Origin of the sequence: Hymenobacter lutimineralis, from assembly GCF_008271285.1 — a bacterium.
GTDB lineage: Bacteria > Bacteroidota > Bacteroidia > Cytophagales > Hymenobacteraceae > Hymenobacter > Hymenobacter lutimineralis.
In genome coordinates, this window is sequence record NZ_VTHL01000004.1 from 57,672 (window position 1) to 114,696 (window position 57,025).

50 protein-coding genes and 2 tRNA genes (1 of these 52 running past the window's edge) are annotated in these 57,025 nt (G+C 58.8%); 15 read left to right on the plus strand and 37 right to left on the minus strand.

Annotation, left to right across the window (positions count from 1 at the left end; all coding sequences use genetic code 11):
* The 9 genes from FY528_RS05770 to mltG form a co-directional block, all read right to left on the minus strand.
* Positions 1-605: the beginning of a M4 family metallopeptidase gene (locus FY528_RS05770; RefSeq protein WP_149070045.1), read on the minus strand. Its footprint begins 2,434 nt before the window's first position; 605 of the gene's 3,039 nt are visible here — the first part of the coding sequence; it begins with the start codon at positions 603-605; its stop codon lies off the left edge, out of view.
* Between the two features lie 256 nt (positions 606-861).
* Positions 862-2,493 (minus strand): PAS domain-containing protein, encoded by a 1,632-nt coding sequence (locus FY528_RS05775; RefSeq protein WP_149070046.1) that lies wholly within the window; start codon positions 2,491-2,493, stop codon positions 862-864.
* A 27-nt stretch (positions 2,494-2,520) separates the two neighbouring features.
* A complete protein-coding gene (locus FY528_RS05780; RefSeq protein ID WP_149070047.1) occupies positions 2,521-2,880 on the minus strand; it encodes a hypothetical protein in 360 nt (119 codons plus the stop codon).
* A 184-nt stretch (positions 2,881-3,064) separates the two neighbouring features.
* Positions 3,065-3,742 carry an SOS response-associated peptidase gene (locus FY528_RS05785; RefSeq protein WP_149070048.1) on the minus strand — a complete coding sequence of 226 codons (678 nt, stop codon included), beginning with the start codon at positions 3,740-3,742 and terminating at the stop codon, positions 3,065-3,067.
* A gap of 293 nt (positions 3,743-4,035) precedes the next feature.
* Positions 4,036-4,120: transfer RNA gene (locus tag FY528_RS05790), tRNA-Ser, on the minus strand.
* A gap of 56 nt (positions 4,121-4,176) precedes the next feature.
* Positions 4,177-4,263: transfer RNA gene (locus FY528_RS05795), tRNA-Ser, on the minus strand.
* An 82-nt stretch (positions 4,264-4,345) separates the two neighbouring features.
* Entirely contained in the window at positions 4,346-5,323 is a 978-nt protein-coding gene (locus FY528_RS05800) for a YihY/virulence factor BrkB family protein (protein ID WP_149070049.1), read from the minus strand.
* A gap of 36 nt (positions 5,324-5,359) precedes the next feature.
* On the minus strand, positions 5,360-5,857 hold the full coding sequence (locus FY528_RS05805) for an acyl-CoA thioesterase (protein WP_149070050.1): 498 nt from the start codon (positions 5,855-5,857) through the stop codon (positions 5,360-5,362).
* A 129-nt stretch (positions 5,858-5,986) separates the two neighbouring features.
* A complete protein-coding gene (gene mltG, locus FY528_RS05810; RefSeq protein WP_149070051.1) occupies positions 5,987-7,060 on the minus strand; it encodes an endolytic transglycosylase MltG in 1,074 nt (357 codons plus the stop codon).
* Positions 7,061-7,186: 126 nt separating this feature from the next.
* Between mltG and FY528_RS05815 the strand changes: the two genes are divergently transcribed.
* Both FY528_RS05815 and FY528_RS05820 read left to right on the plus strand, forming a co-directional pair.
* Entirely contained in the window at positions 7,187-9,382 is a 2,196-nt protein-coding gene (locus FY528_RS05815; protein WP_149070052.1) for a Calx-beta domain-containing protein, read from the plus strand.
* Positions 9,383-9,572: 190 nt separating this feature from the next.
* Positions 9,573-10,202 (plus strand): L-threonylcarbamoyladenylate synthase, encoded by a 630-nt coding sequence (locus tag FY528_RS05820; RefSeq protein WP_149070053.1) that lies wholly within the window; start codon positions 9,573-9,575, stop codon positions 10,200-10,202.
* Positions 10,203-10,280: 78 nt separating this feature from the next.
* Here FY528_RS05820 and FY528_RS05825 read toward each other — a convergent pair whose 3' ends face one another.
* Together FY528_RS05825 and FY528_RS05830 are read right to left on the minus strand one after the other, a co-directional pair.
* Positions 10,281-11,198 (minus strand): lysophospholipid acyltransferase family protein, encoded by a 918-nt coding sequence (locus tag FY528_RS05825; RefSeq protein ID WP_262383919.1) that lies wholly within the window; start codon positions 11,196-11,198, stop codon positions 10,281-10,283.
* Positions 11,195-12,067, minus strand: coding sequence for a hypothetical protein (locus FY528_RS05830; RefSeq protein ID WP_149070054.1), 873 nt, complete (start codon positions 12,065-12,067; stop codon positions 11,195-11,197). The genes FY528_RS05825 and FY528_RS05830 overlap by 4 nt, the downstream gene beginning before the upstream one ends.
* A 117-nt stretch (positions 12,068-12,184) precedes the next feature.
* Between FY528_RS05830 and FY528_RS05835 the strand changes: the two genes are divergently transcribed.
* From FY528_RS05835 to FY528_RS05860, 6 genes are all read left to right on the plus strand, one after another.
* On the plus strand, positions 12,185-12,805 hold the full coding sequence (locus FY528_RS05835; protein WP_149070055.1) for a WbqC family protein: 621 nt from the start codon (positions 12,185-12,187) through the stop codon (positions 12,803-12,805).
* A 139-nt stretch (positions 12,806-12,944) separates the two neighbouring features.
* Positions 12,945-15,542, plus strand: coding sequence for an ATP-dependent Clp protease ATP-binding subunit (locus FY528_RS05840; protein ID WP_149070056.1), 2,598 nt, complete (start codon positions 12,945-12,947; stop codon positions 15,540-15,542).
* Positions 15,543-15,692: 150 nt separating this feature from the next.
* Complete coding sequence (locus tag FY528_RS05845) at positions 15,693-17,258, plus strand: acyl-CoA carboxylase subunit beta (protein WP_149070057.1); 1,566 nt, start codon at positions 15,693-15,695, stop codon at positions 17,256-17,258.
* A 10-nt stretch (positions 17,259-17,268) separates the two neighbouring features.
* On the plus strand, positions 17,269-17,799 hold the full coding sequence (locus tag FY528_RS05850) for a GNAT family N-acetyltransferase (RefSeq protein WP_262383920.1): 531 nt from the start codon (positions 17,269-17,271) through the stop codon (positions 17,797-17,799).
* A 36-nt stretch (positions 17,800-17,835) separates the two neighbouring features.
* Positions 17,836-18,906 carry a M42 family metallopeptidase gene (locus tag FY528_RS05855; protein ID WP_149070058.1) on the plus strand — a complete coding sequence of 357 codons (1,071 nt, stop codon included), beginning with the start codon at positions 17,836-17,838 and terminating at the stop codon, positions 18,904-18,906.
* 63 nt (positions 18,907-18,969) lie between these two features.
* Complete coding sequence (locus tag FY528_RS05860; protein WP_262383921.1) at positions 18,970-19,773, plus strand: helical backbone metal receptor; 804 nt, start codon at positions 18,970-18,972, stop codon at positions 19,771-19,773.
* Between the two features lie 62 nt (positions 19,774-19,835).
* Here the strand turns inward: FY528_RS05860 and FY528_RS05865 are convergent, their stop codons facing one another.
* The 3 genes from FY528_RS05865 to FY528_RS05875 form a co-directional block, all read right to left on the minus strand.
* Positions 19,836-21,107 (minus strand): 3-phosphoshikimate 1-carboxyvinyltransferase, encoded by a 1,272-nt coding sequence (locus tag FY528_RS05865; RefSeq protein ID WP_262383922.1) that lies wholly within the window; start codon positions 21,105-21,107, stop codon positions 19,836-19,838.
* A gap of 64 nt (positions 21,108-21,171) precedes the next feature.
* Entirely contained in the window at positions 21,172-22,215 is a 1,044-nt protein-coding gene (aroB, locus tag FY528_RS05870; protein WP_149070059.1) for a 3-dehydroquinate synthase, read from the minus strand.
* A gap of 88 nt (positions 22,216-22,303) precedes the next feature.
* On the minus strand, positions 22,304-24,403 hold the full coding sequence (locus FY528_RS05875) for a tetratricopeptide repeat-containing sensor histidine kinase (protein WP_149070060.1): 2,100 nt from the start codon (positions 24,401-24,403) through the stop codon (positions 22,304-22,306).
* Between the two features lie 272 nt (positions 24,404-24,675).
* On the opposite strand from FY528_RS05875, the gene FY528_RS05880 reads away from it, so the two are divergent.
* A complete protein-coding gene (locus FY528_RS05880; protein WP_149070061.1) occupies positions 24,676-25,296 on the plus strand; it encodes a DUF3885 domain-containing protein in 621 nt (206 codons plus the stop codon).
* Between the two features lie 60 nt (positions 25,297-25,356).
* On the opposite strand, the gene FY528_RS05885 is transcribed toward FY528_RS05880, so the two are convergent.
* The 8 genes from FY528_RS05885 to FY528_RS05920 form a co-directional block, all read right to left on the minus strand.
* On the minus strand, positions 25,357-26,175 hold the full coding sequence (locus FY528_RS05885; protein WP_149070062.1) for an enoyl-ACP reductase FabI: 819 nt from the start codon (positions 26,173-26,175) through the stop codon (positions 25,357-25,359).
* A 133-nt stretch (positions 26,176-26,308) separates the two neighbouring features.
* Complete coding sequence (gene recN, locus FY528_RS05890; protein WP_149070063.1) at positions 26,309-27,982, minus strand: DNA repair protein RecN; 1,674 nt, start codon at positions 27,980-27,982, stop codon at positions 26,309-26,311.
* 235 nt (positions 27,983-28,217) lie between these two features.
* Positions 28,218-29,099 carry a type IX secretion system protein PorD gene (porD, locus tag FY528_RS05895; protein WP_262383929.1) on the minus strand — a complete coding sequence of 294 codons (882 nt, stop codon included), beginning with the start codon at positions 29,097-29,099 and terminating at the stop codon, positions 28,218-28,220.
* A gap of 25 nt (positions 29,100-29,124) precedes the next feature.
* Complete coding sequence (locus tag FY528_RS05900) at positions 29,125-29,775, minus strand: phosphopantothenoylcysteine decarboxylase domain-containing protein (protein ID WP_149070065.1); 651 nt, start codon at positions 29,773-29,775, stop codon at positions 29,125-29,127.
* Positions 29,776-29,903: 128 nt separating this feature from the next.
* On the minus strand, positions 29,904-30,458 hold the full coding sequence (locus FY528_RS05905) for a flavoprotein (RefSeq protein ID WP_149070066.1): 555 nt from the start codon (positions 30,456-30,458) through the stop codon (positions 29,904-29,906).
* A gap of 24 nt (positions 30,459-30,482) precedes the next feature.
* Entirely contained in the window at positions 30,483-30,815 is a 333-nt protein-coding gene (locus FY528_RS05910; protein WP_149070067.1) for a DNA-directed RNA polymerase subunit omega, read from the minus strand.
* Between the two features lie 93 nt (positions 30,816-30,908).
* The gene (locus FY528_RS05915) at positions 30,909-31,736 is read right to left on the minus strand and encodes an outer membrane protein assembly factor BamD (RefSeq protein WP_149070068.1); all 828 of its coding nucleotides are present in this window, start codon (positions 31,734-31,736) and stop codon (positions 30,909-30,911) included.
* 53 nt (positions 31,737-31,789) lie between these two features.
* A complete protein-coding gene (locus FY528_RS05920) occupies positions 31,790-33,547 on the minus strand; it encodes an OstA-like protein (RefSeq protein WP_149070069.1) in 1,758 nt (585 codons plus the stop codon).
* Between the two features lie 207 nt (positions 33,548-33,754).
* Between FY528_RS05920 and tilS the strand changes: the two genes are divergently transcribed.
* The 3 genes from tilS to FY528_RS05935 all read left to right on the plus strand — a co-directional run bounded on the left by tilS (position 33,755) and on the right by FY528_RS05935 (position 36,999).
* A complete protein-coding gene (gene tilS, locus FY528_RS05925; protein WP_149070070.1) occupies positions 33,755-35,083 on the plus strand; it encodes a tRNA lysidine(34) synthetase TilS in 1,329 nt (442 codons plus the stop codon).
* A gap of 153 nt (positions 35,084-35,236) precedes the next feature.
* On the plus strand, positions 35,237-36,178 hold the full coding sequence (mdh, locus tag FY528_RS05930) for a malate dehydrogenase (RefSeq protein ID WP_149070071.1): 942 nt from the start codon (positions 35,237-35,239) through the stop codon (positions 36,176-36,178).
* 113 nt (positions 36,179-36,291) lie between these two features.
* Positions 36,292-36,999: a DNA alkylation repair protein gene (locus tag FY528_RS05935; RefSeq protein ID WP_149070072.1), complete on the plus strand. Its 708-nt coding sequence runs from the start codon at positions 36,292-36,294 to the stop codon at positions 36,997-36,999.
* Between the two features lie 105 nt (positions 37,000-37,104).
* On the opposite strand, the gene FY528_RS05940 is transcribed toward FY528_RS05935, so the two are convergent.
* From FY528_RS05940 to mutL, 3 genes are all read right to left on the minus strand, one after another.
* Positions 37,105-37,992 (minus strand): rhomboid family intramembrane serine protease, encoded by an 888-nt coding sequence (locus FY528_RS05940; protein WP_149070073.1) that lies wholly within the window; start codon positions 37,990-37,992, stop codon positions 37,105-37,107.
* Between the two features lie 40 nt (positions 37,993-38,032).
* Positions 38,033-38,818 carry a rhomboid family intramembrane serine protease gene (locus FY528_RS05945; protein WP_149070074.1) on the minus strand — a complete coding sequence of 262 codons (786 nt, stop codon included), beginning with the start codon at positions 38,816-38,818 and terminating at the stop codon, positions 38,033-38,035.
* A gap of 76 nt (positions 38,819-38,894) precedes the next feature.
* Entirely contained in the window at positions 38,895-40,877 is a 1,983-nt protein-coding gene (gene mutL, locus FY528_RS05950; protein WP_149070075.1) for a DNA mismatch repair endonuclease MutL, read from the minus strand.
* Positions 40,878-41,166: 289 nt separating this feature from the next.
* On the opposite strand from mutL, the gene FY528_RS05955 reads away from it, so the two are divergent.
* Together FY528_RS05955 and bshA are read left to right on the plus strand one after the other, a co-directional pair.
* Entirely contained in the window at positions 41,167-44,121 is a 2,955-nt protein-coding gene (locus FY528_RS05955; protein WP_149070076.1) for a serine hydrolase domain-containing protein, read from the plus strand.
* 186 nt (positions 44,122-44,307) lie between these two features.
* Positions 44,308-45,447: an N-acetyl-alpha-D-glucosaminyl L-malate synthase BshA gene (gene bshA / locus FY528_RS05960; RefSeq protein ID WP_149070077.1), complete on the plus strand. Its 1,140-nt coding sequence runs from the start codon at positions 44,308-44,310 to the stop codon at positions 45,445-45,447.
* 82 nt (positions 45,448-45,529) lie between these two features.
* Here the strand turns inward: bshA and FY528_RS05965 are convergent, their stop codons facing one another.
* On the minus strand, positions 45,530-46,066 hold the full coding sequence (locus FY528_RS05965; protein WP_149070078.1) for a DUF7935 family protein: 537 nt from the start codon (positions 46,064-46,066) through the stop codon (positions 45,530-45,532).
* Between the two features lie 169 nt (positions 46,067-46,235).
* On the opposite strand from FY528_RS05965, the gene FY528_RS05970 reads away from it, so the two are divergent.
* Positions 46,236-46,583, plus strand: a complete 348-nt coding sequence (locus tag FY528_RS05970) for a HesB/IscA family protein (RefSeq protein ID WP_149070079.1) — start codon at positions 46,236-46,238, stop codon at positions 46,581-46,583.
* A 109-nt stretch (positions 46,584-46,692) separates the two neighbouring features.
* On the opposite strand, the gene FY528_RS05975 is transcribed toward FY528_RS05970, so the two are convergent.
* The 11 genes from FY528_RS05975 to hpt form a co-directional block, all read right to left on the minus strand.
* The gene (locus FY528_RS05975) at positions 46,693-47,595 is read right to left on the minus strand and encodes a ChaN family lipoprotein (protein WP_262383923.1); all 903 of its coding nucleotides are present in this window, start codon (positions 47,593-47,595) and stop codon (positions 46,693-46,695) included.
* Positions 47,570-48,055: a hypothetical protein gene (locus FY528_RS05980; RefSeq protein ID WP_149070080.1), complete on the minus strand. Its 486-nt coding sequence runs from the start codon at positions 48,053-48,055 to the stop codon at positions 47,570-47,572. Before FY528_RS05980 ends, FY528_RS05975 begins: the two co-directional genes overlap by 26 nt.
* A gap of 279 nt (positions 48,056-48,334) precedes the next feature.
* Positions 48,335-49,669: an ABC transporter permease gene (locus FY528_RS05985; protein ID WP_149070081.1), complete on the minus strand. Its 1,335-nt coding sequence runs from the start codon at positions 49,667-49,669 to the stop codon at positions 48,335-48,337.
* Positions 49,670-49,717: 48 nt separating this feature from the next.
* Complete coding sequence (locus FY528_RS05990; protein WP_149070082.1) at positions 49,718-50,668, minus strand: ABC transporter ATP-binding protein; 951 nt, start codon at positions 50,666-50,668, stop codon at positions 49,718-49,720.
* Between the two features lie 144 nt (positions 50,669-50,812).
* Positions 50,813-51,289, minus strand: a complete 477-nt coding sequence (locus tag FY528_RS05995) for a hypothetical protein (RefSeq protein WP_187632026.1) — start codon at positions 51,287-51,289, stop codon at positions 50,813-50,815.
* A 167-nt stretch (positions 51,290-51,456) separates the two neighbouring features.
* Positions 51,457-51,966, minus strand: a complete 510-nt coding sequence (locus FY528_RS06000; protein WP_149070084.1) for an RNA polymerase sigma factor — start codon at positions 51,964-51,966, stop codon at positions 51,457-51,459.
* Between the two features lie 412 nt (positions 51,967-52,378).
* On the minus strand, positions 52,379-53,518 hold the full coding sequence (gene dnaJ, locus FY528_RS06005; RefSeq protein WP_149070085.1) for a molecular chaperone DnaJ: 1,140 nt from the start codon (positions 53,516-53,518) through the stop codon (positions 52,379-52,381).
* 128 nt (positions 53,519-53,646) lie between these two features.
* Entirely contained in the window at positions 53,647-54,222 is a 576-nt protein-coding gene (locus FY528_RS06010; protein WP_149070086.1) for a nucleotide exchange factor GrpE, read from the minus strand.
* 235 nt (positions 54,223-54,457) lie between these two features.
* The gene (gene obgE, locus FY528_RS06015; protein WP_149070087.1) at positions 54,458-55,453 is read right to left on the minus strand and encodes a GTPase ObgE; all 996 of its coding nucleotides are present in this window, start codon (positions 55,451-55,453) and stop codon (positions 54,458-54,460) included.
* Positions 55,454-55,670: 217 nt separating this feature from the next.
* Positions 55,671-56,294 carry an adenylate kinase gene (locus FY528_RS06020; RefSeq protein ID WP_149070088.1) on the minus strand — a complete coding sequence of 208 codons (624 nt, stop codon included), beginning with the start codon at positions 56,292-56,294 and terminating at the stop codon, positions 55,671-55,673.
* Between the two features lie 110 nt (positions 56,295-56,404).
* Positions 56,405-56,944, minus strand: coding sequence for a hypoxanthine phosphoribosyltransferase (gene hpt / locus FY528_RS06025; protein ID WP_149070089.1), 540 nt, complete (start codon positions 56,942-56,944; stop codon positions 56,405-56,407).
* Positions 56,945-57,025: the final 81 nt, after the last annotated feature.

The following is a 57,025-nucleotide window of genomic DNA, read 5'->3' on the forward strand; positions in this document are numbered from 1 at the left end:
GCGCCAGCGGCACTGCTGGCCGAAAGACTGGGCGTGGTGCTCCTGAGTTGGCCAGGCGACGCAAAGTACCGCCCGCTGAGCAGCAGCGGTTGGCCCGTAGCATCAGTATGCACTACCACTTCACTGCCATATACCGGAATGCCCTGCCAGCGCTGCTGCAGGCGCACGTGCGTTTGGCCCAGCTCGTCGCGCATCTCTCCGCGCACCACAAATTCCTGTTGCGGGTTTTGCACCCTCATTTCATTGCCCAGCTCTTGTAGGAACTGTAAGCTGGCCGTGGTGGGGTTAGCAGAGGCCACGCCCTGACGCCTGGTGCCGGTGGCCTGAATGAACACCGGCAACCCCGTTTCCGGGGCCCGCGACACCTGAATAGCGCTGATGCGGCCGCCACGTCTTACCGGGCGCGGCAGCGTTTCCAGCCGGGCCGCCTGCCGTGGGCTAGTTGCGGCCAGTTGCGGCACGGCCGGCGTAATCACCACGGCCTGGGGCTTGTTCCGACTGGCAACCGTTGGGCGGGGGGCTTTAAAGGGAGTGCCCTGGCCTACCGCCGAACCGGCCAGACCGAGGGTGCTGAGCAGCGTCAGCAAGGGTACAGTGTATTTCATAGCGAGCAGAAGGAAGCAGAGTAGACTATTTACTTCTGCAAAGCTCCGTCTCTTCCCCGCATAGTACAATCACATATTAATGTGAGCCAACTACATAGCATGCTTAACCGCCGTTTTGCTACCGTGTGGACTGTAAGCTCACCAGGCTGTCATGCTTCGCTGCATTCGACATGAGGTACCTTCATCTACCTGTCCACACAGCCTCGTCCAGGTATAAAAAAGGCTCCTGCTCAGGAGCCTTTTTTATGCTGGTCGCCTATTCGCCAAGGCGGCGGCGTAGCTCCTGTACCTGGTGCTCCAGGTCCAAGGTGCGGAAGACAATCTTGGCTTCCAAGTCAGAGTAGGCCCGTTCCAGCTGCTCCTGCAGCTGCTTTTGTTCGGTTACATCGGTGTTGGTGCCCAGCCAGCGCACCAGCTTGCCCTGCTCGTTGTGCACAGGAACGGCCCGCGTCAGAAACCAGCGGTACGCCCCGTTGCGCCCCCGTAGCGGAAACGTTAGCTCCCAAGCCTTTCCCAGGTCCCAGGCCGCATCGACGGTTGCAGCCACGCGGGCCAGGTGGTCGGGGTGGTGTACTTTCTTCCAGCCCTGGCCCTGCATTTCCGCCAGGGTTGTGCCCGTGTAGTCGTACCACTGCTGGTTATACCAATAGATGTAGCCATCGGGCTTGGCCATCCAGGCCAGCTGGGCCATATTATCAGCCAGGGAGGCAAACTCCTCGTCCCGCTCGCGCAGGGCGCGCTGGATCTGGCGCTGCTCGGTCACGTCCTGCATAGCGCCAATCATGCGGATGGGGCGGCCATCTTCTCCGTGCGACACGTAGCCCCGGTCGTGCACGTAGGCGTAGGACCCATCAGCCCGGCGGTAACGATACTCATCCTGCCACATCGTGTGGCCATTGTCAATTACCCGATGAATGCCATCTACCACGCGGGAGGCATCGGCGGGGTGGATGTGCTCGTACCACCATTGGGAAGTTGCTTCTACCTCAGCCCGGGTGTAGCCGTAGAGCCGGAAAATGGCGTCGTTCCAACTTACTGAGTTGGTTTGCAGGTTCCAGTCCCAGATAGCATCGTTGGTAGCCAGCGAGGCCATGTGGTAGCGCTCCTCGCTGGAGCGTAGTTGAGCTTCGGCCAGCTTTTGATCGTGAATGTCGGTGCACGTGCCAAACCAGCGGGTAATTTCACCCTGCTCGTCCCGAATAGGCTTGGCCAAGCCCAAAAACCAGCGGTAGGCCCCATCAACGCCTTTGAAACGGTACTCTATTTCGTAGTCTTCGCCCGTTTGCAGGCTACGGCCCCACACCTGCTGCGCCCGGGCACGGTCATCGGGGTGGAGCAGGTTGTTCCACATTTCGGTGCCCTGGCTCTGGGCCAAGGTGTAGCCCGTATAATCGGTCCAGCGCTGGTTGAAGAAGGTGTGGTAGCCGGCAGGGTCTGTCAGCCACACCATCTGCGGGATGTACTCAATAACAGCCTGGTAATCCTGGGCCTGCTGGTAGCGCTGCGTCACGTCCATGACGGTACCCACAAAGCGGACCGCGCGGGTACGCGCTTCGTCGAAAACGGCTTGCCCGGTGGCCCGCACCCGGCGCAGCTTACCATCTTGCAAGCCAATGGTGCGGTACTCAATGTCGTATTCGCCCGTGCCGGTAGGTTGCAGGGCTTGCTGCACCACGGCATCGGTCTTGGCGCGGTCATCGGGGTGCAACCCGGCCAGAAACACGCTGTAGTCAATCAGCGCGTCGGCGGGCAGTCCAAACAGCTCCTTGCACCGGTCCGACCACCGCAAGGAGCCCGAAAGGGGGTTGAAATCCCAGGTGCCTATTCCTGCCGCTTCGATGGCCGCGTGCAGGTTGTCATAAGGAGAAGAATCCGGTAAGTCAGACATGGTACGAAAGCAGAAAGCAGGGCGGGCTTAGGGCTGAGTGAGCTGCACTTCCATGCCCGAGAGGAAGTATAGGTTGAGCTGGCTGTACAAACCATCAGCTGAGCGGCGCAGGCGCGTAATCAGGGCCCGGGTGGTTTCCTGCTGCAGCTGTATCTCCAGGTAGGGTCGTTTCAGCAGCTCGTCGCGCTCTACCGACCACGACCCGGCTTGCTCGTCGTGCGTGGCTTCCAGCTTTAGCTCTCCGGGCAGCAGGTGCAGGCGGGTAACCTGGGCCAACGTACTCGTGGGGTCCGTACGGTTCAGTACCCGATCTGCTACCCGCCAGGCGCCCGCAAGATATTCCTCCGGCAGCTGTTGCAGGTTGACATCAAATAGCAGCTCAGTCATAGACGGTGGAGGTAGCGAACTGTACGGTTGCGCTTACGAAAGTACAGCCTTTTTCTTAAGCTCAACAGTAACGTAAGCCATTTCTTAGCGAAGAAACCAACCGCCGCCGGATTAAAAAGATTCGATGCGGAGTGCTTAAAAGCCCAACCACCAAACCTGTGCGCCTGCAGGAACCAGGACTTGCCTAGCTCCAGGTAAACGGGGCGGCGCAGGCGCTGTCGTTGTTTCCCGGCGAGTTCACCTGGCTTCCCACGGTGTATTGCTTCATGTCCAGCGCATGGTAGGGCCGCAGCAGCTGGGTTTTGGCCGCCCCGCCGTCATCCAGCCACTGCAGCTCGGCTTCCCGGCCCGGCAGAATCACCGGCATCCGGTCATGGATTCCGGCCATCAGCTCGTTGGGCTCCGTGGTGATGATGGTGAATGTGGGGTGTACCTCGCCCGTCTCCCGGTTTACCCACTCATCCCAAAGTCCGGCCAGAGCAAAGGGCTGCTCCGTGCGCAGCAGAATGCGGTGAGGAATTTTGGGGCCTTTGCTACCCGCGGCTGGTCGCTCCCACTCGTAGAAACTATCAGCCAGCACCAGGCAACGCCGCCGCTGCAGCAGCTGGCGGAACGACGGCTTTTCCGTCAGGGTCTCGGCGCGGGCATTTATGGGCCGGTTGGCTTTCTGCGCATCTTTCACCCAGGCCGGCAACAAGCCCCACTGAAAGAGCTGCACTTTGCCGGGCTCGGCGTTGGTGATAATGGGCAGGCGCTGGGAAGGCGCCGCGTTGAACGTTGGGGCCGCATCGGCCGGCATAGTGGCTTCGAAGCGTGCCTCAACTACAGGAGCAGGAGCAGTGAATGTGTAGCGGCCGCACATAAGCAGGAAGGGTCAGGTGAAGAAAGGTGGTGGTTACTACTGGGTGCCTCTGGTAGTACGCAGCAGTTCCGGTGCTGTTTGGTCGAGCTACCTTCGGCTAGCCCCAACGAGGCATCTGACATGAGGCCTCCCCCTCCCCTTGCTAGACAGAGCAGCAACGCTAAAACGCCCTAAACGCCTGGGGCAGCTCTTGCTTTTTTTCTTTTCCTGCCTAGTGGATTGCCTTCGGAAAAGATCAAAAAGAAACCCCCTTGCCGTTGCCGGAAGGGGGCTGCTCGTAAAATACTCAGCTGCAGAGAAGGAGGGATTCGAACCCCCGGAGGTTTAACCCTCAACGGTTTTCAAGACCGCCGCAATCGACCACTCTGCCACTTCTCTGAGTAGCCCGCGCAAGTACACTAGAAAAAGACTTTTCCGCGGAAAAAAGCCCTTAGCAGAGAGGGGGGGATTCGAACCCCCGATACCCTTGCAGGTATAACGGATTTCGAATCCGTCGCATTCGACCACTCTGCCACCTCTCTAAGGCCCAAATGGAGTGGTTTGGGACGACAAAAGTAGCTGCCCCCAGCCCTTAGCGCAAGCGCGCCACGCATTTTTTTTCGCTCAGGCTGACGTGGGCGGGCCTACTGACTCAGTGCGAACTACATAGCGTTTCAGCCGCCCGGTTACGGCATCGATGCTCACATTCACTTCAAATCCCACAATCAAAGTCATGCACACGAAATCCAGCCAGACCATGAACCCCACCAGCGCCCCAATGGAGCCGTAGAAATGGTTGTAGGAGTCGAAAATCTTGATGTAGAGAATAAACAGAAAGGACACCAGAAAGATAAGCAGCGTAGCCACCACCGCCCCCGCCGACAGAAAGGGCCACCGGTCCTGCACGGCCGGCACGTAGTAGTAAATCAGGCAGGTAGTGAACAGAAACAACCCCACCACTGAGCCGTAGCGCAGCAAGGTCGTCAGCAGGGCCGTCAGGCGTTCGGGCACGATTTCGTAGAATACCAGGGTATCAATGATATACGTACCGAAGAAGATACCCGCAATGGCCACAATCAGCACCATGGCCAACACTACGGTGAGTAGGGTAGCAATGACGCGCTTGCGCAGGTAGGTGCGGCGCTTGAAGGTGTGGTACTTCTTGTCGAAGGCATCGAGCAGGGCCATGATGCCGTTGGAGCTGAGCACCAGCGCCGTGCCGAAACCAAAGGACAGCAACCCCCCGTGCGGAATGTTGACGATGTCCTCGATGGTATCGGCAATGACTACGTACATGCCCTGCGGAATGAGGTCGGAGAGAAACTGCAGGATGTCCAGGTTCAGGTTCGGAACCGGGATGTACGGAATCAGGGTAAAGAGAAAGATGATGGTGGGGAAGATGGCAATGGTAAAGTTGAAGGCCATGTAGGACGCGCGCTTGGTTACGCTGTCCAGCTTCAATTCCTGAATCATGTGGTCGACCACGTCGTACACCGAGGCCTGGCCGCGGTTGAAGCGCAGCCGCTTCAGCCACACCATCAGGCGGCGGTAGGGGCGGTTCCGGCGTACATCGGACACCCTATAGCGACGAGGTAAGCGCATCAACATCTGGTAGCGGCGAAGGAAATGGCGGAGCGGTTATTCCCCGCTTTTCTTGGGAAAAGCCGCCGGGGCAGGCGCCTCGGAGGGCTTGGCCGGGGGCGTAAGCGGGCTGGTAAGCTCGTCTTCCTGAAAGTAGGGCACCAGCTTGGCCTGAATATCGGCGGGCATGGGCACGGGGCGGCCGGTGGCAGCATTTACAAAGACCATTAGCGTGTGGCCCTCGGTGAGCAGTTCCTGCGCCTCGTTGTAGATTTCGTACTCGAACAGCACCCGGGAACCCTCCGCGGGCTGCTTCAGGAGCAGGCGCACCGTGAGCAAGTCATCGTACCGGGCGGGGCGGCGGAAGCGGGTGCGCAGCTCCCCTACCGGCATGCCTACGCCATCGGCTTCCATATCCTTGTAGCGGATGCCCAGCTGCCGGAAAGCTTCGGTGCGGGCCACTTCAAAGTACGCGGCGTAGTTGCCGTGGTACACGTAGCCCATCTGGTCTGTTTCGGCGTAGCGCACGCGGATCTGGGTGTCGTGACTGTACATGCTGTTAATGTGCTAATGTGGTTTGAATGTGCCTCGCTTCGCTAATGTGCTGATGTGGGAAATAGGCTTTCGTTGCACGGCATATTAGCACATCAGCACATTCAAACCACATTAGCACATTATCAAACATTACTTCATAATTCCATTGCGGCTCAAAGCAGCTTGGTAGCGGCGGGCGTTTACGAGGTGTTCCTGCTCATTACGGGCAAAGGCATGGTAACCGCTGAAATCCTCCTTGGCGCAGAAGTACAGGTACTGGTGGCTTTCGGGGTTCAGTACGGCGTCGATGCTGGCAATGCTGGGCAGGTTGATGGGGCCGGGCGGCAGGCCCGCGTACTTGTACGTGTTGTAGGGCGAGTCTTTCTGCAGGTGCACGTTCAGCACGCGCCGGATGCTAAAATCCTGGTTGGCGTACACCACGGTGGGGTCGGCCTGCAGCTTCATGCCGCGCTTGAGGCGGTTGAGGTACACCCCGGCTACGCGGGGCCGCTCGTCGGCGTGCTGCTGCTGCTCGGCTTCTACAATGCTGGCCAGGGTACTTACCTCAGCCCGGCTGAGACCCAGCTTCTTGCGCTTGGCGTCGCGGGCGGGCGTCCAGAACTTGTCGTACTCCTTTTTCATGCGCTGCATGAGGTTGTCGGGCGTCGAGTTCCAGTACAGCTCGTAGGTGTTCGGGATAAACATCGTGAGGATGCTCGTGGTGTCGAAGCCCAGGGCCTTGGTGTAGGTCGGCGAGCTAAGCAGGGAGTCAAACTGGCCGGGGCGCGAGTCGATGGCCGTGCTAAGCTTACGCGCCAAATCTTCCCGCAGGCGAATGTTCTGGAAAGTTAGCTTCAGCGGGGACTGGCGCCCGGTGCGCAGGTCGTTGATGAGCTGGCGGTTGGTGGCCCCATCTTTCAGCTCGTAGCGGCCCGGCTTCACTAGCTTGTCGTACTTCATCAGCCGCGCCACAAAGTGCAGGCTCAGCTTGTCAACGATGACGCCGGTGGCCTCAATGGAGTCGAGTACGGCCTTGGCTGTCTGGCCCCGGCGCACGAGCACGTAGGTAGGCTTCCCCTTGGTTTCCACGTTGGGCGTGAAGAACACCTGATAGAAATAGTACGAGAAAGTAATGAGTAGAATACCGAGCACGCCCACGGTATAAGCGAAGCGGTTTCGACGGCGCAGGGCCTGGGCTTTGTAGTCGATGCGGGGTTTGGCCATGAGTGGCAGCGCGGAAAAATGAAGTAATCCAAAGACAATGCTACTTCCAGTTGCGTAACCGGGCGAAGCGGGTAACTTTAAGGCCCGAAATTACAGCTTCTTCTTTCATCAACTTTTTCTTTGTTTATGTTGCACCCTTACTCCCTTGGCATGGTTGCGCGGCGTTTCGCCCTCGGCATGCTTGGTCTCACATTTGCCTTTTCCGCCCAGGCGCAACTGGCCACTTATTCCTTTGGCACTACCACCCCCTCTGTGGGGAATGAGGCTACTTATCCGGCAGACGCCCAGCCTGCCAATGCAACGTTTTCCCCCATATCGCGGGGCTCGGGCGTGACGCCTTCGCTCGGTGGCGGCGCTTTTGCTTCAACGGGCTGGACAACAGCAGCTACTCCCGACGTCAACGATTACTATACCTTTTCGGTGACTCCGGCCAGCGGCGCTACGCTTAACCTTACGAGCGTTACGTTGGACGAACGCCGCTCGGGCACCGGTATCACGGAGTGGGTAATGCGTTCCAGCCTCGACAACTTCGCCAGTGACTTGGTAAAAGTGACCGTGCCAGACGATTCTGACACGCGCGTGGGTAAGAAGATTGATCTGCCAGCCGCCTTCACCGGCCTCACCTCCGCCGTTGAGTTCCGCTTTTATGGCTACAAAGCCGAAGCCGAAGGTGGCTCTTGGCGCCTCGACAACATCAAAGTAGACGGCTCCGTCACTACCGGCACCACTACTGCCCCTACTATTTCCTTCGCCTCTTCGGGTGCTACCGTGGATGAGTCGGCGGGCGTGGTGCGCGTGCCAGTGAAGCTGAGCGCCGCCAGCACCCAGGAAATCAAGGTTGATGTGGTGGTGGCTACGCCCGCCGGCTCGGCCACGGCTACCGACGACTACACCTACACCAAGCAGACGGTGACCTTCCCGGCTAACTCCACCGCCGAGCAGACGGTAGACGTAACCATCGTGAACGATAACGCGGAGGAAGCCCTGGAGACGATTATGTTCTCCCTGGAAAACGCCCTGCCCGCTGCCGCCGCTACCGTAAGCCCCGACCACTACACGCTTTCCATTGCCGCCAACGACGCGGTGGTAGCCTTGCCCGTGCTCACGCTGGATAAGAGCAGCGTGGATGCGGAAGAAGGCCAAGACGTAAGCATCCAAGTGCAGCTCTCCGCGGTGCCTACCACCGCCGTTACGGTGAAAGTTATGGCCTCCACTACGGGTGGCTCTGCTTCCAGCAGCGACTACACCTTTGAGGACAAGACGCTGACCTTTGCCGCCGGCGACAACACCGCGCAGACGGTGACCCTCAAGATTGTGGACGACGCCGCGCAGGAAGCTTCCGAAACCCTGCAGATCATGCTCATGGACGCCACCGGCGCTACGCTGGGCACGCCGGCTACGCTGGAAGTTAAGATTCTGGCCAACGACGTTCCTGCTGCCCTTGACGTTACCCCCATTGCCACGCTTACGCAGAACGACGCTAATGGCGTGCCGCTAAAGGCCACGCAGCGGGTAAAAGCAACCGGTGTTGTGTATGGACCTAACCTGCGCACGGCCGGTGGCTACCAGTTTGCCCTCATCGACGCAACGGGCGGCATCGGCATCTTCTCCTCGGCCAACCTGGGTGACCTGGTGCTGGCTCAAGGCGACTCCGTTGACGTAACCGGTACCCTGGCTCAGTTTAACGGCCTGACCCAGATTACGGCTACAGAAATCACCCGATTCCGCCAAAACGCTGCTTTGGTAACGCCACGCGTAGTAACCGCCGTGGGCGAAGGCGAAGAATCGGAGTTGATTACCGTGAATGGCCTGACGCTGGTAGATCCTTTGAAATGGCCTACTGAAGCCACCACCGGCGCAGCCACGAACGTAGAGGCTAAAGATGCCGCCGGCACCATCTTCCAGCTGCGCATCACCAAAGTAAGCGGGTTGTACGCCATGTCGGCGCCTGCAGGCACGTTTGCTGTAACCGGCCTGGGTGGTCAGTTCGACAGCAACTCGCCCTTCGATACGGGTTACCAGATCTTCCCCCGCAGCATGGCCGATATCGTGCTGACTCCCACGGCTAACCGCGAGCCAGCCTTCGGCCGCACGGTGCAGCTCTACCCCAACCCCGCTGCCGGTCAGCTGAACCTGAAGTTGGGTGCTGCCGGCCGCGGTGCTACGGTAGAAGTGCTGAGCCTGCTGGGCCAGCGCATCAGCCGCACTACTGCTACCTCGGACGTTGCCCTGCTGAACGTAGCTTCGCTGCAGCGTGGTACTTACCTGGTGCGCATTACCACCAAAGATGGTTCGGTAACGCGCCGTTTTGTGAAGCAGTAACCGTAGCAGGTTAGTTTTGCGTAAGAAAAGCCCTGGCTTCGGCCGGGGCTTTTTTTTGCGGGGCTACCCGCATCCGGAAAAGCGCTGGGCTGGGTAGCAGTTTTGTTGCCCGCCTAGTACCTTGTCCCGGCCTATCTGAGTGGGGCAGGAAACGGTTCTGCGTGGTCCCCCTTTTCAACAACTTCTTTCTATGGCTGCTACCCTACTCCGTATTCACCCCGACAACCCGCCGCAGAATCGTATCCAGCAAGCCGTGGAGGTACTGCGTAGTGGTGGCGTCATCATCTACCCCACCGATACCATTTACGGGCTGGGGTGCGATATTCATAATGCTCGGGCCGTGGAGAAGCTTTGCCGGATTAAAGGCATAAAGCCGGATAAAGCCAACCTGTCGTTTATTTGCTCCGATCTGTCGCACATCACCGACTATGCCAACGGCATTACTACCCCGGTGTATAAAGTGCTGAAGAAAGCCTTGCCCGGGCCGTTCACGTTTATTTTTGAGGCTAGCACCAAAGCCCCCAAGTACGGCGGGGTAAAGCGCAAAACTGTGGGTATCCGCGTGCCCGACCACAACATCTGCCTGGCCCTGGTGCGGGAGCTTGGCAACCCCATCGTCAGCACCTCCGTGCACGACGACGACGAGATTCTGGAGTACAGCACCGATCCGGACCTGATTTTCGAGAAATACCGCCCCCTGGTAGACCTGGTCATCGACGGCGGATTCGGGCACAATGTGGCTAGTACCGTTATCGATTGTACCGACGAAGACTTCAACATCATCCGCCAGGGCGCCGGCGACATCGAGCAGTACCTATAGGTGCCAAGCCCCTAAAAGTGGAAAGGCCACCCCTGCGTTTGCAGGCGTGGCCTTTCCACTTTTAAAGCGGTTCGCTTATCAGTGTACCCTTTCGGTTGCCTCTCGCTTGTGCTTCCAGCGCCGATGAGACCAAAGGTAATCGGCCGGGGCGGCCTGAATGTCGCGTTCCAGGGCCCGGGCAAAGGCCTCCGTAATCTGGTGCTGGTTGGGGTCCAAGGCGGACTGGCCGTCAAACAGCTCTTCCAGCACGATACGATAATAGCCCCGTCGCACCCGCTGAATGCTGACGTATACGACGGGCAGCTGAAAGTGCGAGGCCAGCCGGTCGGCCCCAGTGTAGAAAGCCGTGTCTTGGTGCAACAGGTGCGTCCAATAGCGGTTGGTGGGGTTACTGGGGCTCTGGTCGGAAAGCATGCTGAGCACTTTCTGGCGGTTGCGGGTGGCAGCCATGTAGCGGATGGTTTCGCGCATGGTTACCAACTCAGCTCCGGTGCGGGTGCGCAGCTTGTACATGAATTCGTCGAAGAAGCCATTGTTCAGCGGCTGATAGACGCCCACGGCCGGCACATCCAGCTGCAGCTGCCCCGAGGTAAGAATCCATTCCCAGTTGCCCGCATGAGAGCCTAACGCCAGCACCGAGCGGCCCGCTTCTACATGGTCGATCAGCACGTGCTTGTTGGGGTACTCCACGCGCCGCTTCAGCTGCGCCGGAGTGGCCTGGCGCAACCACAAAATTTCTACCATCAGCTGCGCAAAGTGCCGGTAAAAGCGCCGGGCCAGCTGCCGGTGCTCGGCCGCCGATTTCTCCGGAAACGAGTTGCGCAAATTTTTAAGCACCACCCGCTGCCGGTAGCGCAGCACGTAGGCCATCAGGAAATATAGCACTTCGGCCAGCCCGTAGAGCACAAACAACGGCAGGGCAGCCAAACCTCGCAATCCCCAATCGAGCGGCCGGAAGTACCAGGGATAGGGAGAGGAGGCAGTAGAGGAACTCATAAGCGAATAGCGGCGGCCGCCGGAGCGTACGTATCGGGCTGCCGGAGCACCCGGGTGGTTTTGCTGGCCAGCAGCTTGTTTTTGGCGCCGCGAACTTCCACAATTAAATCGTATTCCCCAGCGGGCACCTTGGCAATATCCATGTCTACCAGAATGAGGTGGGGGGCATTGCCCAGCGCTTTGGCCATGCCGGCGCCTGTAGCGGCATCTTTGGTAGCGCCTACCAGCCGCAGCCGGTACTTAGTGGCCAGCGTTTGCTCGGCGGGGGCATTGTACAGCTCAGCGTAGGCAAACAGCCGGTCGGCCCCGCGGCCGTAGAGGCCGCCCGGCGTGCGGATCAGCAGGTATCCCCCCCGGGTAAAGTTCGACTCATCGGAGGAGCGGCTAGGCGCTTTGGCCAGCACTACCACGTCGCTGAGGCGCAGGCCGGCCTGGTCGAACTGCAACGCCACCGGAACCTCCAGAATACGGTTGCCGCCGGCCTTGAACTGGTCGCGCACCTGCCCGCGCACCGTGTACGTACCATCGGGCAGGATCACACGCTTCTGAAAGCTCATCGGGTTTTTGATAGCCTGCGCGGTATCCCGCAGCACGGGCGGCTTGAGCTTTATTGTTTCGCTATACACGATCTGACCATCGGCCTTCAGTACTTCCAGCGTAAGCACCGCCGAGGCCTGGAAGGCCTTTACTGCCCGGCGCTGGTACGTGAGGGAATTGCCGTCTACGGTGGCGTAGACCTCCAGCACGCCACCTTTGCGGCTGGTGTCAGTGTTCCGAAAAGCGGCTACGTCCAGCAGTAACCGGGGGGGCGCCGCCTGCGCAACGGCTGACAGCAGCAAACTCAGAATACCAAGCAGGTAGAATTTCATGTCAGGATGTCAGAAATAAAGAAAGGTGTTGGGAACGAAGTACTGCGGCTAACGCCCGTACTTTGGCGCGGGTTCCCCTTGCATGGGCCCGTATTCGTCGCCTGCTAAGCCAGCATCATGCCTGTTTTGTTTGAGCTCCAATATAATCCTCCTACCACGTTTTTTGCTGAACTTTTGGGAAAAGATGCGCTGTGGCTGGAGCAGCATGAGCATTATCATAAGCAAACCTACCGTAACCGCTGCCTGATCCTGACGGCCCAGGGTGTTCAGCCCCTTACCGTACCCGTTGTAGACGGCAACCGCAGCGAGAAAGTACTAATCAGGAACCTGGAAATCGACTACCGCCAGAACTGGGTGTACCGGCACTGGCGCACCCTGCAAACGGCCTACGGGGGCAGCCCCTATTTTGCGTACTACGCCGACTATCTGCACGATATTTACGTACAGAAATTTCCCCTACTTTTTGACCTGAATCTGACGCTGCTGCAGTTCTATCTGCGCTGCCTGCGGCTCCGGCTTCCGGTTGAATTCACCACTGACTACCACCCTACCTATGCTTCCACTGCCGTGCACGACCGGCGCGACTGGCTGACGCCTAAATCACCTACCAACCCAGAACCTGACAGGACGTCGGTGCGGCCTTACGCGCATACGTTTGGCGCATCATTTGTACCTGGGCTGAGCATCCTGGACCTGCTGTTTATGCAGGGACCAGCCGCCGGCAGCTTTCTCGCGTAGGGCTTTTGCCGTCTCTCTCCTCCTTCTTCAGAACCCTGGCCCGTATTCCTCTGTTATCAGATACCAGCGGCCCATCCCGTTTTTTCGTAAGCAGCTACGAAGACTTGCGGGTTTCCCTTTTTCTTCACTACTTATCTGCATGGAAGCTAAATTCTCAAATCGAGTCAAGGAGGTCATATCCTTGAGCCGGGAAGAAGCCATCCGGCTCGGGCATGATTATATTGGCACCGAACACCTATTGCTAGGCATGATTCGCGAGGGCGAAGGCACGGCCATTGGCTTGCTCAAGAAATTGGGCATTTCCGTGGATGAGCTCAAGTACGCGCTGGAACAAGCCACCCGCAACACGGCTACGCAGGGCACTAGCATAACCGGCTCTATTCCGCTCACGAAGCAGACGGAAAAGGTGCTCAAAATCACTTACCTGGAAGCTAAAATCTTCAAGAGCGAAATCATCGGCACGGAGCACTTGCTGCTTTCCATCCTGCGCGATGAGGACAATATCTCTTCCCAGATTCTGGCCAAGTTCAACGTTAACTACGAAGCAGTGCGCGATTCCCTCGATTACCGCGGCAATGCCGCTGGTCCCTCGGCCGGTCCTTCCGACACCGACGACGACGACAACGACAAACTCTTTGGCTCGGCTTCCAAGTCCGGCAGCAGTTCGGCGGCTAAAAAGCCCGGCGAAAAGTCCCGCACCCCGGTGCTCGACAACTTTGGCCGCGACCTGACCAAGCTGGCCGAAGACGATAAGCTCGACCCCATCGTGGGTCGCGAAAAGGAAATTGAGCGGGTAGCCCAGATCCTGAGCCGCCGCAAAAAAAACAACCCCATTCTCATTGGGGAGCCGGGCGTCGGTAAAACGGCCATTGCCGAGGGCCTTGCCCTGCGTATCATCCAGAAAAAAGTGTCGCGCGTGCTTTTCAACAAGCGCGTCGTTACGCTCGATCTGGCCTCGCTGGTAGCTGGCACCAAATACCGCGGCCAGTTTGAGGAGCGCATGAAGGCCGTGATGAACGAGCTGGAAAAGTCGCCCGACGTGATTCTGTTCATCGACGAGCTGCACACCATTGTAGGCGCTGGCGGTGCTTCCGGCTCGCTCGACGCTTCTAACATGTTCAAGCCAGCCTTGGCCCGCGGCGAAATTCAATGCATCGGGGCTACTACGCTGGACGAATACCGGCAGTATATCGAGAAAGACGGCGCCCTGGCCCGTCGTTTCCAGATGGTGATGGTGGACCCCACCACGCCCGAGGAAACCATCGAAATCCTGCACAACATCAAAGACAAGTACCAGGACCACCACCACGTGGTGTACACCGACAAGGCCATTGAGGCCTGCGTGAAGCTGTCGGACCGCTACATGTCGGACCGTTTCCTGCCTGATAAGGCCATCGACATTCTCGACGAGGCCGGTGCCCGCGTGCACATCAATAACATCGTGGTGCCCGAGGATATTCTCAAGCTCGAAGAGCAGATTGAGAACATCAAAGTGGAGAAAAACCGCGTGGTGAAGTCGCAGAAATACGAGGAAGCCGCCAAGCTACGCGACACGGAGAAGAAGCTGATTGATCAGCTCGACCAAGCCAAGAAGGACTGGGAAGAGGAGACCAAGAAGAAGCGCTACACCGTGAAGGAGGAAAACGTGGCTGAGGTTATTGCCATGATGACTGGCATTCCCGTGAGCCGCGTGGCCCAGAACGAAAGCTCCAAGCTCCTGAAAATGGGCGAAGAGCTCCAGGGCAAGGTAATCGGGCAGGACAAGGCCATCAAGCAGTTGGTGAAAGCCATTCAGCGCACCCGCGTGGGTCTGAAAGACCCCAAAAAGCCCATCGGCTCATTCGTGTTCCTAGGCCCGACGGGTGTAGGTAAAACCGAGCTGGCGAAGGTGCTGGCCACTTACCTCTTCGATAAGGAAGATTCGCTGGTGCGGATTGACATGTCGGAGTACATGGAGAAATTCAGCGTATCGCGCCTGGTGGGCGCACCTCCCGGCTACGTGGGCTACGAAGAAGGCGGTCAGCTGACGGAGAAAATCCGCCGCAAGCCGTACTCGGTGATTCTGCTCGACGAAATTGAGAAGGCACACCCCGATGTGTACAACCTGCTGCTGCAGGTGCTTGACGACGGTATCCTGACCGACGGCCTCGGCCGTAAAGTGGACTTCCGCAACACCATCATCATCATGACCTCCAACATTGGGGCGCGTGATCTAGCGGACTTCGGCGCAGGCATCGGCTTTGGCACCAAGGCGCGGCAGGAAAACATGGACGAGCTGACGAAGGGCACCATCACCAACGCCCTGCGCAAAACCTTCTCGCCTGAGTTCCTGAACCGTTTGGACGATGTTATCGTCTTCAACTCCCTGGAAAAGTCGGATATCCACCGGATTATCGACATCAGCCTGAGCAAGCTCCTCTCGCGGGTGCAGACGCTGGGCTACCGCGTAGAGCTGACCGAAGCCGCCAAGGACTTCGTGGCCGAAAAGGGCTTCGACCCCAAATACGGCGCACGTCCGCTCAATCGGGCCATCCAGAAGTACATCGAAGACCCGATTGCCGAGGAAATCCTGAAGGCTCAGGTGGTGCAAGGCGACGTCATCACGGCCGACTATGAAGCTGGGAAAGACGAGCTGAAGTTCTCGGTGAGCAAGAGCGACGAAGCACCCAATCTCGCCAGCGACGAGCGGCCCGCCGAAAAGCCCGAAACGGGTGACGACGCGGACGCGAAGAAGTAAGCGTACCAGATTTTAGTGCAAACGGCCGGTTTCCGCGAGGGAGCCGGCCGTTTTTGCTTTTTATACTCGCCCAAATTACGATGCAGCTTTTTTTGCTCAGTACGTTACCTTTGGCGTCCTTACCCATGTAGCTACCGACTTCCCCACCCCATGTCCGATCCGCACGCTGAAGCCCAACTAAGCAAAACCGAAATTCTTGCCCGCAAAAACCAGGAAGCCCTGCTAGGCGGCGGCCAAGCCCGCATTGATGCCCAGCACCAGAAAGGCAAACTTACCGCCCGGGAACGGGTGGATTTGCTGCTGGATGAGGGCTCCTTTGAGGAAATCGGCAAGTTTGTGATGCACCGCTCCAAGGACTTCGGACTCGACAAGGAGTACTACCTCGGTGACGGGGTGGTGACGGGCTACGGCACGGTAAATGGCCGCTTGGTGTACGTTTTCTCCCAGGATTTCACGGTGTTCGGCGGCTCGCTGAGCGAAACGCATGCCGAGAAAATCGTAAAAATCATGGACCTGGCCATGAAGAACGGTGCCCCGGTTATCGGCCTCAATGACTCCGGCGGAGCCCGGATTCAGGAAGGCGTGGTGAGTCTGGGTGGTTACGCCGACATCTTCTACAAGAATACCCTGGCCTCGGGCGTAGTGCCCCAGCTTTCGGCTATTATGGGGCCCTGCGCAGGCGGTGCGGTATACTCCCCCGCCATCACGGACTTCATCCTGATGGTGGAAAACACGAGCTATATGTTCGTGACGGGCCCCAACGTGGTGAAAACCGTAACCCACGAAAACGTAACGAGCGAAGAACTGGGTGGTGCCAGCACGCACTCGGCTAAGAGCGGCGTTACGCACTTCACGGCACCGAACGAGGTAGCCATCATTCAGCAGCTCAAGCAGCTCTTGAGCTACATGCCCCAAAACTGCGAGGAAACTGCCCCGGCCCTGCCCTACTCGGCGGCCGACGAAACCCGCGCGGTGCTCGACACCATTATTCCCGAAAACCCCAACCAGCCCTACGACATTCGGGAGGTGATTGAAGGCATTATTGATGCCGACACTTTTATGGAGGTGCACCAGAACTTTGCTGAGAACATTGTGGTGGGGTTTGCGCGCCTCGGCGGCCGGAGCATTGGTATTGTGGGCAACCAGCCCGCCGTGCTGGCCGGGGTACTCGACATCAACGCCAGCACGAAGGCGGCGCGGTTCGTACGCTTCTGCGACTCGTTCAACATTCCGCTGCTGGTGCTGGAAGACGTGCCCGGCTTCCTGCCCGGCACCGACCAGGAGTGGCGCGGCATCATCACCAACGGGGCCAAGCTGCTGTACGCCTTCTGCGAAGCCACCGTGCCGCGCATCACCGTTATCACCCGCAAAGCTTACGGTGGCGCTTATGATGTGATGAACTCGAAGCACATCGGGGCGGATATGAACTACGCCTGGCCCACGGCCGAAATTGCGGTGATGGGCGCCAAAGGCGCGGCCGAAATCATCTTCAAGCGCGAAATTGCCGCCGCCGAAAACCCCGAAGCCAAGCTCCAGGAAAAGGTAGACGAGTACCAGCAGAAGTTTGCCACGCCCTACCGCGCCGCCCACCGGGGCTTCGTGGACGAAGTAATTCTACCCTCACAGACCCGCCAGAAGCTGATTCGGGCCTTCAAGATGCTGGAAAACAAAGTGGATACCCTGCCCCGCAAGAAACACGGCAACATTCCGCTGTAGCCCCCAAGGTATGCTAATTACGTTTAGGCCTTCTCGTCTACAGGATGCTGCAGCCATCAAAAGCCTGTACCAGCAGGTATCGGGAGAAAGTGGGGGTCTGGCCCGGCAGCCGGAGGAAATAACGGATGAGTATGTGCTAAACTTTCTTACGCGCAGCCTGCAGCGCGGGGTGGCGCTGGTGGCCGAGCAAAACGGCCAGCTGGTGGCGGAAATTCACACCTACTCGCCTGGCCTGCAGATCTTCGCGCACGTATTTGGCGACCTCACCGTTGCCGTAGCGCCTGCTGCCCAGGGCCAGGGCGTGGGCCGAAAGTTATTTACCGCCCTGCTGACGGCAGTGCAGACCCAATTTCCGGGTGTCCAGCGCGTTGAGTTGTTAGTGCGGGAAAGCAACACCCGGGCTATTGCCCTATATGAGCAGTTGGGTTTCCACCAGGAAGGCCGGTTTCTCGGCCGGGTAGCTACTACCCAAGGCGTTGAGGCCGATATTCCAATGGCTTGGTATGCTCCCTCCACATCCACCGCGCCCTCAGAATCGTAGCTGATTCATTTTATAGTGCCTTTACCTTTTCTTCTTATGCGTCCAGAAAGCTTCGAGTTTCTCCAGAAATACCTCAACAACCCCTCGCCTACCGGCTTTGAGAAAGAAGGCCAGAAGATTTGGCTCGACTACCTCAAACCGTACATCGACGAGTATTTCGTGGATACCTACGGCACGGTAGTAGGCGTGGTAAATCCGGAGGCGGAGTACAAAGTGGTGATTGAGGCCCACGCCGACGAAATCAGCTACTTCGTCAACTTCATCACGGAGTCCGGTTTTCTGTATCTGCGGCGCAATGGCGGCTCCGACCCCTTGGTGGCGCCCAGCAAGCGGGTAAACATCCACACCAACAAGGGCATTGTGAAGGCGGTGTTTGGCTGGCCGGCCATTCACGTGCGCAAAGTGGAGCAGGACAAAGCCCCCACCATCGAAACCGTGTTCCTAGACTGCGGCGCTTCCAGTAAAGAGGAAGTAGAGCAGATGGGCATTCACGTGGGCTCGGTCGTCACGTTTGAGGACGAGTTTATGGTGCTCAACGACAAGTTCTACGTGGGCCGGGCCCTGGATAACCGCGTGGGTGGCTTCATGATTGCGGAAGTAGCCCGCATGCTCAAGGAAAACGGCAAAAAGCTGCCTTTCGGCCTTTACATCGTGAATGCGGTGCAGGAGGAAATTGGCCTGCGCGGGGCCGAGATGATAGCGCACCGCATCAAGCCCGATGTGGCCATCATCACCGACGTAACCCACGACACCCAGTCGCCGATGTACGAGAAGAAGACCTCGGGCGACATTTTCTGCGGCAAAGGCCCGGTCATCACCTACGGTCCCGCCGTGCAGAACAACCTGCGCGACCTCATCATTGAAACGGCCCAGAAAGCAGAAATTCCCTTCCAGCGCGCCGCCGCCACCCGGGCCACCGGCACCGACACCGATGCTTTTGCCTACTCCGGTGCGGGTGTGGCCTCGGCGCTTATTTCACTGCCGCTGAAGTACATGCACACCACCGTTGAAACCGTGCACAAAGACGATGTACAAAGCGTCACCCAGCTTATCTACGAAACGCTGCTGCGCATTGAAGACCAGCACGATTTCCGCTACTTCAAGTAAACGATTTAACTTGCTTAGAAAAGGCTGGCCCTACAGGTCAGCCTTTTCTGTTGCTTCGCCGCTATGCTACTGCCTCCTCTCCTGCCGCCACTCACCGTTACCGACCAGATGAACCGGCGCGTAGCCGTACCTTTTCCTCCGCAACGGATTGTGTCGTTGGTGCCTTCCCAAACCGAGCTGCTGTTTGATCTGGGCTTAGGTGACCGGGTCGTGGGTGTGACGAAGTTTTGCCTGCACCCCACTGAGGCCCGCACGCAGGCCAAGGTTATTGGCGGCACGAAGAACTTTCACTTTGAAGCCATTGCGGCCCTTAATCCCGACCTGATACTGGGCAACAAAGAGGAAAACTACCAGGAAGGTATTGAGCAGCTGGCGGCCAGGCACCCTGTCTGGATGAGCGACATCAGCAACCTGCCGGAGGCCCTGGACATGATTCGGCGCGTAGGCCTGCTGACGAGCCGCCCGGAAGCTGCCGCGAATCTGGCAGTGTCTATTAATGCGTCCTTCGAAGCTCTGACACCCCCGGCAACTACCGAAACGGCGGCTTACTTTATCTGGCGGGCTCCCTACATGGTGGCCGCCGGTGGGACGTTCATCAACGACCTGCTGCAACGGGCAGGGTACGAAAACGTGTTTGGCCACGCTACCCGCTACCCGGAGGTTTCAGCCGAAGCCTTGCGGGAAGCGGCCCCGCAACACGTTCTGTTGTCTTCGGAGCCCTACCCCTTCAGCGAAAAGCACCTGTCTGAGTTTAAGGCTATCTGCCCCACGGCCAACGTACGTGTCGTCGACGGGGAGTTGTTTAGCTGGTACGGAAGCCGTTTGCAGCACTCAGCGGCCTACTTCCGCCAGCTTCGAGCCCAATAAACCCGCAAGGCCGTCCAGCAACAGCTACCGGCCGGCCTTGCGGGTTTGCAAGTCAGTCGGCGTTAAAATACCGGAGCCGGGGCGGGGTCCGTCGTGAAGCCGGTTTTTTCTAGCTCGCGCCAGAACTGGGGGTAGGATTTGCGCACTACCTGGGGGGCCTGAATGGTCAGCGGACCGTGCAAGGCCAAGGGCGCAAAGGCCATGGCCATGCGGTGGTCGTGGTAGGTGGCTACCTCCTGCCCGCTGACGTGGAAATTATCCGACACTACCCGAAACACGCCCTCGCCTTCGTCCGTCAGGCCGCCGCCAAACTTAGCCAGCTCAGCCTGCAGGGCTGCAATACGGTCTGTTTCTTTGATACGCAAACTTTCCAGGCCGGTCATTTCCGCCGGTATTCCCAGCGCCGCGGCCACTACGGCCACTGTCTGCGCCAAGTCGGGGCAATCGGTGAAGTCTTGCCTGAGGGCGGCGGCCGGCGCTACCTGCGTAAGCCGCACCGTCTCGTTCGAGAGGAACTCCGTGTGCACGCCTAACTGCTCCATGATGCCCACAATGGCCTGGTCGCCCTGCCAGGAATGGCGGCGCAGCGTGGGCAGCGTGAGGTGAGAGCCAGCCGGGGCCAGGGCCACCATGGCATACCAGTAGCTGGCCGCCGACCAGTCGCCTTCTACGGTGTAGTCAGTGGGTTGGTAGGGCTCGGGGCGCACTTCCAGCACCTCGCCCAGGTCGCGGCACTGGGCCCCAAAATGCTGCATCAGGGCCAGCGTCATGCGGATGTAGGGGCGCGAGCCTACTTTTCCCGTCAGCCAGATGCGTAGCCCCTGGGGAAGCGTGGGGCCCACCATCAGCAGCGCCGAAATGTACTGGCTGCTGATGTCCCCGCGCACGGTCAGCTCGGCAAACTCCCCATCCGTAGCGGGCTGTGGGGTAAGCCCCAGGAACCGGAGCGGGGGGTAGCCCTCCTGCCCCGTATACTCAATGCGGGCCCCAAGCTGCCGTAAGCCGTCAACCAGCACCCCAATGGGGCGCTCATGCATACGGGCGGTGCCCCGGATTTCGGTTTGACGGCCCGTCATGGCCAGGTAAGCCGTAAGAAAACGCATGACCGTACCGGCATCTTCGGCGTCAAACTCCGAAGCAGCCGAATCCTGCAGCAGGCGCTGCATGAGCTGGGTGTCGTTGGCATCCGACAGATTGGCCAGGTGGCCGCCTTCAGCTAGAGCCTGAATGATGAGGGCGCGGTTGCTCTCACTTTTGGAAGCCGGCACCTGGGCCGTGCCGCGCAGAGGGCCTCCCGGCCAAGTCAGAGATACAGAAGCAAGAGGAGTAGTCATACACGAGAAAAGCGCGCCGCTTTACTGCACGCGCAAATGAACAGCAGGGAAATGGTGCCGGCAGCTACAGCCGGTGGTAGTGGCGTAACGACTCCGCAATTTCGGCTAAGGTAATGGGCTGATCATACACCCCATTGCCCAGCCCCTGCAGCAGTGTGCAGTTGATAATGGTACCGGCGTTCTTTTTGTCCTGACGCGCAAAATCGGCTATGGCGTCGGTTTCCAGGGTCACGAACTGCACTTTTTCATAAAGCGAGAACAGCAGCAGCTCAATCTGCTCCAGGGCCGCGGCGTCCAGCATTCCTTTCTGGTGGCTTAGCCAAGCCTCGCACACCATCCCGGCCGCTACGGCCTCCCCGTGCAGAATTTCGCGGCCAGGCTGGGTGAGCAGGTAGCTTTCCAGGGCGTGGCCCACGGTATGGCCGAAATTGAGCAGCTTGCGCAAACCACTTTCCAGCGGGTCGGCCGCCACGATGCGCTGTTTTAGCGCTACTGATTCGCGGATGATATTTTCCCAGTCGACGGAGGTGATGCTCTGGTATCGGTGATGCGCAAAGGCAGCCGCATCGGCAATAAGCCAGTGCTTGATTACCTCGGCATACCCAGCCTTAACTTGGCGAGGATCCAGCGTTTCGAGAAAGCGGGGGTCGATACACACGGCCGCTGGCTCCTGAAACACCCCCAGCTGATTTTTGTAGCTCAGGAAATCAACCCCGGTCTTGCCACCTACGCTGGCATCTACCTGCGCCAGCAGCGTGGTGGGCACCTGCACAAACCGAATTCCGCGCTTGTACAGCGCCGCGCAAAAGCCCCCCAAGTCCGTAACCACTCCCCCGCCCAGGTTTACCAGCACGGCGTGCCGGTCAGTGCGGGCCTCCGTGAGCTGGGCCCATACGGTTTCGCACGTGGCCAGGGTCTTGTACTCCTCCCCCGCTGGAATTTCAATCACCTGGTGCCCTGCCGGCAGGTAAGGCGCTATCAGGCTATAGCACCAGCGCTGGGTATTGGCATCCACCAGCACAAATACCTGGCTGACGGCCGGCCGGGCAAGCAACGCCTGAAGCGCGGGCAAAGCCTCGGCGCCGATAAAGATTGACTGTTCGTTCATGCCAGGACCATAGGTTACGGGGTGCACGCGGCAAATGTACGCGGAACCACGGCATTGCTCCTGACGCTTTTTCCGCGTTTTTACGGCCTCAAACGGTGGCGGCGGCCGATTCTACGGTAGGCAGCTGTGGGGCAGGCAGCCGAATAATAACCTCGGTGTAGGCACCCGGCTCACTTTCGATGGCCAGAGTACCGCCGTGCCCTTCTGCCACAATCTCCTGACTTAGCGCCAAGCCCAGCCCGGTAGCCTGCTCGGGAGATTTTGTGGAGAAAAACCGCTCGAAGACCCGACCTTGGGCATCCATGGGAATACCCGGTCCATTATCCCGCACCCGCAGCTCAACTTCCTCGCCAGTGCGGAGCGTAGCTACCGTAAGGATAGGCACGTAGTCGGCCGGCACATCGGGCTGGTGAGTGCGGGTGTGCAGGGCATGGAAGGCGTTCAGAAAAATATTGATCAGGGCCCGGCCAATATCGTGCTGCACAAGCAGTACTTCACCCACTGCCTCATCCAACTGCAGGTCCAGGGTTACCTGCATTTCCGGGTTTTTCGCCAGCGCATCGTGGTAGATGAGGTGCAGGTAGTTCTCGGCCAGCTCATTCAGGTTGATGAGCTGCCGCATGGCGGGCTGTTTGCCGGAGTACTCCCGCATGCCGCGCACGATGTTGCCTACCCGCTGTCCATGGCGTCGTAGCGTAGCCTGGTACTGCGCCAGACTCTGCACCATATCCTGCAGAGGCTCGGCCTGTTCTTTCTCCAAGGGCAACGCCTGCACGGCCCCGCGCAACTCGGCGCTTAGCTGCTCGCTGATGCCTGCCAGGTTGTCAATGGCTTGGGCCGGCTGCTGCAGCTCGTGGGCTACGCCGGCCATCAGCTCGCCCAAGGAGGCCATTCGGTCGCGCATCACCAGCTGGTTCTGAGTGGTTTTTAGGTCGCGGAGCATGTGGGAGAGTTCATCCCGCTTGGCTACCAGGGTTTCCTTCTGCTCTACTACCTGGGCATGCAGCTCCTGCAGCTGGGCATTGGTGCGGCGCTGCTGGCGGTTGTGCCGGGCCTGCAGCAGCGTAATCAGCAGCAGTCCGCCCAGCCCGGCCAGCATGGCGTAGATGTACAAACGTACCTGGTACTCGCTCTGTTCTTGCTCCAGCTTCTGCTGGCGCTGCACCTCGGCCAGGGCAATGGCGTCCAGCTGCTTTAGCCGCAGCGGGTTGTAGAGGCTATCCTGCGCCACCTGCTTGATGCGCAGGTACTGCAGGGCGCTGTCGGCCTGCCCCCGGCTGGCAAACGCATCGGCCAGCAGGCGGCTGGTATGCACAATGCCCACCACATAGGACAACTTCTGGCCCATGTGCAAGGCTTTGCGCCCGTAGAATACGCTGGAGTCCGTCTGTTGCTGGTCTTCGTATAGTTCGGCTAAGTACTGGTAGGCCCGGCAGGCACTGCGCAGGTCGTTTTCGGGCATGGCCGCCTGGGCACTGCGCCGGTAGTAGTTTAGCGCGTCCCGGTTCTGGTGCCGGGCCGCAGCCAGCAAGCCCAGCTCCCGCAGCACGTAGGGTTCGGGGTTGCCCCAGCTGCTCCAGCGCCCCGGGGTTTCGCGCAACACTTCCGCCTCTGCCTTTTCCAGGTAGTACGCCGCCGAATCCAGTTGCCCGGCCCCGGTATAGGTGGCCCCGATGTTGGCCAGCACGCTCACCAGCTGAGACGTATCGTGGGTACGAATCTGCCGGTAGATGGCTAAGGCACGGAAGTAATACTGGAAAGCCTGCCGATGGTCGTCAAGTGACTGGTGCAGCAGGCCGATCTGGTTGAAGGTACGGGCAATGCCATCCATGTCGTGGCTGGCTTCGTTGCGCTGCAGGGCCTGCAGGTTGAGGCGCAATGCCTGGGGCAGGTTACCCCGCTCGCTCTGCAACAGGGCTAAGCGGGTCAGGCAGCGCCCTTCGCCCTTGGCAAAATGAATTCGCCGTGCTAAGTCCAGGCCTTGTTGGGCGTAGTACAGCACCGAATCGTGGCGGGAATAGCGAAACGAAGCACTGAGGTCAGCCAGCAGCAACACCCGGCTGGTATCAGTTGTCGCCTGCGTGAGGGCATAACGCAAAACGGGGGTTTGCGGACTTTGAGCGACGGTGGTATAAGACAACAGGAATGCGAGCAGGAAGCCTGGCAGGGCAACGCAGGAGAACTTCATGCCTGAAAATTAGCCAATATCTGTTAGTCCTTAAGCAGTCGGCTGCTTTCTGTTGCTGGCAGCTGTCAGTAGGACTTCGGGCCGCAAAAGAGTCGGCTACCACGTTAGGCTTGGGCGCCGACTGCCAGGGCCCATGCCTCGGTCCGTAACCCGGCGTTGGCCGGCAACAGCGGCGCGCTGAATAGGTAGCTCCGCAGAGCTACTTTCCGCCCATTAGCGCAGAAAATATAGCAGAGCTCAGCAGAGACTATTTCACTACTTTTCCTGGTAGCATGTTCCTTCCTCTCCAGTTCTTCCTCCAGCAGTTCTACCCCAAACTACTTGTACGGGCACCTCTGTTCTATGCATGGCCGCTCAGCATCCGGTTTGACTTGCAGCACGCGGAGCTTTCAACTTCTCAAGAAGCTTACTTTGATGAAGTCGTGGCCAGAGCAAGCCAGCTGTTTGGAGCTGCCTTTGCGCCCCACGACCCCGTGTTGGTAGTCTACCAGCAAGTCCGCTACAAAAGATACCGAATACGGCCCGGAAACTATCTGCTCAAACAGTTCCAGCTGACCAAGGCTCTTATCCACTTTCAGAATATACCCAGCCCGTATCCGCGGATTCCGGCTCCGGGTAAATGGGTGCGAGCGAGCTTTGAAACCAGCACCGCGCAAATTCCGCTGATGGCACTTCTAAAGGCCATCAGTAATCAGGACTTCGGCCGAAGCCCGGCGCTTCACGGGCGGCTGTTTTTTCTCAACCAGCGTACCGGCCTTGTTTTCCACATGTACGACGACCGGGGGCTGGACATTTTGGGCCCTACCCCGTCTTCCTTGCGGCCACTCTACACCGAACATGCTGCCCTCCTTCTTGAGTATGACCGGGCCAGAATAGACGCACTCTTTACTTGATAGCCAACAAAAAAGCTCGGCCAAACGACCGGGCTTTCTTGGTTATAGCTACCTGCAAGCTTAGCCCTTGCTGTTGGTGAGGAGCTCTACCATTTCTTCTGAAATACCAGTAGTGCTAAAGCCGCCATCGTGCATGAGGTTTTGCATAGTCACGTAGCGCGTCAGGTCCGAGAACAGCGAAATGCAATAGTCGGCGCAGGCCTCAGCGGGGGCATTGCCCAGGGGCGACATCCGCTCAGCGTACTCGTAGAACGCATCGAAGCCGCTGATACCAGTGCCGGCCGACGTTTTGGTGGGCGACTGGGAAATGGTGTTTACGCGCACTTTCCTGAGCTTGCCGAGGCGCTGACCGTAGCTGCGGGCAATGCTTTCGAGCACGGCTTTGGCCTGCGACATATCGGTGTAGTCGAGGAAGGCGCGCTGGGCAGCAATGTAGCTCAGGGCCACCACCGAGCCCCACTCGTTGAAGGCGTCCTGCTTTTCGGCCACGGCTAGCATGCGGTGCAGCGAGAGGGCCGACACGTCCAGGGTTTTCTGAAACCACTCGTAGTTCAGCTCGCCGTAGTGCTTGCCCTTGCGGATGTTGGTGCTCATACCAATGCTGTGCAGCACGAAGTCGATTTTACCGCCAAAGTGCTCCTGGGTGCCGCGGAACAGCTTTTCCAGGTCTTCCATGGACGTGGCATCGGCCGGAATAATCGGCGCCTCGCACTCTTCCGACAGTCGGTTAATTTCGCCCATGCGCATAGCCAGCGGGGCGTTGGTGAGCACGAAGCGCGCCCCTTCGGCGTAGGCTTTCTGCGCTACTTTCCAGGCAATGGAACGTTCATCAAGGGCACCGGAAATGATACCGACTTTGCCAGCGAGTAGATTAGGCATTGGTTGTGGGTTATTCGTTGTTGGTTTTTAGTCGGGTCCGTCGTTTCAGTTGATGGAAATCAACGCCCCAACCAATTTGGAAGTCCAAGTTTACAATATTACGACCAACCAGAAACGAATAACCCAAAACAACTTACCCTACCAACTCTTCCCCGCGCATGGCTAGCAACTCCCGCGCGCTCTGGAAGGCGTGCTGACTGGGGTTGGCCCCGGAAATCATCTGAGCAATTTCCCGGATACGCTCATCCAGGCTCAGCAGGCGGATGCGGCTCACGGTGCGGTCGGCGCGGTCTTCCTTGTACACGAAGTAGTGCGCGTCGCCGGCGGCAGCCATCTGGGGCAGGTGCGAAATGGCAATGAGCTGGTGCTTCTGCGCCATCTGCTGCATCATGCGCCCTACTTTCACCGCAATTTCCCCGCTGATGCCAGTATCAATTTCATCGAATACTATCGTGGGCAGCGCAGTTTTGTCGGCCAGCATGTACTTAATGCACAGCATCAGGCGGGAAAACTCCCCACCGGAAGCAGCCTTGCTCAGCGTCTGGGGTTGGGCGCCTTTGTTGGCCGTGAACAGGATGCTCACCACGTCGATACCGCTGACGGCGGGCTGGCCAGTGCTGTGCTGCACCACAATGCGCGAATGCGGCATGCCCAGCTCTACCAGCAGCAGGGCCAGTTCCCGCTCAAACTTGGGGAAAGACTTTTGCCGCGCCTCGGAAAGCTTGGCGGCCTGACGCGTCACGGTGGCCAGCGCCCCGTTGGCGTCTTTGCGCAGGCGGGAAATTTCCTTGTCCAAGTTCAGCACCGAGCTGACTTTACGGCGCAACTCGTCGCGTACCAGCAGCAGGCCGTCCACGTCGCGCACCTGGTGCTTGCGCTGCAGGTTGTAGAGCACGTTCAGGCGGCCCTGCAGCTCATCGATGCGGACCGGGTCGCCCTCGGTGCGCCGCTCAGTGTCTTCTACTTCGCCGGCAATGTCGCGCAGCTCAATCAGGCAGGAGTCGAGCCGCTCTTTCAGCTCGCGCAGGCCGTTGGTAAACCCCGCTACCTGACCCAGCAGGTGGCTGGCTTCCTTTAGGCTGCCGGTGGCGCAGTACTCGCCATCCGATAAAGCCTGCAGGGCGTGGGTGAGCTTGAACTTGATTTCTTCGGCGTGCTCCAACTGCTTTATTTCCTGCTCCAGCGCCTCCTGGTCTTCCCCATCGAGCCGGGCTTCTTCCAGCTCATTGAGCAAGAAGCTGTGGTAATCCAGTTCCTTATTGGCTTGGGCCACCTGGCTTTCCAGGGCTTTCAGGTCGGCCTCCAGCTTGCGGTAGTGGCGGTAGCTGTTGCCGTACTGGGCGCGGGTGGGCACCAGGTTGGCGTAAAGGTCGAGCAGGTTAAGCTGGAAGACGGCATCCCCCAGCAGCAGCGTATCGTGCTGGGAGTGAATATCCATCAGGTTGGCCCCAATGGTGCGGAGCGTTTCCAGCGTAACGGGCGTGTCGTTGATAAAGGCCCGTGACTTGCCGGCCGGGCTGATTTCCCGGCGCAGGATGCACTGCGCGTCGTAGTCCAGGTCTTCGGACTCAAAGATATCCTGGAGCTGGTAGCCGGAAATATCAAACTGGCCCTCAATCACGCACTTGCGCGCCGTGTTGAAGAGTAGCTTGGTATCGGCCCGGTTGCCGAGCAGCAGGCCAATGGCCCCTAGCATGATGGACTTACCGGCCCCGGTTTCGCCGGTAATGATATTGAGCAAGGCTGATGGCCGAAGCTCAAGCTGCTCAATAAGAGCGTAGTTCTGAATTCGGAGGTCAACGAGCATAATCCGCGCACAAACGGGCTCCTGACCCGTGATTAGCACCCAACAAGTGGCCGGCAACTCGCCCGAGTGCGGCCCGCTAATCACAAAGCTACTAACTCAATTAGTGAGTTGCTAAATTTTTTATTCGTATATAGGTTAAAGCCTGTCATCCTGAGCAGAGCGAAGGACCTTAAATCGCAAGAGAAACCTACGTTATAAGGTCCTTCGCTCTGCTCAGGATGACAGAAAATTACCTTTACCTTTTCAGAATAGTCTGGTACTTGGCCGAGTTGGTGGGGTCTACCTCTGAGAGCATGGTGACCACACTTTCCTTCTGGCTTTGCTCAGGGCTGGTGCGGAATACGTTGGCTATTTCGTCGGCTTTGGCTTCGAAAAAGGCGCGGACGATGAGCGTGCCGGGCCGCCGCACGGCCGCCTGCTGAATACCTTGCAGCCCAGTCTGAATGCTGGCACGGGCATCGTTGGGCTTTTCAATGAATACATCCAGGCCCTGGCGGTAATAGGCATAGAGCGCCGAGCGGCAGTCTTTGAGCTGCGGATCCTGCAGGTTGTTGAGCAGCCAGTAACGGTTGCGCGACTCCCCGTCTTTCCAGCCCTTGTCGTTTTCCAGCGTCTGACTGGCGGCGTTGTTTACGATGCGCTGGGCGATGTCGTAGTACGGCGAGCCGCCCATGGGCGCAAACGTGTCGTGGTCCATGCCAATCATCAGGTAAGCGTAGAAGCTCAGCAAGGACGACAGGTTGGAGGTAAACGACGTTTCGGAGTAGTCGAGCGGGTTCTGGGGCGAGTAGCTGAATACCCAGCCCTTGTCGGAAAACGAGAAAACGTTGGTTTCGTAGCCCGTGCCGTACACCGGGCGGGTGCTCACCCACACGGCCGTAGCCTGGTAGGTACCGTCCTGCGGAATGGCGTTGATGCCGATGTAGAGCTTGCAGCGGATGCGCTCCTCGGGCCGGTAGGTTTCGTTGGTCCACCGGCGCGTATTCAAGAACTGGGTAATGTCCTTCTGCATCTGCGTGACCAGCTGCCGGTCGGCAATGTTCACGTTTTCGGTGTTGATGGTGACCTCACAGTTCAGCTCCTGCGCCGACGCGGACCAGGGCCGCACGGCCAGCATTAGGAGCAAACACGCAAAGAAATACTTAGGCATGGGTGGTAAGTCGGGACAAAACGGCCTGCACAATGTCGTGGGCCACGGCAGCTTTGGGTTTCAGCTCGAAGATAGTCTTTTGCCCGTTGGCGGCCAGCAGCGTCACTTTGTTGGTGTCGTGGCCGAAGCCTGCGCCAGCGTCGCGGAGGGAGTTTAGCACTACGAGGTCAAAGTTCTTGCGGCGCAGCTTGCCGAGAGCATGTTCTTCTTCTTGCTCCGTTTCCAACGCAAAACCCACGGAAAATTGTTCGGGCCGCTTGGTTTTTCCCAGCGTGGCGGCAATGTCCACGTTCTTCACCAGCTCCAGCGTGAGCGTGTAGCCGGACTTTTTGATTTTTTCCCGGGCCACGGTAGCCGGGCGGTAGTCGGCCACCGCGGCGGCAAATACCCACACGTCGGCCGCAGGCGCTTCGGTGGCCGCAGCGGCATACATTTCATCGGCCGTCTGCACGCGCACTGTGCGGATGTGTGGGTGCGCTGGGTCGGGCAGGTTGGTGGGGCCGCTGATGAGCGTCACGTCGGCGCCCGAAGCAGCAAAGGCTTCCGCCAATGCATAGCCCATCTTGCCCGTGCTGCGGTTGCCGATGAAGCGTACTGGGTCCAACGGTTCGTAGGTAGGGCCGGCAGTGAGAAGAACGCGCATGAATTGATTGGAGGCGTGGTATTGTCGTGTCATGCTGAGCGCAGTCGAAGCATCTCTGCCGCTTCATCTAAATAGCCTGACAACAAAGCAATAGAGATGCTTCGGCTGCGCTCAGCATGACAGGCCATCTATTTACCAAAAAATTCCTCCAACTCCGCCACAATCTGCTCCGGCTCCTGCATGCGGCCGGGGCCTTCAAGGCCGCTGGCCAGCTCCCCGGCGGGTGAGTCAAAAATGTAGTTGCCGTAGGAACGCAGCAGGCGCAGGTTTTCCTTAGTGGCCGGGTGCTGGAACATGTCTAGGTCCATGGCCGGGGCTAGCAGCACGGGGCAGCGGGCCGAGAGGTACACGGCTGCTAGTAGCGAAGGGCAGTGGCCGTGGGCCAGCTGGGCCAGCGTGTTGGCCGAGGCGGGCGCAATCAGCAGGGCATCGGCCCAGAGGCCCAGGGCTACGTGGTTGTGCCACTCCCCGGTGGCCTCATTTTTCAGGAAGCCCGTGAGTACCGGTTTTTTAGAGAGCGTGCTCAGGGTAAGGGGCGTAATAAAGGCCGCAGCCGAGGTAGTCAGGATTACCTGTACCTCAGCTCCGGCCTTCACGAGCAGCCGCACGAGGGCGGCACTCTTATACGCGGCGATGCTCCCGCACACGCCCAGCAAAATCTTCCGACCGTGCAGCGACGACATCATGCGGCAGCTTAGCGGCAGAAATTACTCGGCGCCCGACTCGTCGGCGGCCGGGGTGCGGAAGTGCACTTTGCCTTCCAGGAACTCTTCTACGGCCAAGTTGGTGGGCTTGGGCAGCCGCTCGTAGTGCTTGCTGATTTCGATCTGCTCACGGTTTTCGAATACCTCTTCCAGGTTGTCGACGGTGGTAGCAAACTCGGCTAGCTTGCCGTTCAGCTCTTCTTTCAGCTTCACCGAAATCTGGTTGGCGCGCTTGGAGATGATGGCAATGCTTTCGTACACGTTACCGGTTTCGGTAGTGAAATCCGACATGTTGCGCGTCACGATGGAAGCAGGTACGTTGTTCGGGCTTTTCATATGATCAGGGGTTGACTTGTTGAATGGCTGAATGGTTGCTTGGCTGGATGGATTGAAACTGCTAACAATTTAACCATACAACCACTCAAACCATTACTTAGTGGCGGCCGTATCAGCCGGTTTCAGTTTGGCTACCTCGGCGCGGGCCACGTTGTACATGGCTTCCGCGGCCTTGAGGTCCTTGCTTTGCGGGTAGGCGTCGATGAAGTTCTGGTAGAAGGCAATGGCCTCCAGATACCGCTCCCGCTGCTTTTCTTCCACGCTTTCCTTGGCGTACTCGTACTGGGCCGTGAGCTTCATGAAGGCAGCCTGCTCGCTGTAGGCTGACGAAGGGTACTGCTGTTGGAAGGTATTGAAGGCCACCACGGCGGCCTGGTTGTAGCGCAGCTGGTAGTAGAGCCGGGCGCTTTCGAAGGCTTTGTTCTCCAGTTTGGTTTGCAGCTCCTTCGACATGTTCTCCGCCTCCGGGCGAAACTGGCTTTCGGGGTACTGGTTCAGGAATTCCTGGATGGCTTCGATGGCCGTGTAGGTGTTGCTCTGGTCCAGCTCAAACTCGGGAGAGTCGCGAAACAACGACTTGGCATGCATGAACCGGGCTTCCTCAACCTGCGGCGAGGAGCCATAGGTTTCGGCAAACTGCTGGAAGTAGTAGGCGCTCAGCGTATAGTTGCGGCCCTGGAAGTTGGTATTGGCAAAGTAAAACTCGGCCTTTTCAGCTTCCGGTCGGCCTTTCAGCAAGGGAATCAGCTCTTCCAGCAGCGTGCTGGCCCGGGCATAGTCGCCCTTTTCGTAGTACTGGATGGCGGCGGTGTACTTCTTGTTCACGTCGTCGCTCTTCAGTAGCTTCTGATAGCCAGTGCAGGAGCCCAGCAGCAGGGTGCTGAGTAACAGAACAAATACTAGAGGGCGTTGGAACGGCATAAGGGGCGCAAAGGTAACGGATTACAGGGGCCGAATCAAATCGGCGGGAGGTGCTAGCGCCGGGCCGGGGCCACGGCGGGCTTTACCAGGCGCGGCGGAGCTACGGTACCGGGCTTCCTGGCTGGAGCGGGCGCGGCGGGCTTAGCGGGCAGCGCTGCCGGTTTGGCCTTGGGCTTGGCTTTGGTAGCGCGGGATTTGGTGGAAGCTTTCGGTTTGACTTTCGACTTTGGTTTGGCTTTGGCCACGGGGGCGAAATGCTTCCCCAACGTGCCCCGCCGGGTGGGGCGTTCCGTACTGCGCCAGGCAAAGCCTTTCAGCTTCTTATCTTCGTCCTTGAGCTCATGGGGCGGAATAAAGCTGGCATCGGGGTTGGTCAAAAAGCTGATGGTCTGCAGTTTACTATCCGGAGAAAACCGGAGCGTCATGGTGGCACTCACGGCTTTGTTCATACCCGTAAGCGTGGTGTCGCCTTCAAGAGCATAGTAGAGGCTTTCGGCGTTGCCAAGCACGTCTACTTTTTTCAGCTTACCCGCTTGAAAGTACCCCACCATGTTGCGCCCCTTCACTTGGTTGAAGTTGAGCAGCGTGTCCTGGCCTACGATAAAGGAGTTGGCATACAGGCGCAGCTGGTCGATTTTCTGCCGGCGCAGGCGCAGTTCCATGCTGTCGGCCGTGAGCTGGTTTTTCTCGCTCCAGAGTACCGGCCGGGTGTTCAGGTAAATAACCGAGTCGGCGCGGTTGTAGGTGAGCGAGTCGCAGCGGCCCTGCAGGTCGGGGCGGAAAATGCGCACCTTGGGATAGGCATAGATGATGCCGCCGGGCTTGTTGGGCACTTTGCTTTCCACACTCACCAGCGTATCGGCGGCCAGGTATAGGGTGTCGCGGTCGGCGATGTTGCGCATCACGGCGCTGCCGTAGAGCTTAGCCCTTCCCTGCCCACGCCAGTAGCGCCCCACGTCACCCCGAATGGTAATGTTGTCTTTTTTCGACACCATCGACACGCGGCCGGTAGCCAGGCCGTACTCGCGGGCCTCGTCGTAGAACAGCTTGTCGCCGCCCAGCAGGTACTCCGGAGTTTCAATCTTGGCGTTGCGCTCGAAGTTCGATACCCTGGTGCGGGAGTTGTAGTTGCCGTTTTCGGCGTAGAGCGTGCCGCGGGCCCCTTTAATGCGCGTGGGCCCGAAGAAGTACACCACCTTCGACACCGTATTATACTGCAGCGTGTCGCCTGTGATGAGGTAGTCCTTGGTTTGCACCCGCACGTCGCGCCGGAAGCTGAACACTTTCGTATCGGTGTTGTAGTAGCCCAGGCGGCTGTCGAGGGTATTTTCGGGGTCGGTGAGGTGGCCGCCGCCGCTGTACACGGCCAGCTTGCGGTTCAGGTCGTAGTCGAGCACCGGCGTGGTGAGTGTCATGCGCGGGTCGCGCATCACCACGTTGCCCGTCATGCGGGCCGTGCGGGCGTCGCCGTCGTAGGTGGCCCGGTCGCCGGTGATGGTAAGCGTATCGTTCTGCACGATGCGCACGTTGCTGAACGCCTCAATGGCGTTGCGGTCGGTGTACTGGTAGGCCGAGTCGCAGTACATAAACGTGTCGCCCTGCTTGAAGCTCACGTTGCCAATCAGCTTGCGGATTTCGACGCCGTTGAAGGTGCCGCCAATCAGCTCCTGAGTACCCGGCAGCAGCTCCACCCGCTGCCCCTTGGGTGGTGTGGGCTGGGCAGCGGGCTTTGTGGCAGGGCGCTGCTGGGCCCAGCCCAGGGCCGGCAGCAGCAACAAAAGCAGAAGAAAAAGTGGCTTGAGAAACGACATTTAAGCGCAAAGGTACGGAAGGCCCGGCGGTAAGTATGGCAGCGGTTAGCTACCGGCTTTTCTTTCGTATCGGATTTGTCAGACGACTTCGCCCCTCTCTAATTTCTATCAGCGGCATAACGGCTTTCTTTGTGAATTATTAGGCAGGCGCCCTCGAAGCTCTGCCTTCAACAACCAAGCCATTAGCTGCCACCCACCCGCCACCCCATGCTCGACCGGATTCAACAGTTCATAGATCAAAATGCCCTTTTCTCCCCTACCGACCAGCTGCTGGTAGCCGTCAGCGGGGGCCTCGACTCGGTAGTGCTGGCCGACGTGCTGCACCGGCTGGGCGTGAAGTTTGGGGTAGCACACTGCCACTTCGGCCTGCGCGCCGAGGAAGCTGACGCCGACGAGCAGTTTGTGCGCAAGCTGACCAAGCAGTACGAGGCGCCCTACTTTGTGGAGTTTTTCCAGACCAAGAAGTTTGCTGAGCAGGAAGGCATTTCCACCCAGATGGCCGCCCGCTCCCTGCGCTACGAGTGGTTTGAGCGGGTGCGGCAGCAGCAGGGCTACGCGGCCATTGCCACCGCCCACCACCAGCGCGACACGGCCGAGACCATGCTGCTCAACCTCACGCACGGCACCGGCCTGGCGGGCCTGCACGGCATCCGGCCCAAAAGCAGCCACTTGGTGCGTCCCCTGCTGGCCGTGAGCAAGCCCGACCTCTACGACTACGTGGTGGAAAACCGCCTGCTCTGGCGCGAAGATGCCAGCAACGATTCGCCGGTATACCAGCGCAACCGCCTGCGCCTGGAGGTGCTGCCCGTGCTGCGCGACATCAACCCCAACCTCGACCAGACCATGAGCGTGACGGCCGAGCGGGTGGGTGCGGCCGAGGAAATCGTGCGCCGCTACGTGGAGGAAACCGCTGCCCAGGCCCAGCGCCAGGAGCCGGACGCCACCTACCTCGACATCCGGCTGCTGCAGAAAACTGCCGCCACCGCCGTGGTACTGCACGAGCTGCTGCGGCCCTTCGGCTTCTCGTATCTGGTTACCAAAGACATTGTGCAAAGCTTCAACGCCGAGCCGGGCCGCCGCTTCGATTCGCCCACGCATCAGCTGGTGAAGGACCGCGACCAGCTGGTCATCACGCCGCGTAAGCTCCAGAAGTTCGGCACGCACCAGCTGCAGGCCGGGCAGGAAGCTCTGAAAATAGATGGGCTGCATCTGCGCACCGAGCTGCACGAAATAGCTCAGGGCTACGAGGTACCAAAAGGCAAAGCCGTAGCTGCCCTGGATGCCGATGTGCTCAAGTTTCCGCTCACGGTACGTGCCTGGCAGGAAGGTGACTGGTTTATGCCCATCGGCATGAAAGGCAAAAAGAAGCTCTCTGACTTCCTTATTGACCAGAAAGTGCCCCTTAACCTGAAAGACAACGTGCAGGTGCTCTGCTCCGCCGACGGCAAAATTGCCTGGGTTATCGGTTTCCGGCCCGACGACCGATTTAAGGTGACCGAAGAAACCGAGCGGGTGCTGGTGGTAAAGCGGATGTAGGTGTCAGATGTCGGAGGGGAGAAGTTAGATATGAGACTTTGTGCCACGCGTAAGGTCGCCAGCATAAAACTCTCCCTTCTCATGGCTCACCTTCTCACTTCTATGGCTTAGCTTTACGCCCATCCCACACGTTCACCCCAATTCCATCCACTGATGAAAGTTACCGTAGTTGGAGCCGGCAACGTAGGCGCAACCTGCGCCGATGTACTGGCCACCCGCGAAATTGCCAACGAAATCATCCTCGTTGACATCAAGGAAGGCATTGCCGAAGGCAAAGCGCTTGACATCTGGCAGAAAGCCCCCATCATTGGCTACGACTCCCGCACCGTGGGCGTCACCAACGACTACGCCCGCACCGCCGACTCCGACGTGGTAGTTATTACCTCGGGTCTGCCCCGCAAGCCCGGCATGAGCCGCGACGACCTGATTTCGGTGAATGCCGGCATCGTGAAGTCGGTAACGGAGCAGGTGGTGAAGTACTCGCCCAACGCCATCATCATCGTGGTGTCGAACCCGCTGGACGTGATGACCTACCAGGCGCACCTCACTTCAGGCCTACCCCGCGAGAAGGTGTTTGGCATGGCCGGCATCTTGGACACGGCCCGCTACCGCGCCTTCCTGGCTGAAGCGCTGAACGTGAGCCCCAAAGACATTCAGGCGGTACTCATGGGTGGCCACGGCGACACCATGGTGCCCCTGCCCCGCTACACCACCGTGGGCGGCATCCCCGTAACCGAGCTGATCGGCAAGGCCGAGCTCGACGCCATTGTGCAGCGCACGGCCGTAGGTGGCGGTGAGCTGGTGAAGCTGATGGGCACCTCGGCCTGGTACGCTCCCGGCGCCGCTGCGGCCCAGATGGTAGAAGCCATTGTGCGCGACCAGCGCCGCGTGTTCCCCGTGTGCATCGAGCTGAAAGGCGAGTACGGCATCGACGGCGTGTACCTGGGCGCTCCGGTTATCCTGGGCAAAAGCGGCATTGAGAAAGTAATTGAGCTGCAGCTCAACGACGACGAAAAGGCCCTGCTGGAAACTTCCCGCGGCCACGTAAAAGAAGTAATGGACGCCCTCGACAACATGGGCAAAGCCTCCGCGTAGCCACTACCCGGCTGCCATCCACAAAAAAAGCTTCCTCAACGGTGAAGCTTTTTTTGTGAAAACTCTGGTACAGGCGCTTAGGCTCTAACTTTCTCAATACGTCCCATAAAACCATGTCTCATCCTACTGGCGCCGACCTGCTAGCCCGCATTCACTCCCTGGCCGACCCAACACGGGCAATAGCGGTAGCACGCTTTTTTCAGACCGGCCCCGGGCAGTACGGCGAAGGCGACCAGTTCCTGGGACTTTCCATGCCCCAGCAGCGGCGGCTGGCGCGGGAGTTTAGGAGCCTGCCCTTGCCGGCTGTGGAGCAGCTGGTGCAGAATCCCTGGCACGACTGCCGCTCCATTGGCCTTATCATCTGGACGCTGCAGTTTGCCAAGGTTGGGCCCGCCGGGCGGCAGGCTATTTATGAGCGGTATCTGCTGAACCGGCGGTTTATCAATAACTGGGATTTGGTGGATGTGACCTGCCCAACCATTGTGGGTGGCTACCTGCTCACGCAGGACCGGGAGCCGCTGTATGACTTGGTGGCAGAGGCTCACCTCTGGAGCCAGCGCATGAGCATCGTCTCGACGCTGGCATTCATCCGCAAGGGCCAGTTTGCCGACACGTTTGCCTTAGCTGAGCAGCTACTCTCCCACCGCCACGACCTGATTCATAAAGCCACTGGCTGGATGCTGCGGGAAGTAGGCAAGCGCAACGAGGACGCTCTGGAAGAGTTTCTGGCTGACCACGCTCCCACTATGCCCCGCACGATGCTGCGCTACGCCATTGAAAAGCTACCCCCGGCGCGTCGTCAGCACTACTTATCCCAGTAAGAGTAACTCAGCTTTTTCAGCGGCCTGCTGGGCGTATTAACACCTTTACCAATTCAGGCACCCATCCGTTTTATCCGCCCGGCTTATCTGTTCAATACGCGGTTTTTACTGCTGGCTGGCTTTAAAGAGCTTCTGCTTTTCTTCCTTGGAGAGGCTCTCGTAGCCTGAGCGGGAAATCTTATCCAGAATCAGGTCGATTTCCTCCTGGCCGGGCTTGCGGGGGCCAGTAGCTTTTGTAGTCGACTCTACCGGGCGGCTGCGGTGCGTAACGCGCAGGTTGGGGCGCCCCGTTACCAGTCGGCCTACCCAGTCGCCAACGGCCTGCACGGGGCGGCCCAGGTCGCGCCCACGCTGGAGCTGTTTGATAAAAAAGTAGCCCAGTATAGCCCCACCGATGTGGGCTATTTCTCCCCCCGGATTGCCGCCATTGACGCCCGCAATGGAAACAATGACCAGTACGGCAGCAATGTACTTGATGCGCACGGGGCCCAGCAAGATGATGCTGAACGTAAAATCAGGCAACAGCGTAGCCGCAGCTAAAATAACGGCCGTAACGCTGGCTGAAGCCCCATAGAGGATGGCCGGCGTGCCCCGGAATACAGGCAGCAAGTTGAACGCCAAGAGGTACAGAGCAGCACCGGCCAGCGCCCCCAGCACATACAGGCTTACTAGGCGCCGGTCGCCGAGGTACTCGCGCACCAGCGCCCCAAACCAGTACAGGTTCAGCAGGTTGAACAGAATATGAAAGAAATCGAAGTGGATAAAGCTGTAGGTGAGCAGCGTCCACGGGCGGGTAAGCAAGGTCCCGGGCACCGAGGGCAATGCCAGCCATTCCAGCACTGGCATATGCCCCTGCCGGTTCTGAGTAGCCAGGAAGATTATCGTACGAAACAGCAGGAAGGCCACAAACACCAGCACGTTGATCAGCAGCAGCTGATTGAGGGCGTTGTCGCGGCGGCTGAAGGCGGTGCGGATGTCTTGGAATATACTCATGGGTGGTAGGGCAGTAAATACAAACGACACCAGGCAAGCACTAAACCCCGCGTCGTTCCCAGACTTTTAACACGATGAACCCAACGAGCATTCCGCCCAGGTGTGCAAAGTGGGCTACGTTGTCGCCCGGCGTGGGGTGGATGCCTTTCCAGAGCTCATAGGCCGTAAACAAGAAAACGTACAGCCAGATGCTGATGGGAATTGGCAACGGAAAAATAAACATCTTCTGGTTGGGAAACAGGTACGCCAGCGCGAAGAGAATACCGAACACGGCCCCCGAGGCTCCCAGCATGCCACTTTGCGGGCTATCCATGGCCTGGCGGTAAATGGCGTCCACTGTTTGCTTCGCGCCTTCCATCAACTGCGCATCGTCGGGGGTTTTCTGCATCTGCCGCGCTACCAAGGCGTATGACTCGCCGGCTTGCGGCACGTGTTCCCGAAAAAACTCGGCAAAGGCTACGCCCGAGGGCTGCTCGTGAAAGGCCAACCGGCTTTCGTTCATTTCCCGCAGCTCGTAGTAACGCACCCCCTGGTAGAGGATGCCGGCCCCCAGGCCGCAGATAAGCCAGAACGTAACGAGTTTCTTACCGCCCCAGACGTCTTCCAGCGAGGCGCCGAAAAACAGCAGGGTAATCATGTTGGAAAACAAGTGTCCAAGTCCGCCGTGCAGAAACATGTAGGTTACAAACTGCCAGGGGTAGAGCAGAGACGAACCAATGGGATGCAGGGAGCCATACACAGTGAGCTCGGGAAACATGCCCTGCAGGAAAAACAGGAGCACATTAATCAGAATGAGGTTCCGGACAACCGGGGTGATGCGAAACATAGGCAGCAGGGACGAACGAAATAGACGCGGGTTGTACGGAAAAGGTGGCCTCAGCGCCGCCCGCGAAGCGAAAGTATCAGGGGCGGCGAAACAAATCCTGGAGCTGCCCCAATTCCATCAACACCAGGGTGCGGCGGCCATCGGGGGCGTAGTTGGGCACTTGGCAGGCAAACAGCCGATCCACGAGGGCATTCATTTCCACTTCGGAGAGGCGCACCTGCCCGGCGCTGCCCGCCACCCGCCGCGCCAGCGCCCGGGCCACCTGCTCGCGGCGGTCCAGCTTCACCGGCCCGGCGTGGGTTCGAAACTGCTCGATCAGGCCTTCCAGCAGCTCCTTCTCGTGCCGGGCAGGTACATCAGCCGGAATGCCCTCCACGGCAATGGTATGTTTGCCAAACTCGGAGAAGCGGAAGCCTAACGCCTGCAAGGTTTCAGTCAGCTCCAGCAACACGGCAAAGTCCTGGGGCGTGAAGGTGACGGTGCGCGGAAAGAGCAGGGTCTGGGAAGCACCGTTTTCGCGCTCCAGCTCGGCAGCGTATTGCTCGTACAGAATCCGTTCCCGCGCCGCTACCTGGTCAATCAGCATCATCCCCGATTTTACCGGTACCAACAAGTACTGCTGGTGCACCTGCAGCACCTTGTGGCCGGGGCCACCGGTGTCACGCAGGGGCAGTTGGGGCGCGGGAGCCGCCGCCGGGGTCACGGGCAGCTCTGGGGGCACGGCCTGCGCCGCCGTAAACGCCACGGCCGAGGGTACCAGCACGCCCTTAGCCGTGGCTTCGTGCTCCACATCGGGCACGCTCACCTGACCCAGGGCTTTGTAAAACTCCTCCAGCTCGCGTTTGGCCTGCTCCGTGGGCCGGGGCGGAATCTGCCGCTCGTAGGCATCAGGGCGGGCATTTTTGTCGCGGGGAGAGGCTTTGCTGCCAGCCGCCCGGGCCGCGGCCGAAGCCAGGGCATCGCGGGGAGCATCGTCGGGGTCGAAGGAGCTCCGCTCGTTCCCCGAAAGGCGCAGGGGCTGAATAGGTGCGAAGTTCACGTCGCCGTCGAAGTCCAGGGAGGGCGCCATGTTGTGCAACCCCAGGCTTTGCTTCACGGCGGCCCGCACAATGGCATACACGGTTTTCTCGTCCTCAAACTTGATTTCCGTCTTCGTAGGATGCACGTTGATGTCAATGGTCTTGGGGTCGAGCTCGAGAAACAGCACGTAAAACGGGTGCGTGTCTTTGGGGAGCAGGCCATCATAGGCCGTAAGCACGGCGTGGTTAAGGTAGGCCGAGCGGATAAAGCGGTTGTTAACGAAAAAGAACTGGTCGCCCCGGCTTTTTTTGGCCGACTCCGGCTTACCAATGAACCCGCGCACGGCAATAAAAGGGGTGACTTCCTCCACCTGAGCCAGTTGCTCCTTATAAGAGTTGCCGAGCACGGCCACAATGCGCTGGCTAAGCTTGCCGGCCGGCAGGTTAAACACCTCCAGCTCATTCTGATACAGTGAGAACGTAATCTGCGGATTCGCCAGCGCCACATGCTGAAACTCGTCTAGGATATGGCGCATCTCCACCGCATTGCTTTTCAGAAAGTTACGCCGCGCCGGCACATTGAAGAACAGGTTCTTCACGCTGATGCTGGTGCCATCGGGGCAAGCCACGGGCTGCTGGCTGCTGATCTGGGAGCCTTCTACCAGCAGCAGGGAGCCGGTGTCCTGGTCGCGCTGCTTGGTGCGCAGCTCCACCTGGGCCACGGCGGCAATGGAAGCCAGGGCCTCGCCCCGGAACCCCAGCGTGCGGATGCGGAACAGGTCGTCGGTGGTGCGGATTTTGCTGGTGGCATGGCGCTCCAGGCTCATGCGCGCATCGGTGGGGCTCATGCCGGCGCCATTGTCGACCACCTGCACCAGTTGCTTGCCGGCGTCCTTCACAATAAGCTGCACCTGGGTGGCGTTGGCATCAACGGCATTTTCGAGCAGCTCTTTCACTACCGAGGCCGGCCGCTGCACCACCTCGCCAGCGGCAATCTGGTTGGCCAGGTATTCGGGTAAGAGCTGGATAACATCGGGCATGCGAAAAGAAAAAACTAGGCTTGAAAATGAACGGGTTACCGAAAAAAAATTCAACTGGCACGATATTCAACGCGTCCAGCCCCGGGAAATTATCCGTAAGTTTGCGGTCAGCCTGTACCCGTAGGGTATCGGTCGGAGGCCCGAATTGGGGCAGTGAGAAGCGCGTTTACCGGGAAGTTTGGCGTGGCGCCAAAGGGTAAACAGCCGCCCCGGCGGGAACTTTTCAGTGCTGGCAAAAGTAGGGGTATTTCCGCTCGCATTCAATTGTAGGCCACCATAACGGGAGTAGATGCTAAAGGATTTTCGAATTAGGCTCTTACTGGTTTTTCTCGCCTTTACGGGTCTAATCATTTCATCTTCTGCCCCTAAGGACAAGGACATTCGGCCGTCCAGCGCCGCCGAGCAGTCGTGGGTAGATAGCGTTTTCACCTCGCTCACCCCCGACCAGCGCCTCGGGCAGCTGTTTATGGTTGCGGCTTATTCCAACAAGGACCGCAAGCACGCCCAGTACCTGGAGTTCCTGATCAAGAACTACAACATTGGCGGGCTGATGTTTTTGCAGGGCGGCCCCCGCCGGCAGGCTCTGCTCACCAACCGTTACCAGAGCACCGCCCAGGTGCCGTTGCTCATTGCCATGGATGCGGAATGGGGCCTCGACATGCGCCTTGATTCCAGCATGCACTTCGCCAAGCAGATGACGCTGGGCGCCATGGACGACGACCAGTACGTGTACCAGATGGGCCGCGAAATTGCCCTCAAGCTCAAAACCCTGGGCGTGCACGTGAGCTTCTCGCCGGTGATGGACGTCAACTCTAATCCGTCGAACCCGGTTATTGGCAACCGCTCCTTCGGCGAAAGCAAGGAAGACGTAGCCAAGCTGGGCGTAGCCTACGTGCGGGGCCTGCAGGACCACGGCGTTATTGCCGTAGCCAAGCACTTCCCCGGCCACGGCGACACCGATACCGATTCGCACGTAGCCCTACCGGTTATCAATACCGACATGGCCCGCTTGTCGAGTGTAGACCTTTACCCCTTCCAGAAATCGTTTGAAGCCGGCGTGATGGGCGTGATGGTGGCCCACTTGTACATGCCGCTGTTTGATACGCTCCGCACCCAGTCTACTACCCTTTCGCGCAACCTCGTAACGGGCTTGCTGAAGGAGAAGATGAACTACAAAGGCCTGGTTTTCACCGATGCGCTCAACATGAAGAGCGTCTCGAACCTCTATAAGGCTGGCGAGCTGGATGCCCTGGCCCTGATGGCGGGCAACGACGTGCTGCTGTTTTCGGAGGATGTGCCCATGGCCGTCCAGAAGATCAAAGAAATGGTGGCGGCCAACCGCATTTCCCAGGAGGACATCGACTACCGGGTACGCAAGATCCTGCGGGCCAAGTTCTGGGCCGGGCTCAACCGTTACCAGCCAGTAGATGTAGCGCGCCTGACTGAAAACCTGAACCGACCCCTGAGCCGTGCTGTGCAGCAGAGCATCTACGAGCACGCCATTACGGTGGTCAAAAACCAGGACGACCTGCTGCCCTTCCACCGGCTCGACACCTTGCGCATGGCGTCTATTGCTATTGGCGCCCCGGTTGGCAACGTGCTGGGCCAGACTATGGGCAATTACCTGCCCTGCGCTACGTATGCCGTACCCAATCGGTATGCCCCCGACTCTACCTTCGACCGGCTGGTGAGCCGCCTGGCCCCTTATAATACGGTGGTGGTGAGCCTGCACAGCATGAACAACACGCCCACGCACAGCTACGGGCTGGGCGAAGGGGCACTGCGCTTTATTCAGCGCCTGCAGGCCAACCCCAAGCAAAAAGTGGTGGTAGTGGCCATGGGCAATGCCTACGCGCTGAAATACCTGGAAAGCGCCCGGACGCTGGTGTGCGGCTACGAAGACAACGCGGCTTCGCAGCTGGTGGTACCGCAAATCCTGTTCGGAGCCCTGCCCGCCAAAGGCCAGCTGCCCGTTACAGTTTCGGAAAACCTGAAAGCAGGCACCGGCCTGCCTACGCCTGACTTCCGGCGCCTGCGCTATGGTACTCCCGAAAGCGTGGGCATGGATTCGCGTATCCTGGCCCAGATCGACAACATTGCCCTCGAAACCGTGGCCTACGCCGCGTCGCCGGGGGGGCAGATCCTGGTAGCCAAAGACGGCGTAGTGGTGTATGAGAAAAGCTACGGCTATACCACCTACGATAAAGCTAATCCCGTTACCAGCTCCACGCTCTACGATATTGCCTCGGTAACGAAAGTGGCGGGTACCCTGCAGGCCATCATGTACCTGAAAGACCAGGGCAAGCTTAACCTTGACGCCAAGCTTTCCGACTACCTGCCCGAGCTGAAGAACTCCAATAAGAAGGACATGGTAGTGCGCGATGTGCTGCTCCACCAAGCGGGCCTCAAGCCCGGCATTCCCTTCTGGGAGCGGACGGTGACAAAAACGGGTCTCAAGCCCACCTTCTACGCCAGCACCCGCACCGACGCGTTTCCGCGCGAGGTAGTGCCTGGCACCTACAGCACCAAATCGGCCGAGGACTCCATGTGGGTGTGGACGGTACGCTCGGGGCTTTTGCCGAAAGTAAAAGGCAAGTACCCGGCTGAGTACAGCGACTTGAGCTTTATCGTACTCAAGCGACTGAGCGAGAAGCTGCTGGGCCAGCCCATTGAGAAGTTCCTGCAGGAAAACATCTACGGCCCGCTGGGGCTGGCTACGATGACTTACCACCCGCTGGATAAGTTTCCCAAGTCCTGCATTGCGCCCACCGAAAACGACACCTACTACCGCCACACGCTGGTGCAAGGCACCGTGCATGACCAAGCCGCCGCCATGATTGGCGGCGTGAGTGGGCACGCCGGCTTGTTCTCGAATGCCAACGACTTGGCTATTCTCATGCAGATGAACCTGCAGAACGGCCGCTACGGCGGACAGCGGTACTTCCAGAGCCCGGTAGTGGCCGAGTTTGCCCGCTCTACGGAAGCTGGCAACCGCCGCGGCCTGGGCTGGGACCACGGCGACCCTAGCAAGCCCGAAGGACCCACCAGCAACCTCTCCCCTGCCAGCACCTTCGGCCACACCGGCTTCACGGGCACCTGCGTGTGGATGGACCCCGAAAACAAAATCGTGTATATCTTTCTTTCCAATCGGGTGTACCCCGACGCGGGTAACAACAAGCTGCGTCAGCTCAACATCCGTACGCGCATCCACGACGTTATCTACAAGTCCTTACAGAAAACATGATCTGTTGTCCTGCGTTCTGCGCTTCTTAACTGATTTTGCCGATTGGCGGCGGACCATCTTCCCAGATGATTCGCCGCCAGTTTTTTTGTAAGGTGCAGCTTTCGGTGTTATCCGCTGTATTTCCTGTTACTCACCTCCCACCGGGCGCCTTTGCTCCTCTCCCGCTCCTGCTAAAGCATCCATCTCATGAACATTGGCATTGTCTGCTACCCCACCTTCGGCGGCTCCGGCGTAGTAGCCACTGAACTAGGCAAAGCCCTGGCCCTGAAAGGTCACCGCGTGCACTTCATCACCTACAGCCAGCCCGTACGGCTCGACTTCTTCAACGAGAACCTGTTCTACCACGAGGTGTTTGTGCCGGCGTATCCGCTGTTTCAGTTCCCACCCTACGAGCTGGCGCTGGCTTCCAAAATGGTAGATATTGTGCAAAATGAGAAGCTGGACGTGCTGCACGTGCACTACGCCATTCCGCACGCCTCCGCAGCCTTCATGGCCAAGCAGATTCTGCTCACCAAAGGCATCCGGGTGCCCATCATCACCACGTTGCACGGCACCGATATTACCCTGGTAGGCAAGGATGCCAGCTACGAGCCGGTAGTTACCTTCAGCATCAACCAGTCGGATGGCGTAACGGCGGTTTCGGCGGATTTGCGCAAGGAGACTTACGAGTACTTTGCCATTGAGAAGGACATCGAGGTGATTCCCAACTTCATCAATCTGACCCGCTTCAAAAAGCAGGACAAGAGCCACTTCAAAGCCGCTATTGCCCCCGATGGGGAAAAGCTGCTGATTCATACGTCCAACTTTCGCTCGGTGAAGCGGGTGGAAGATGTGGTGCGCATCTTCGATGGCGTGCGGCAGCAGGTACCCGCTAAGCTGCTGCTGGTGGGCGACGGTCCTGACCGACCCCGCATCGAGAAGCTGTGCCGCGACCTGGGCCTGTCCAGCCACGACGTACGCTTCCTGGGTAAGCTCGAAGCCGTGGAAGAAGTGCTGAGCGTATCGGACCTGTTCCTGATGCCTTCCGAGAAAGAAAGCTTCGGGTTGGCTGCCCTGGAGGCCATGTCGTGCGAAGTACCCGTCATCAGCACCGATGCCGGCGGTATTCCGGAGCTGAACGAGCATGATCTGACCGGCATGGTCAGCCAGGTAGGCGACGTAGATGATATGGTGAAAAACGCGCTGTACGTGCTGGCCGACGAAAACCTGCCGCGCTTCAAAGCCGCTGCCCGGGCCCACGCCGAGCTATTCGCCACCGACAAAATCGTCCCACTCTACGAAGCCTGCTACCAGCGCGCTATCGACTCGGTAATGGCTAATTTATAAATGTGTTAATGGGGTTGAATGTGCTGAGGTGCTAATGAAAGAACAACCATTAGCACCTCAGCACATTCAACCACTGGCACCTTTAAAACAGGCTGGCGGCTTCGCGCTTTACAGCCAGCAGCGCCTGGGCCGTGGGGTCGGTTTCTTCTACCATCATGGTTTCCAGCACGCGCTTGGCCAGTTCCGTGCCCCGCGCCTGTTGTGGAGTTGGCAGGGCATGGTAAGCGCGGTTTACCATCGTCAGGATATTTTCCTTGGCTTGCTTCACGTATTCCCAGGTTTCGGGGCTCATGTACAGCTGCTGGCTCAGGTTGTGCTCGTACTCGGCCCGAATTTCCTGCTGCAACAGCCGATGGTAGTCGGCCGCCGTTTGTCCGGCGCTGCTGAGGCGAACCAACAGATTGTTGGGGGTAATGCGCTCCAGCAGCAGCGTGATGCGTTCATAGGCCTGCAAACGGAGCGGCAAGGTGGTCTTGCTGTTTTCGAGGCGAAGCTCAATCAGCCGGCGTTGCTGCTCTTTTTCCAGGTGCTGCTGTACCAGCCAGATAATGGCTCCTCCCACAATAATGGCCGGCAGAATAATTTTTAGCAGGTCGAAAACGTACGTGGAAGTATCCATAAAAGGAGAAAGAGAAGAAAAAGATGAAGACAAACGAGAGCAGAAGGCGTGCAAAGATATACGTTGAACCAGCGGGGCTAGCTGCGTGTTATAGCTCCAAACCGGAATGTGGTATGGCAGCTTCCGGCGTTGTATCTTTGCCGCCTACTTTTCTTCTACTGCACACACTATGGCAACCGCCACGAAACTTGCTCCCATCAACCTCACGCCCCGGGCGCTGGAAGAGGTGAAAAACATTCTCCGTGACAAGAACGTCCCGGCCGAATATGGCCTGCGCGTGGGCGTGCAGGGCGGCGGCTGCTCGGGCCTGAGCTACCTGCTGGGCTTCGACAAACCCAAGGAACAGGACGAGACCTTCGACCTGGACGGGGTTCGGCTGGTGATGGATAAGAAGCACGCCATGTACGTGATGGGCATGGAAGTTGACTTTCAGGACGGCCTGAATGCCCGCGGCTTCGTCTTCAACAACCCCCAGGCCAAGAGCACCTGCGGCTGCGGTTCTTCGTTCTCGGCGTAAGCACTTCTTTTAAAATTTTGTATAAGCAAAAGCCCCGGCAACTTTGGTTGTCGGGGCTTTTCTGTTACCCCTTTTCATCTTGCGCAGAGAAAAGTGAGCTGAACAATACTTAATACGTCTTCGTCATATCGGCCGGCACTACCAGCACAAAATCGGCTTTTCGTAGATTTTCCTTATCCAGCTTCTGAAGCTGCTCCTGGGTAACGGTGCTGATGGTGCGGATGCGCAACGTGGGCTCGGCCTGACGCAGATACCATACAATGCCGTCGTGGTTGTCGGAGTGGTAGCTGCCGTTGAGGTGGAGCAGCAGCTGGCCGGGCTGACGGCTCTGGCGGATAAAATGGGCCATAGTCGCGTCTTTCAGGGCTTGGGCCTGGATAATGTTCTGCACGCCGACCGCGTGCGCCGCGTCGCCCCCGAACATCTTGGCCATGTTGGCGTAGCCGGGCAGCGTGAAATCAACGGTGATGGGCAGCGGGGCCAGCCAGGCTTTTTCCTCGGCGGGCAGGCTTTCCAGGGCCGACAAGCCGCCTTTGGCAACCTGCGAGGCGTAGCGTCGCGGCACGTTGGTGCCCACTACCGCAAACTTTTGCTGGCGGGCCAGTTGGAGCAGCGGTTTGTAGTCGGTGGCGTAATTGGGCCAGGGGCGGCTTTGCTCCTCGAAGGCCTGGTCGGGTAGCTCGCCGGTGTTGTACTGCTGCACCAGGGGCTGCACGTCGCGCTCAAACATTTCCAGCCCCAGCACCAACTGCCCGGTTTTGCGCTGGGCCAGCTCCTTAACTACCTGTAGCTCCAGCCAGTGCGCCATGGGGTCATTGTGCTGCTCCCCGAACAGCACCACTTCGGCACTGGCCAAGTCTTTCAGCATCGTGCCGAAGCTTACGGGTTTGCCTTCGGCGGTGAACAGGCGGTAAGCGGGCCGGTCCTGGGCCTGCATACCAGGCACCGCCAGCAGACAAAGAGCCAACGCCCAAATGATGCGGCGCTTAATCATCCCAGTCACGGTCGCCATCGGAGGTTGGCCCCACGCTGATGGTCCAGTAGGGTGTGCAGATAACCTGCGCCCCAGACGTGCTGCTCAGCGTTTCGGTATCGTACACCACCCCGTTTACCAGCATATCGAGCTTCAGGTAGCTGCCCGGGCGGGGGTGCGTGGCGGCGTCGCAGGTAGCTTTACGGAGCACAATGGTGGCCAGCACATCGTCGTACACGCCGAACTCGCCCAATTGGTACGTGGTATCGGCGGAAACGGCGTAGGTATGGTGGCCGCTGGGCCCTGCCTCGGGCTTGGTAAGAGTATTGCGGGTAGAAACATAGTCCATTTCCGCTCCCAGGCCGGTCAGGTTTTCCCCTTTCACGCGCAACGCCACCGAAAAGCGGGTGGCATCTTTCAGCTCTTCGAGTTTATCCTGGCAGGCGGCCAGCGGCAGCAGGGCCAGCCACAAGCCCAATCGGGGTATATTTTTGAACATAGCAGGGTAGGTTAAGGCAGGAGCAAGATACGCGTTCCGGCCCAGCCTTTCCGGGCTAGAAGCTTTCAATAATACTTGTACCCACTCGTTTTGCCGTTGTATATGGTTTGTCCGGAAAGCGAAAAGGTATGTACAAGCAGAGGCGAGACAGTGTACCGCTGTTTTGGATCTTCCCAAAGCAGCGGTACAAGCAACCTACTACGAATAAGACAACCGGGTATCAGCAAAAAGCCCCACAGCGGCGAGCTGTGGGGCTTGTAAGAGCGTCAGATCAGGCTACTACCCTTTGTAGAACAGCCACTTCGACAGCTCCCCGTAGCTTACTTTCTTGCCGTACATGAGGATGCCTACGCGGTAGATGCGGCCCGCCAGCCAGATGGTGCCCAGAAAGCCGGCAATAAGCAGCACCATCGACACGGCCAGCTGCCACATGGGCACGCCCCCAAAGGGCAGGCGCATCATCATGGCAATGGGCGAGGTAAACGGAATCATCGACATCCAGACGGCCACCTGGCCGTTGGGGTTGGTGGTGAGCACGGCCTGCGACACCACGAAGGTGAGCACCAGCGGCATGGTCACTGGCATCATAAACTGCTGGGTGTCGGTTTCGCTGTCCACGGCCGAGCCGATGGCCCCGAACAGAGCGCCGTAGAACAAGTAGCCGCCGAGGAAGTAAAACAGGAAGCAGGCGGCCAGCAAAGGCATGTTCAGGTCGGCACTGTGCAGGGCCTGGGAGAATTTAGCTGCTATGTTCTCTTTCTGAGCTTCTTTCTGCGCCGGCGTAGTAGCTCCCGCCACCGCCGTGGTCCGGGAGGCGCGCTCGGCCACTACCTTATCGGGACTCACGGAGCCGGCCATCACGGAGCTGATGCCAAACGACAGCAAAACCCACAGCGCCAGCTGGGTGAAGCCCACGCCGGCAATTCCCAGCACCTTGCCCATCATCAACTGGAAGGGCTTCACCGAGGAAATAACCACTTCCACGATGCGGTTGGTTTTCTCCTCCATCACCCCGCGCATAATCTGCACCCCGTAGATGAAGATGAAAATGTAAATCAGGAAGCCGAAAAAGTAGGCCACGCCCGTGCTGATGCCCGTGCTGGAGCTTTTCTCGCCCTCGTCGCTTAAGCTCACCGTTTGCAGGTCCACATCCACTTTCAGGTTATCGAGCACGGCCCGGTCGATGCCGGCGGCCCGCAGGCGCTGGTTTTCAATGGCTTTGTTCACGGAGCGCCGAATGTCGTTTTCCAGCGACAGGCCTAGTCCTTTGCGTGAAAACACCTGAAAGCCGGTAGGATTGGTTACGTCCAGCTTAGGCACGTAAAGCAGGGCGTCGTACTTGGCCTTCTTAAACTCCGCCTTGGCTGCAGTAAGATCTGCCGACACCCGCGTAAAGCTGATATCGTCCTTGGCCTCGGGCAATCTATCGGTAAACAGCCCGCCAGCATCGGCTACGGCTACTACTTTGCCATTGTCGGAGAGCGTGGCTATCAGGATGGGTACGGCAAACAGGGCCGCCGTAAGCAGGGGCCCAATCAGGGACATGATGACGAAGCTTTTTTTGCGCACGCGGGTGAGGTATTCGCGCTGGGCAATCAGCCAGATTTTAGACATAGCTCGGGAGTTGAGGTCGGTTGAGAGAGGAAAGACTTGTGGGCAAGGTTACGCGGGCATCGAGTCGGTTTCGGGCACGTAGTCGGGGTGGGTTTCGCGCACGCGCCGGATAAAGATTTCGTTGATGCTCGGAATCTGCTCCCGGAAGGCCTGCACTTCCACCTGCCCGGCCCCAATGAGGTAGCGCAGCAGATCGTTGGGCGTGCCGTGCACAATGCGGATGCGGGCGTAGAAGTGGCCGTTTTCGCGCTCCTTCTGCTCCAGCACCTCAAAATCGGGGTGGATGAGCAGGAGCTTGCCGGTGCCTTCTACTTGGTAGGTCTGGCTGCGGTAGGCATTGCGCACGTCGCGCACGCGGCCGTCCAGCACTTTCTGGGAGCGGTTGATGAGGGCAATATGGTCGCACATTTCCTCCACCGACTCCATGCGGTGGGTGGAGAAAATAATGCTGGTGCCCTGGTCGCGCATGGCCAGGATTTCGTCCTTCAGCAGGTTCGCATTGATGGGGTCGAAGCCCGAGAATGGCTCATCAAGAATGAGCAGGGCCGGGTCGTGCAGCACGGTAGCCACAAACTGGATCTTCTGCTGCATGCCCTTGCTGAGGTCCTCCACGTTTTTATCGGCCCAGGTCTTGATGTCAAACCGGTCCAGCCACCGCTTGATTTTAGTTGTTGCATCGGCCTTCGACAAGCCCTTGAGCTGGGCCAGGTACAGCAGCTGCTCGCCCACTTTCATCTTCTTGTAGAGGCCGCGCTCCTCGGGCAGATAGCCAATCTGCCCGATGTGCGAGGGATTCAGCGGCTCTCCGCGGAAAAGCACCTGGCCGCCATCGGGGCCGGTAATCTGGGTGATGATGCGGATCAGGGAGGTTTTGCCAGCTCCGTTGGGGCCCAGCAGCCCGAAGATGGAGCCCTCGGGCACTTCCAGGCTCACGCCATCGAGGGCGGTGTGGCTGGCGTACTGCTTACGAACGTCTTGGACTTGTAGAATGGGTTTCATAGCTCAGAAAGGCCAAAAGGAAGAGAGTTGCTTGTGTAATATTACAGGATTCAAATGCAGGTTGCGTAGAAATTCCAACCAAACGGGCTGCTACCAGGGTTGAACGGGCATAAAACGCCCCCGAACCGCGCCACCCCCACCCCATCAGCTCACGTCCTCCAGTTCCCGGAGGGCAGCTTCCAGCTGGTCGAGGTGCCGGCCATAGCGGCGCTGGTGCTCCCGCTTCCCCACGACAAAAGCAGCGTAGATGACACCTACCACAGCCAGTGCCACGCCTATCGCTACGAGCAGATGCCAGTTCCCGGCAGATTGAGGGGCATTCAGGTAAGCCTGCAAGTCCTTAAAACGCACCACAACTACCGTGATAACCAGCATGACCAGCGACACTACCCCTACATAGTCGTGCAGGCGCATGAGCTGGCGAAACTGGACGATGCGGCTGTTCAGCGCATCAAATAAGTTGGCCTGTTGCTGCTCCATTTCCCGGATTATCTGCAGACGCCGGTAAACAATAAAGCCAACCACTACCAGCATGAGCAGTACGCCTGCTGCAAACCGCTGCAGACTCACGGAGTGGCGGGCAAAAACCAGGACATTCAAGACATTCAGCCCGAAGGCCATGATTACCCAACTTAGCTCTTTGGAAGCATTTTTTTTCAGGCGTAGCAAAGGGTTCAACGAGTTGGATGCGGTGCGTATGGTCCGGAGTGTCTGTTCGGTGGCGGGTACCTCAGTAGCGGGTACCGTAGCTGACAGCTTCCACCTTTGGCGAAAATCATCGAGTTCCATCAGGCAACGAGGGGAAGAAGTTGGCGAAGCTTATCCTGCACGCGGTGCATTTTCACGCGTACATTATTCTGGGTGATGCCGAGGATGTCGGCCATTTCCTCGTAAGTGCGCTCTTCGAGGTAGAGCAACACGAAGGCCTTTTCTACCTGGGAAAGCCGCTCAATAGCGCGGTAAAGCTGGGCCAGATCGTCGGCGTCGGGGCCATCGGGCGTGGGGGTGGGTAGGTCGGGCAGAGTGGCGGCGCCAAAGTAGGCGGGGTCGGGCATACGGGTGCGGCGGCGCAGATCCGATATGGCCACGTTCAGGGCCACGCGGTAAAGCCAGGTACTGACTTTGATGTCGGCGCGGGCTGCATAGCGTGGCCAGGCCCGCCACAACTGCAATACTATCTCCTGGTAAAGATCCTGACGGTCGTCGGCATCGGGGCAGTACAGGCGCGCCGCCCGCCGCAGCAGCGGCTGGTACTCATTAAGCAGCTTAAGGAACTCCGGCGTCGGGGCAGCAGACATGCGGCAGGTAAGTTTGCTGCATATATCGGCGCTTTGGCGGCGGCATTACAGGCGACCGGAAAAATATTTTCCGGCTACCACCGGCCTTGTTCCAACCGTGTACCTTATTGCGGACACAATTCAGAATAGGGTGCAGACGTGTACCTTATTCTGAAAGTAGTACGGAATAGGGTACTAGCTCATTTATCTCCGTAAAGCAATTGAGTAACAGGTTACGAACAGCAACCGGCACGGGCCCATAAACTATGACTGGTCAGGAACACAACGAAGCGGTAGAGATGCTTCGGCTTCGCTCAGCAGGACGTTCCTGTAATTTAAAACATCCGACCCACGCGCACGAAAAAGCCCGCCCTTCCCTATCGGGAAAGGCGGGCCAAACAATCGTCTACAAAATCCGCGCTAATCCGTGGTCTTATTGGAAATACTCCTTCACACGCTCGAAAAAGCCCTTTTCGTTTTTGCCGGGATTAGGCGTGAAGTTGCGGGCGTCGCGCAGCTTCTCAAGTAGCTCCCGCTCTTCGTTGGTCACGTTCTTGGGCGTCCACACGCTGAGGTGAATGAGCTGGTCGCCGCGACCGTAGCCGTTCAGGTCCTTGATGCCCTTGCCGCGCAAGCGCAGGATTTTACCCGGCTGGGTGCCCGGCTCCACCTTGATCTTCACCTTGCCTTCGATGGTGGGCACCTCCAGGTTAGCCCCCAAGGCGGCATCGACGAAGCTGATGTACTGCTCGAACATAATGTTGTTGCCGTCGCGCTTGAGCGTCTCGTGCGGCTCCTCCTCAATCTGAATAAGCAGGTCGCCGGGCACGCCGCCGCGCTCCGGGAAGTTGCCTTTGCCGTTCATGCTCAGCTGCATGCCCTCGGCCACCCCCGCCGGAATGTTGATCGGAATAACTTCCTCGTTGAGCTGGCGGCCGTCGCCGTGGCACACGTCGCACTTGCTGGTTACTACTTTGCCTTCGCCGTCGCAGGTGGGGCAGGTAGAGGCACTCACCATCTGGCCCAGCATGGTTTGCACTACGCGCTTCACTTGGCCCTGGCCCTGGCAGGTCTGGCAGGTTTTGAGGTCGGTGCCGTTTTTGGCACCGGTGCCGGAGCAGGTGTTGCAGGCCACGTAGCGCTTCACCTTGATCTTTTTCTCCACGCCGTTGGCTACCTCTTCCAGGTCGAGCTTGAGCTTGATGCGCAGGTTGGAGCCCTTGCGCACACGCCGGCCACCCTGACCGCGGCCCCCGCCCCCGAAGAAGCCCTCGAAGCCGCCGCCCCCGAAAATGTCGCCGAACTGGGAGAAGATATCCTCCATGTTGGGGCCAGCTCCGCCGCCGCCCATGCCCTGGTGGCCGTACCGGTCGTAGCGGGCGCGCTTCTGCTCGTCGCTCAGCACTTCGTACGCCTCAGCCGCCTCCTTGAACTTGTCTTCGGCGGTGGGGTCGTCGGGGTTTTTATCGGGGTGATACTTGATGGCCACCTTGCGGTAGGCCTTCTTAATCTCGTCGCCCGAAGCGTTTTTGGCTACGCCCAGTATTTCGTAAAAATCTCGCTTCGTTGCCATGGTTCTCTGTCACTAAATGTCATGCTGAGCTTACTGAAGCAGCTCCACAGTTTGGGGTAATTTCTTTTGCAACGAAGCGGTATAGCGGCTTCGTTCCGCTCAGGATGACAGGTCTTTACTGTGTTTATTTACTGACCCAATACCACCTTGGCGTGGCGGATTACCCGGTCGCCGAGGGAGTAGCCTTTCTCCACCTCATCCACGATTTTGCCCTTCAGGTCTTCCGAGGGAGCCGGAATCTGGGTAATGGCTTCGTGCAGCTCGGGGTCAAAATCTCCCCCCTTGGCTTCCATGGTCACCAGGCCTTTCTGGCTTAGGGTTTTCTGGAGCTTGTTGTAGATGATGTCCACGCTTTCGCGCACGGCACCGGCATCTTCGGTTTCCTTGGTGTGGTGACGGGCCCGGTCGAAGTCATCGAGGACGGGCAGCAAAGCCACCATCAGCTCCTGGTTGGCCGTTTTGAACAGATCGGCGCGCTCCTTAGTGGTGCGGCGCTTGTAGTTCTCAAACTCGGCGGCCAGGCGCAGGTATTTATCTTTCAGGTCAGCCAGCTCGGCATCGGTTTTGGAGCCGGAGGCATGGGGGGCTCCCTCCGAAGCCGCCGCTTCGCCGGGGCCGGTGGTTTCCTCGGTCATTTCGCCAGCTACGTGGTCGGCGTTGCCGGTCAGGTTGTCGTCTTGCGGCAGGTTTTGTTCGTCAGCCATTTTCGAAAAATATCGTCGGAAGGGGTTTTTCACGGGATTCGCCGTTGGGCACCCTGCGGGCGCAAGGAGTTTGCCAAAGGGGTTAGGGCTGCCAGTTTGGCACAAGTGTAGATTGCATAAGCAGAACGTCATTCTGAGCGCAGCCGAGGAATCTTGCTAGTGTGGTAATTACTATTACAACCTCAACCCGCAAGATTCCTCGGCTGCGCTCGGAATGACGACCTATTTGTACTTCTTACTTGGCATGCAGCGTCTGCCAGATCAAGTCTTTTAGCTGTTGGATGTTTTTGTTCGTGAGGCTGGAAATGAAGATGGTGGGAAGGTCGGTGGGCAGCGTGGCCCGGATTTCGGCTTCCAGCTCCTCGTCCAGCATATCCGATTTGGTAATGGCCAGCAGGCGCTGCTTGTCCAACAGTTCAGGGTTGAACTGCTGTAACTCACTTAGCAGCACTTGATATTCGGCGTTGATATCGGGCGAGTCGCAGCTGATCATGAACAGCAGGATGGAGTTGCGCTCGATATGACGCAGGAAGCGGTGGCCCAGCCCCCGCCCTTCCGCCGCGCCCTCAATAATGCCGGGAATGTCGGCCATCACGAAGGACTTATAGTCGCGGTAAGCCACCACGCCCAGGTTGGGCGTGAGCGTGGTGAAGGCGTAATCGGCAATCTTGGGCTTGGCGGCCGATACCACCGAGAGCAGGGTACTTTTGCCGGCGTTGGGGAAGCCCACGAGGCCCACGTCGGCCAGCAGCTTCAGCTCCAGAATCACCCACTCGTCAATGCCCGGCTCACCGGGCTGGGCATAGCTGGGCGCCTGATTGGTGGCCGACTTAAAGTGGTCGTTGCCGAGGCCACCGCGGCCGCCGGGTGTGAGGATGAGGCGCTGCCCGTCCTCGGTTATTTCGAGCTTCTTCTCTCCCGTTTCGGCGTCGCGGGCCACAGTGCCCAGGGGCACTTGAATGATGATATCGTCGCCCTGCTTGCCGGAGCGGAGGTTTTCGCCGCCGCCTTCGCCCGCCTGCGCAATCAGGTGCTTCTGGTACTGCAGGTGCAGCAGCGTCCAGAGTTGGGAGCTGCCTTCGAGAATGATGTGGCCGCCCCGGCCACCGTCGCCACCATCGGGGCCGCCGTTGGGCAGGCCCTTGGCCCGGAAAAAGTGGTGCGAACCCGCCCCGCCTTTGCCCGAGCGGCAGTTGATTTTAACGTAGTCGATGAAGTTGTTGGAAGCCACTCTTGAGAAGTTAGGAGGTAGGAGCTAGAATTCAGAAGCAAATGAGCTCCTTAAATTCAGTCACTAACATGCGTTGTCTGAAAAACAGCTGTCATCCTGAGCGAAGCGAAGGACCTCACACCGAATGAACGTTGGACGCCGAAACGCCTCGTTCAGTCGTGGTAAGGTCCTTCGCTTCGCTCAGGATGACAGTTTTATGCGAACTAGAATCGCAAAGTTACGCTTTTACTTCGTCGGTTGCCTGGCGGCTGCTTTCGGAAGTGGCGGGCTGGTGCTGGTCGATGATACCGCAGATCTGCGCGAAGATGCTGTCGATGGCGCCGATGCCGTTGAGGGCGTGGAATTTTTGCTGCTGGGCGTAGTACCCGGCTACCTGGGCCGTTTCGGTGTTGTACACCGTCACGCGCTTGCGGATTTTCTCCTCGTTCTGGTCGTCGGGGCGGCCGGAGGTTTTGCCGCGCTCCAGCAGGCGCGTCACCAGCTCTTCCTCGGCTACTTCCAGGGCCACCATGCACGATACCTTGGTATCATGCTGAGCCAGCAGGGCGTCGAGGCTCTCGGCCTGGGGCACCGTGCGCGGGAAGCCGTCGAAAATAAAGCCGGCGGCCTGCTTGTTGTCGTTCAGGGCCGAGTTAATCATGCCGATAACCACTTCGTCGGGCACGAGCAGTCCTTCGTCCATGAGCTTTTTGGCCCGCAGGCCCAGCTCCGTACCCTGCGCAATCTGGGCACGCAGCAGGTCGCCGGTGGAAAGGTGCACCAGGTTGTAGCGGGCAATCAGTTTTTGGCTTTGCGTTCCTTTGCCGGCGCCGGGAGGGCCGAAGAGCACGATATTCAGCATATAGCGAGTGGTTTCGCGGAAAAGTAAATGAGGGCGGAGAGGAAAGATACTACTTCGCAGGCAAAAGCCGTTGTGGGCAGTTCAATAGAATATTGTCAAAAGTCAACTACCTAGATTACCGTGTACACGTCGGGGTAGTTGCGGCCCAGTCCATCGTAGTCGAGGCCGTAGCCCACGATGAAGTCATTGGGAATTTCCTGGCCGATGTAGCGCAGCTCTAGCTCATGCTGCAAGCACTCGGGCTTCAGAAACAGCGTGGCCACTTCCAGCGAGGCCGGCTTATGCTCGCCCAGCGTATCCAGGAGCATGCGCATGGTGTGGCCGGTATCCACAATGTCTTCCAGCAGCACCACGTGGCGGTCGGTGAGCTTTTCGTACAAGCCCATTACTTCCTGCACTTTGCCCGTGCTGCCGGTGCCCTGGTAGGAAGCCACCCGAATGAAGGTGATTTCGCAGGGAATGTGCAGTTGCTTCATCAGATCGGCCGCAAACATGAACGAGCCGTTCAGCACGGCTACAAACAACGGCTGCTTGCCGGCATAGTCGTGGTTGAGGCGGGCGGCCAGTGCCGTGACGGTAGCCTGGAGTTGCGCCGCCGACAAGTAGGGAGCAAATTGTTTGTCGTGCAGCGAGATGTTGGGTGGCGTCATTCGGCGCGGGGGATTGGTAGCGAGGCGAAAGCGAGGCCAAAGGTAGCTTATCTGGGGGAATGTGCTTCGTTAATGTGCTCA

Coding starts and splice junctions, on each gene's coding strand:
- FY528_RS05850 (WP_262383920.1), top strand. CDS start 17,269: ATGCTAATTACGTTTAGGCCTTCTCGTCTACAGGATGCTGCAGCCATC.
- FY528_RS06000 (WP_149070084.1), bottom strand. CDS start 51,966: ATGTCTGCTGCCCCGACGCCGGAGTTCCTTAAGCTGCTTAATGAGTAC.
- FY528_RS05995 (WP_187632026.1), bottom strand. CDS start 51,289: ATGGCCTTCGGGCTGAATGTCTTGAATGTCCTGGTTTTTGCCCGCCAC.
- mutL (WP_149070075.1), bottom strand. CDS start 40,877: ATGCCCGATGTTATCCAGCTCTTACCCGAATACCTGGCCAACCAGATT.
- tilS (WP_149070070.1), top strand. CDS start 33,755: ATGCTCGACCGGATTCAACAGTTCATAGATCAAAATGCCCTTTTCTCC.
- FY528_RS05880 (WP_149070061.1), top strand. CDS start 24,676: ATGTTCCTTCCTCTCCAGTTCTTCCTCCAGCAGTTCTACCCCAAACTA.
- FY528_RS05785 (WP_149070048.1), bottom strand. CDS start 3,742: ATGTGCGGCCGCTACACATTCACTGCTCCTGCTCCTGTAGTTGAGGCA.
- FY528_RS05855 (WP_149070058.1), top strand. CDS start 17,836: ATGCGTCCAGAAAGCTTCGAGTTTCTCCAGAAATACCTCAACAACCCC.
- aroB (WP_149070059.1), bottom strand. CDS start 22,215: ATGAACGAACAGTCAATCTTTATCGGCGCCGAGGCTTTGCCCGCGCTT.
- FY528_RS05845 (WP_149070057.1), top strand. CDS start 15,693: ATGTCCGATCCGCACGCTGAAGCCCAACTAAGCAAAACCGAAATTCTT.
- FY528_RS05830 (WP_149070054.1), bottom strand. CDS start 12,067: ATGAAATTCTACCTGCTTGGTATTCTGAGTTTGCTGCTGTCAGCCGTT.
- FY528_RS05775 (WP_149070046.1), bottom strand. CDS start 2,493: ATGTCTGACTTACCGGATTCTTCTCCTTATGACAACCTGCACGCGGCC.
- FY528_RS05940 (WP_149070073.1), bottom strand. CDS start 37,992: ATGAGTATATTCCAAGACATCCGCACCGCCTTCAGCCGCCGCGACAAC.
- FY528_RS05965 (WP_149070078.1), bottom strand. CDS start 46,066: ATGGATACTTCCACGTACGTTTTCGACCTGCTAAAAATTATTCTGCCG.
- FY528_RS05900 (WP_149070065.1), bottom strand. CDS start 29,775: ATGCGCGTTCTTCTCACTGCCGGCCCTACCTACGAACCGTTGGACCCA.
- FY528_RS05910 (WP_149070067.1), bottom strand. CDS start 30,815: ATGAAAAGCCCGAACAACGTACCTGCTTCCATCGTGACGCGCAACATG.
- FY528_RS05875 (WP_149070060.1), bottom strand. CDS start 24,403: ATGAAGTTCTCCTGCGTTGCCCTGCCAGGCTTCCTGCTCGCATTCCTG.
- FY528_RS05975 (WP_262383923.1), bottom strand. CDS start 47,595: ATGGCGACCGTGACTGGGATGATTAAGCGCCGCATCATTTGGGCGTTG.
- bshA (WP_149070077.1), top strand. CDS start 44,308: ATGAACATTGGCATTGTCTGCTACCCCACCTTCGGCGGCTCCGGCGTA.
- FY528_RS05780 (WP_149070047.1), bottom strand. CDS start 2,880: ATGACTGAGCTGCTATTTGATGTCAACCTGCAACAGCTGCCGGAGGAA.
- FY528_RS05800 (WP_149070049.1), bottom strand. CDS start 5,323: ATGCGCTTACCTCGTCGCTATAGGGTGTCCGATGTACGCCGGAACCGC.
- FY528_RS06010 (WP_149070086.1), bottom strand. CDS start 54,222: ATGGCTGACGAACAAAACCTGCCGCAAGACGACAACCTGACCGGCAAC.
- FY528_RS05825 (WP_262383919.1), bottom strand. CDS start 11,198: ATGAGTTCCTCTACTGCCTCCTCTCCCTATCCCTGGTACTTCCGGCCG.
- dnaJ (WP_149070085.1), bottom strand. CDS start 53,518: ATGGCAACGAAGCGAGATTTTTACGAAATACTGGGCGTAGCCAAAAAC.
- FY528_RS05920 (WP_149070069.1), bottom strand. CDS start 33,547: ATGTCGTTTCTCAAGCCACTTTTTCTTCTGCTTTTGTTGCTGCTGCCG.
- FY528_RS05905 (WP_149070066.1), bottom strand. CDS start 30,458: ATGTCGTCGCTGCACGGTCGGAAGATTTTGCTGGGCGTGTGCGGGAGC.
- mdh (WP_149070071.1), top strand. CDS start 35,237: ATGAAAGTTACCGTAGTTGGAGCCGGCAACGTAGGCGCAACCTGCGCC.
- FY528_RS05835 (WP_149070055.1), top strand. CDS start 12,185: ATGCCTGTTTTGTTTGAGCTCCAATATAATCCTCCTACCACGTTTTTT.
- FY528_RS05945 (WP_149070074.1), bottom strand. CDS start 38,818: ATGTTTCGCATCACCCCGGTTGTCCGGAACCTCATTCTGATTAATGTG.
- FY528_RS05935 (WP_149070072.1), top strand. CDS start 36,292: ATGTCTCATCCTACTGGCGCCGACCTGCTAGCCCGCATTCACTCCCTG.
- porD (WP_262383929.1), bottom strand. CDS start 29,099: ATGCTGGCCGTGCGGCCCTGGTCCGCGTCGGCGCAGGAGCTGAACTGT.
- FY528_RS05885 (WP_149070062.1), bottom strand. CDS start 26,175: ATGCCTAATCTACTCGCTGGCAAAGTCGGTATCATTTCCGGTGCCCTT.
- FY528_RS05915 (WP_149070068.1), bottom strand. CDS start 31,736: ATGCCGTTCCAACGCCCTCTAGTATTTGTTCTGTTACTCAGCACCCTG.
- FY528_RS05985 (WP_149070081.1), bottom strand. CDS start 49,669: ATGTCTAAAATCTGGCTGATTGCCCAGCGCGAATACCTCACCCGCGTG.
- recN (WP_149070063.1), bottom strand. CDS start 27,982: ATGCTCGTTGACCTCCGAATTCAGAACTACGCTCTTATTGAGCAGCTT.
- FY528_RS05970 (WP_149070079.1), top strand. CDS start 46,236: ATGGCAACCGCCACGAAACTTGCTCCCATCAACCTCACGCCCCGGGCG.
- FY528_RS05865 (WP_262383922.1), bottom strand. CDS start 21,107: ATGACTACTCCTCTTGCTTCTGTATCTCTGACTTGGCCGGGAGGCCCT.
- FY528_RS06020 (WP_149070088.1), bottom strand. CDS start 56,294: ATGCTGAATATCGTGCTCTTCGGCCCTCCCGGCGCCGGCAAAGGAACG.
- FY528_RS05815 (WP_149070052.1), top strand. CDS start 7,187: ATGTTGCACCCTTACTCCCTTGGCATGGTTGCGCGGCGTTTCGCCCTC.
- FY528_RS05860 (WP_262383921.1), top strand. CDS start 18,970: ATGCTACTGCCTCCTCTCCTGCCGCCACTCACCGTTACCGACCAGATG.
- mltG (WP_149070051.1), bottom strand. CDS start 7,060: ATGGCCAAACCCCGCATCGACTACAAAGCCCAGGCCCTGCGCCGTCGA.
- FY528_RS05805 (WP_149070050.1), bottom strand. CDS start 5,857: ATGTACAGTCACGACACCCAGATCCGCGTGCGCTACGCCGAAACAGAC.
- FY528_RS05990 (WP_149070082.1), bottom strand. CDS start 50,668: ATGAAACCCATTCTACAAGTCCAAGACGTTCGTAAGCAGTACGCCAGC.
- FY528_RS05980 (WP_149070080.1), bottom strand. CDS start 48,055: ATGTTCAAAAATATACCCCGATTGGGCTTGTGGCTGGCCCTGCTGCCG.
- FY528_RS05820 (WP_149070053.1), top strand. CDS start 9,573: ATGGCTGCTACCCTACTCCGTATTCACCCCGACAACCCGCCGCAGAAT.
- FY528_RS05840 (WP_149070056.1), top strand. CDS start 12,945: ATGGAAGCTAAATTCTCAAATCGAGTCAAGGAGGTCATATCCTTGAGC.
- FY528_RS05955 (WP_149070076.1), top strand. CDS start 41,167: ATGCTAAAGGATTTTCGAATTAGGCTCTTACTGGTTTTTCTCGCCTTT.
- hpt (WP_149070089.1), bottom strand. CDS start 56,944: ATGACGCCACCCAACATCTCGCTGCACGACAAACAATTTGCTCCCTAC.